This is a genomic window from Nostoc sp. C057, from assembly GCF_013393925.1.
GTDB lineage: Bacteria > Cyanobacteriota > Cyanobacteriia > Cyanobacteriales > Nostocaceae > Nostoc > Nostoc muscorum_A.
Map to the genome: position 1 here is coordinate 3,881,179 of NZ_CP040281.1, position 57,209 is coordinate 3,938,387.

Consider the following 57,209-nt stretch of genomic DNA (forward strand, 5'->3'; position numbering starts at 1 on the left):
CAGGTTCAAAGGTGCAACTCCCAGGTTCAAAGGTGCAAATTCCAGGTTCAAAGGTGCAACTCCCAAGCTCAAAGGCTCAACTCCCAAGCTCAAAAGCTCAACTCCCAAGCTCAAAGGCTCAACTCCCAGACTTATAAACTTAGGACTCACGCAATAACTCTCTAAAACTTTCATTCCTACCCTTCGGGAACGCCAAGGGCGAACGTGTCCTTTGCGCCTTTGCGGTTCGTTTTTCCTTTATTTTGCGTAAGCCCTGTAAACTTTCTGCTTCCTTCTTGACCAATCCATTTGAAAATCTAGGTAAAATGGCCATGACTATTGCACTAGACCGTCCACATAAAACCAAGTCTGCTCAAATCCGCGAAAAACTTGGTTATCCGATCATTGACACAGATATACATACTCAAGAATTTCCCCCAGCATTCTTAGACTATTTAGAGCAAGTTGCTGGAACTGCGATCGCAGAGCGTTTTCAAGAACACTTACCCGGTGCATCTCGCTCTAAATGGTTTAAACAATCTTGGGATGAACGCCGCACTTACCGCACCGCCCGCCCTCCTTTCTGGACTCGTCCCACTAACGATCCCCTAAATTTAGCTACCATTAGCTTGCCAAAGTTGTTACACGAACGCTTACAAGAAGCTGGTACAGACTTTGCAGTTGTGTACCCCAACTTGGCAACGATGGCTCCACACATCGGCAATGAAGAAATGCGGCGGGCTGTTTGTCGTGCGGCTAATACTTATCACGCTGATATTTTCCGTCCTTATAGCGATCGCTTAACACCCATTGCTGCTATCCCAATGAATACGCCCGAAGAGGCGATCGCAGAATTGGAATATGCGGTAAATATTCTGGGACTCAAAGCCATTCAAATCCCCGGACATATCCGCCGCCCGATTCCTGCCTTTGAGAAATATGGCGAAGAAGTAGCCAACGAAGCCATCTGGATTGATACCTTTGGCTTGGATAGTAAATATGATTACGATCCCTTCTGGGCAAAGTGCGTAGAACTGAAAGTTGTACCCACCACCCACTCTTCCGGTATGGGCTGGATCAATCGGCGTTCCATTAGCAATTACCAATACAACCATATTGGTCACTTTGCATCGGCTGGGGAAGCATTATGTAAATCTCTGTTCTTTGGTGGTGTAACTCACCGCTTCCCTACACTCAAGTTTGCCTTTTTGGAAGGAGGTGCAGCTTGGGGTGCTAGTTTGTACACCGATTTGATTTGGCATTGGGATACTCGCAATAAAGACCATTTGGTGGAAAATAACAATCCCGCCAATATCGATCGCGAAGAATTACTAGAACTATATACCCGTTACGGTGGCGAATTAGTACATGGTCGTTTGGATCAACTAGGTAGCGGTTTAGGTTTCCACGCTGAGTTATTATCTCCCCTAGAACCAGGTGATTTGGATGAATTCGCCGTTGCAGGAGTTACTAAGCCAGAGGATATCCGCGATCGCTTCCTGAATCATTTTTACTTCGGTACAGAATCAGACGATACCCGTGTCAGCCAAGCTTTTAATCGTGCAGCTAACCCATTTGGGGATAGAGTTAAAGCTTTCTTAGGTTCCGATTCCGGTCACTGGGATGTGCCTGATATCACCGCCGTTACTGCCAACGCCTACTCAATGGCAGAACGCGAAATCATTACCGAAGAAGACCTCCGCTACTTCCTCTCAATCCATCCCTTAGAGTTGTACACCAGTCTCAATCAAGACTTCTTCAAGGGTACAGGTGTTGAGAAAGCCGCCAACGAATATCTGGCTGCTAAGAAATAACTGTCATTAGTCATTAGTCATTTGCAAAGGACATAGACGCAGCAGCGACTTCCCGCAGGGTAGGACTAATGACAAAGGACAATCACAACGTTCCATGTTCCATTTCCTCTGTTCACTTGTAGCGTGGGCCTTGCCCACTCTACATTTCTCCTAAATAACGAACCGCAGAGGCGCAGAGGACACGGAGAAATGAGAGTTTAAAAAAATATCCCCAAACTGATGCAAAGATCCTCTCTATTTCTCCTCCCTCTGCGTTCTCTGCGCCTCTGTGGTTCGTTTATTTGGATAAATTTATTTCTTGGAAATCCCTTACCAAAATCCAAAATTGATATGACTCAACTAAAAACACTTCCAACCTACGACCCAAGTTTATTTGAGGGAGCAGCTGAAGGCTACGCTCAATATAGAACCAAATACCCACCGATTGTATTTGATAAACTAGCCGAAATATTTAATCTCAATGGTCAAGGACGACTCCTTGATTTGGGTACTGGCCCAGGATTAATTTCAATTGCCCTACGAACCCAATTTGAAGAAGTTGTTGCGATCGATCCCGATCCAGAAATGATTGCAGAAGCTAAACGACAAGCAGCAGCAGTCGGAGCAAATAATATTACTTGGTTAGAACAAGGAGCAGAGTTAATCGACTCTAGTTTAGGGAAATTTAAGTTAACAACTATTGGTAGAGCCTTCCATTGGATGGAACGCGAATTAGTGCTTGAACGCATTTATGAATTGCTAACTGATGATGGTGGATTAGCACTGCTTCAGACTGGTGATAACCCTTGGGAAAGCAATTTACCTTGGAAACAAGCTGCTGTTGGAGTAGTAAAAAAATGGTTAGGTGAAGAACGACGGACTGGACAACGAGGACAAGGGACTCGTAAGCCAGTTGATCCTCCCCATGAAGTTGTAATTGGCAATTCAGCTTTTGCTCGTCAAGAAAACTATGAAGTGCCATTTGAAAAATCTTGGACTATCGATAGCTATCTCGGCTATTTATACACTACAGCCTTCTCTCTGAAAATTTTCTATGGCGATAACGCTCCAGCATTTGAAAAGGATCTCAGAGAAGCGCTGCTAGCAGTTGAGCCATCTGGACATTTCACAGAAGAACTCAAGGCTACAATCCTAGTCGCTTGGAAGCACTAGCAAAAAAGATAGAGTTTCACTCAAAAATTTTAATCTTCCACTAGCACGACACTGGAGTGAGCCTTTCTCACTCCACTTCCTAAATTTTTGCCACCTCACTATTAAAGTTTCAGTTCCTCGAGTCGTTGCGGGGTGGGTAATACCCACTCTCTTCCCTAATTTCATCAGTAAAGTTTTTGAAGTTATAAAAACATTTACTGATTGGAGTTTTAAAAAACATTTTCGTTCTTGATATTGCAATTAATCATCATTGCTCTAACCACCTAAAGGGAATCAATAAAACAACCCATGCCAGCTTTAAAAGGAAAGTTTGAATTTAGAAAAAGCCCAAGAACAACACGTCGTTCTTTGCTATTTGCTTTGGGCTACTGCCAGGGCAAACGCATCTAAATATTGACGAGCCTGAATCAGGGCGAAATACACCAAGACTCAAACTACATAAGGCTTTGAGGAAATTAAATCTCACTCGTTATAAAAATGATAATCATTACGAGGGGGGAGTTAGAGGCAGCCGACGGCTGCCTGAGCTTTCACGGTCAGTTCTCCACTCTTCTAGCGTAGGTTTTCTCACAGTCTGATTCTCAATAGTTTTAGATTAATGACTAGGAATTATGAGAAGATCAGCACAAAGAAAAGCTCAATTTATGCGATCGCCGCCGGGAAGGACGGTTACACCATCGCCCTTCCGATCAAAGTGACTTTTACAGATGCTGTGAAAGTGAGGACGGCTGGCCTTCATTGAACGTGGTATTCTCACATTTATCAGAAAGAAGAATTACGTTCTTATTCTCCTCTCTATGAAGCTGAAACCCAAAATTACGATTGCTGACCATTTTGCGGTGATACAAGATCCACGAGTAGATCGCACCAAACGACATAAATTAATCGATATCATGACCATTGCCGTATGTGCTGTGATTTGTGGTGCGGATGGTTGGGTAGCCGTAGAGACTTATGGTTGTGCAAAGTATGAATGGTTAAAAACATTTTTAGAATTACCAAATGGGATTCCGTCCCACGATACATTTGCAAGAGTATTTGCACAAATAAATCCTCAACAGTTCCAGGAATGTTTTCTGAGCTGGATGAAATCAATACAGAAGATAACTGATGGTGAAGTTGTCGCGCTTGATGGGAAAACTTTACGTGGTTCTTATGATACAAGTAGTGACCAAAGCGCAATTATAATGGTAAGTGCCTGGGCAACTACAAATAAATTAGTGCTGGGACAAGTAAAAGTGAGATCAAAAATCAAATGAAATTACAGCAATTCCAGAATTATTAAAGGTATTAGAACTGTCAGGATGTATTGTGACCATTGATGCAATTGGCTGCCAGAAGGAGATTGTGAAGCTAATCACACAGCAAAATGCAGATTATGTAATTGGGTTAAAGAAGAATCAAGGAAATCTTTATGATGAAGTAGAAAAACTATTCTCTTCAGGCATAGCTACAGGATTTGAGGGGATTGCACATAGCACGTATAAAACAGAAGAAACAGGGCATGGTCGTCATGAAATCCGCAATTACGTAATGTTCTCTCAAATTGAATCTCGGCTTAACCCAGATTCAATTTGGTCAAATTTTAATAGTGTTGGCATGGTAGAATCTGTCCGTTCATTCAATGGTGAAACAACGGTTGAAACTCGGTATTTTATCAGTAGCCTTGAGTCAGATGCTAAACAGTTTGGTAATTCTATTCGCAGTCATTGGGGAATTGAAAATTCATTGCATTGGCTATTGGATGTTGCCTTAAGAGAAGATGACTGTCGAATTAGAAAAGATAATGCCCCACATAATTTTGCAATTCTCAGACATCTTGCAGTCAATCTTTTAAGTCAAGAGAAGCGTGTCAAACGTGGAATCAAAAATAAACAGTTTCTCGCGGCGATGGATAACAAATACTTACTAAGTATTTTAGCGTTAGCTTAAAATAGTACATCAAAACTTGAGTTGAATGTTTTACATAAAAGTTTTATTTATTCTCTAAGTAAATATATTCTTATGTAGCTCATAATTGAATTATTTTAGTATTGACGATTAGTCATTCAGTTGAAGATAAGCTAATTCAAATTTTGAAAAATATTTGATTTATTTTATTTATCATTTCACCGATTTTTGCAATTATCTATGTCATTTTGGAATCTCCCTTAGTTTTTATTAGTAAATAAGATGCGTTTGCCCTGACCAAAGAACGGATTGCAGATTTACAGCTAATTACCTACAACCCATTCTTACAAGACCGGAATGCACCGCGTCCTTTATATCGTTTAGATAAGAATATTCCTTTAATAAGCCCTGTTTTTCCCCATCCTTTAGTTAGGACACATCCAGAGAGTGGTAAAAAGCATCTTTACTTAGATGCAGCGACAGAAGTTGAAATTGTCGGTTTAGAACCAGAAGAAGGTTCTAAATTGATTGAACAGTTGCGTCAGCATCTAAATCAACCCAAATTCTACTACCAACACAAATGGTCTGTAGGTGATATTGTCTACTGGGATAATCAAGCTACCTTGCATTACCGTCAAGCATTTGATCCAAATGAGCGACGGGTTTTGAAGCGAGTTAGTCTTGCAGGTAGCCGTCCTTTTTAGGTTTTATTATCTAGATAGATATAACGCTTTTAAAAATGGGGTGGTAGTCATCCACCCTCGTTTCTAAATAAAAAAATAAAAAATATTTACTTTATCATAATAACTCTATACATTAATCTTACTTTATTTTGATATTTACTAGTTTCAACAATAATTACAAACACCTCTTTTTGAGTTATGCAGATTTTTTATAAATCAAATATCAACTCTATTTAACCTTGCTTATTAAAATAAATATTGCTTAAACCACACTCACAAAAATAAATTTACAAAAAACCTTCTTATCTCTGCTAGGTAGTGTTCATTAACACTTTATTCAAAGACCAAATCCGATAAAATATAAACCAATACAGTTCAGTCAAACAATTTTTGCCTTCTCTTTCTTCTCTCTGTGTACTCTGCGCCTCTGCGGTTAATTAAAAAAGTGACTTTGGCAAAGAGCGCTAACCATAACTGAAGCTTATTGAGATATCAACTGTATTTAATAACCAATTTGGTTAAACACAATAATATTACAGTAAAAAGTTTTCGATTGAAGGAGACAATAGATTTTTATGGCATTTTCTAAATATTTGCAGCAATTCCATATATCTATTAATAAATCGACAAAAGCGGAAATTGAGAATTTAAAGCCTTTCGTTCCGATAGTAAATCTGATATCTAATAAAAGTCTAGCTACTATAAGAGCAGCTAAATATAAAATTGAACATAACTATCTATCTTTACTTGTAGCTGCTTTATCTCTGACAATCCCAATCAGTATAGTTGGTTGCAGCCAAGAAAATAAAACAACTCAGAACGAAGCATCTGCAATTAGTACGGAAGCTCAAAGTCAATCAGTTTCTAATACTCCCCAAAAACAAGAAGTTCGAATTGTTTATTCTAAGCTTGGTTCTCTTGCAGTTATGAGAAAACAGGGAACTCTAGAAAAAAGTTTGGCAGCAAAGAATTTTACTGTCAAGTGGTTAGAGTTTGCTGCTGGGCCACAAGCTTTAGAAGCATTAAATGCAGGTTCTCTTGATATTGCAGCCACAGCCGAATCACCGCCAATATTTGCCCAAGCCGCAGGTACACCACTTGTCTATGTAGTGACTACAGCATTTAATGGTAAAGGAGTCTCTTTTCTGGTACCGAAAAACTCTCCAATTAAAAGTCCTGCCGACTTTAAAGGCAAAAAAGTTTCTTTTCAAAAAGCTTCTATTGCTCACTATGTTTTGCTAAAAGCACTACAAAAAGATAAGCTAAAGCTCACTGATGTTAAATCTGTTTTCTTACCACCTCCAGATGCAAATGTTGCTTTTAGTCAGGGTGGACTTGATGTTTGGGTAACTTGGGAACCATATATTACAAGAGCCGTACAAAAAAATATTGGTCGTGTATTAATAGATGGGCAAGGACTCCAGGATCTTGGAAGCTTTTATACTACCTCACGTAAATTTGTGAAAGAGCATCCTGAAGTTCTCAAAATTTTCCTGGAGGAGCTTGCAAAAGCAAACGAGTGGTCTAAAAATAACCCCGATAAATTAGCAGAACTTGTTTCTCCTGATGTTGGTATTGATGTTCCTACCTTGAAAGAGATTCAAGCTAAATCAGTTTATGGGTTGCTACCAATTACTGAACAGGTTGTCAATAAGCAACAAAAAATTGCCGATTTGTGGTACAGCCAAGGACTCTTACCAAAGAAGGTTAATGTTAGAGATGGTGTATTAACTCCAAAAGAATATGCGGCTTTTATACCAGAATCAATTAAATCAAAATAGGAAATTATTAAAGTTATCAAGCTTGAATTTAATAATTTAAAAACTTATCTTTTCTTAAGAGCAGAGATTAATTTAGCCTGGAGTTGTAGAAATGTTGAGCAATACTGTAGTAAAAAAATCACCAATTATTAGAAGATTGGCATTGTTTGTAATGCCTGGTTTTTTGGCTTTATCTACCACACTAACCAGTTGTACATCACCCAGTGATAATACAAATAGCGCAACCGAACCAAAAGCAGATCCAGCAGCAACAAAAACCATTAGTTTTAAAACAAAACTTCTGAGAATGGGATATCAAAGTTCTGGTGATTTAGTTAGAGTGAGAGGAGTTTTAGAAAAACGCTTGGAACCCTTGGGTGTGAAAGTTGAATGGGCACAATTTGCCCAAGGACCGCAACTCATGGAAGCGATGAATGTCGGCAAAATTGATGTTGGTTCAGTTGGAGAAACTCCTCCCATTTTTGCCCAAGCTGCTGGTGCAAGAATTGTCTATCTTGCTGGTAGACGAATTACTGCTACTTCTGGGAAAGGAAGTGCGATCGTAGTTCCTAAAGGTTCTCCAATTAAGAGTTTAGCGCAAATCAAAGGACAAAAAGTAGTCTTTCAAAAAGGTTCAGCTTCTCACTATTTCATTATCAAAGCTTTAGAAGAAATGGGCTTGAAATACAGTGATATTCAAGTTCTGAGTATGCCCAATGTGGAAGCCCGTGGTGCATTTATTCAGGGTACTATCCCAGTTTGGGTAACTGGCGATCCTCATTTAGCTTTGGTAGAAAAACTCCACGGTGCGCGGGTGCTGAGAGATGCGACAAATATCGGTACTCCAGGCGGATACTATGTAGGAACACGGGAGTTTGCTAAAGAAAATCCCGAATTACTTCGGATTATCTTGGAAGAGATTGATAAAAATGGTCAATGGGCAGAAACAAATCGTCAAGAAGTAGCCAAACTCATAGCACCTGTACTTAAAATTGATTTACCCATTCAAGAAATAATTTCTGGACGCGCTAATTATCGATTAAAAGGAATTACCCCAGAATTGATGAAAGCTCAACAAAGTGTTGCCGATTTATTTTATAACGAAAAAATTCTGCCCAAAAAGATTGATGTTCAAGAAGCACTGCTAACATCCAAAGAATATGCGGCTATTACTCCACCAACATTGATCAGCGAAAAATAGAAACTAATCAGATTATGATACCTAAACCTCGTCTACCTTGAGAACCGTAGTTTTGTAGGTTGGGTGGAGTGAAACGCAACCCAACATTACCACCTTATTTATGTTGGGTTACGCGATCGCTGCACCCAACCTACATCAATATATCTTTTAAAAAACTCTAGGTTTCAACATAGATGAGGTTTAGGTATTTTTTTCATCAGAAATTACCTAAGTTAGCGATCGCTTCTACTAATTTACCTTGCTCTAATAATTTGGCAAGATGCCTGTGAAATCGGGCTGAAAGTACTTGCTTGGCATTAATTTTTCACGAATGGGTAGTACTTCATCTATGATGCTACTGTGTTACATTTGCCATTATTAAAAATATTTCGTTAAAAGTGCCTCACCAGGTTCTCCCATCTGGTATAATAGCTGTTCAATTTGTTTCATAGCGAGTGGCGAAGGTCGTGTTCGTCCATTTTCCCATCGATTTACAGTGTGGAATGAAACTCCTAACATCGTTGACAGTTTTACCTGTGATAGTTTGAGGCACTGCCGAGTCTCACGAACCAACAGTGCAATGCTTGGCTGTTTGATTGCAGGCATAGGCTAAATATATTTTTTTACAAGATATTGCAATATAGCAGATGCTATAACTCTGAATGCACCTATCTATGGTTATAAAGGTTGTAATTTGATGGTTATGTACTACATCAACTATCATGCAAGCTATTTAAGCTATTAATAGAATTGTTTCAATCTAGGAAATAGAAAATATGAGAGTTTGGCTTGCTTGCTTTTTAGTGCTGTTTGCTTTGGCGGAATTCTTTGACTGGTTGCAAGAATTTAATTTGCCACTACCTATCTATATTTTGGGTGGCGCTTTTTTAGCTGTTGCTTCTAACTATGATAAAATTATTGGCTCCTATTTTGATGAGCCAAGTATCGAAGCATCGCTCGAACAACCCCGGTTAGATTCACTAACACCATCTACTAATCCTGTTGCTTTCTCTATTGCCAGTGCTGTTGAAGATACTCCAACATCTCAAACAGATGATTAGTGCCATTGCGCGGGCAATGGGAGAGGATAAGAGCGAACTAGCGTCGTCATAACCTGTCGTAGACATCGCTTATTTCTATAGTTGATGCTGCGCGTCAGCTTGCTTTAAGAGTAGAAATACGCCAAGGTTTCTCACCAACAAGTAAATTGCTACATTAATAGAGAAGCTCAGGTTAATTAGCTTTTAACCTAGAGTCCGAAAATTAACTTTTGCGCCTGCAACATCTACCCAATTCAGGCTACTGCCGCAACGCTGTGATTAGTGGACTATTAAAAAAACTCCGTGTCCCTTTTATCAAAGTTCAGGATTCCCGTGAAACTTCCAAGAACAAAAGCTGGTTGCAGATTATTTTATTTACCAGTGTGGGAGTCACCGTCTTTATCTGGGGAATTCGGGAACTCAAATGGTTACAGCCTTGGGAGTTAAGAGTTTATGATGAAATGTTGCGATCGCGTCCAGCACAAGCACCTGATCGGCGGATTTTGCTAGTAAAAATCACTGACGACGATCTTAAACGAGAGAAATGGGCTTTATCAGATCGGACAATCAATCAGCTATTAAAAAAAATCGAGTCTTATCAACCGCGAATTGTTGGCTTATATCTTTTCCAACCAGAAGACAACAATTTGGCAACTAATTTCCCAAATCAAGATAACATTGTCAGCACTTGCTTGTTAAGCAGTTTGGGTAGAGATGAAATTCCACCACCGACTAATTTTCCTATAGATAATGTTGGGTTTAGCGATGTCGTTTCTGACAATGAAAACGACCAAGTTCTCCGCCGTAGTTTATTATTTGCTTACTCTACAGACAATAAATGTACAACATCATTTGCATTTGGGGCGCTAATAGCAATTAATTATCTAGAAAAACAAGGTATTGAATACAAGTTTACTAATAAAGGAGAATTACAGTTAGGTAAAACTCTCTTTCCGCGTTTACAACCTAATTCCGGTAGCTATCAACATCTGGACGCAGATGGCTATCAAATATTATTAAATTACCGTCACCCCAACAGCCTCGCCGACCAAGTAACCCTAAGAGATGTTCTTAGTGGCCGAGTCAACCCCAATTTAGTTAAAGACCGCCTTGTAATTATTGGCACTACGGCTGCTAATCTCCCTCCTGGTGGTTTCTATACACCCTACAGCACTTTGCCGGATCAGCCAGCTAAAATGCCTGCTCTGTTTATTCATGCACAGATAGCAAGTCAACTCATCAGTACAGTGTTGGATGGGCGACCTCTAATTTGGTATTGGCCAGACTGGGCAGAATTTATTTGGATGTGGGGTTGGTCGCTTTTAGGTGGAATTATCGTATGGCGATGGCAAAATCCCTTGCTGTTGCTAGTGGTGGGAGGGACAACTCTACTTGGGTTAGTAGGAATCTGCATTGGTTTGTTTTTGCAAGCTGGATGGGTGCCTTTAATTCCCTCTGCTCTTACTTTGGTTGTTAGTAGTATTTGTGTAATTGCTTATACTAGCTACCAAAATCAGCGACAAACTCAGGTGATTATTCTGCAAGTTGAAAAACAACAAGAAGCGATCGCACAATTAAATGTACTCTTAGAAGACAAAACCGCAATTCCCGATTCGTCTCTTGGTTTTCCTCTCCCAGTTGATTCACCAGAAATAAAATCAGGTAATTTGCTTTTGGGTGGACGCTACAAAATTTCTCAAGTTCTTGGTTCAGGTGGATTTGGTCACACTTATTTAGCACAGGATACTCAACGACCGGGTAATCCTACTTGTGTAGTTAAAAAGTTAATGCCAGCCCGTCAAGATACACGATTTTTGCAAGTTGCTCGCAGGTTGTTTCATAGTGAAGCTGAAATATTAGAATCTTTGGGTAAACATCATCAGATTCCTGAACTACTTGCTTATTTTGAAGATGACCAAGAATTCTATTTAATTCAACAATATATCGAAGGACATACTTTAAGTGAAGAATTACCACCTGTGCAGGATGTGCAAAGTGAATCATTTGTCATAGAGATGTTCAAACAAGTTTTAGAAGTTCTAGAATTTGTTCACCAGCATCGAGTGATTCATCGTGATATCAAACCAACTAATATTATTAGATGCGCTCAAGATAATCGGCTGGTATTGATTGACTTTGGTGCAGTCAAATTGATGCAACCCCCAACTAGCGAGCAAACAGAATTAGCTACAGTAGCCATTGGGACGCGGGGTTATGCACCTCCAGAACAATTTGCAGGCCATCCCCGTCTATGTAGTGACATTTACGCTTTAGGAATGATTGGTATTCAAGCCATAACTGGAATACCACCGCAAGAACTCCACCCAGATCCAGAAACGGGGAATGTGATGTGGCGGCATACAGTGCCAGTCAGCGAAGAATTGGCAGGTATTTTAGATAAAATGGTTTGCTATCATTTTAGCGATCGCTATCAATCAGCCGCCGCAGTGTTACAAGATTTAAAACGTATGTAGCTCTAGCAAGCATCCCAAGGTAGGAATTTTAACTCTCACTCGCCAATTTCCGTCGTAATTCCCGAATTGCGGCGCTAGTATTACGGTGTAGGCAATTTTTAAACACTCTGTGACTACCTCTGACACATTGATGTTAGGGAAATAACGGCTACTGCTTTCAACTGTGTAGCGTAGACGCGAAGCGGCTTGTCGGTAGACATCGCCTTGCAATCTGTAAATTACAAGCTGGTTCTTCCTGAACAACCAAACTTCTGGTATTCGATAAGGCAGGTAGTCATTTACATCGGTGTAGCTGGTGATATCTATCTCTACCACCAAATCGGGAGATGGATCAACGCCCCAATTGAGGCGATCTTTACCTGCAATTGCCTCCCAGTTTTCAATATAAAAACAGTAGTCTGGTTCTATACCACTTTCCTGTGGCAGTTCCATTGTGATTGGGGTAAATGCTTCGTATTCTCGTCCTAGATGGTCGAGCAAAACTTTGACTACATCTGCAATTACACTTACTTTACGCCCATGTTCTGGTAGCGGTGCCATCAAGATAATTTCTCCATCTCGATACTTAATACGAGGAGAGGAGCGATCGCCTAGTTGTTTATTGAGTGCTTGATAATCTTGCCAACTTCCGGGTAGGCGTACTACTGCGCCTGGGGCAAATGGATTGTATCGGGTGTGACAACAGCGAACATAGAGCTAATACCTCCACTTCAACTGTAATACTTTACTAATCAATTGCTACGACTAAAAAATACAGCAGCGGCAATAATTAAACCTAAAAGCGCTAGAGGAACCCAGAGATTAGGAATATCTGACAAACTCATATTTAATTACGAATTACGAATTACGAATTATTTTAAACCAATGCCTCCTTTAGCGAATTCTTCAACAGTTTTTTGTGATAATTCGTGAGTAGCGATCGCTTGCAACATTGCCAATGGTAAAGTCAAATGATACGCCCCGGCTTGCAACGATGCGGCTGCTTCTTCTGGAGATTTGATACTAGCTGCTAAGATTTTCGTATCACTGCCTTTGAGTACGCTAGCCATATCCCGTACCAAAGCAATACCGTCACCTAACAACCGCGTAGCTCGATTTACATAAGCTATGGCAATTTTCGCTCCCGCCTCTCGTGCTACTGCTGCTTGTGCTGCACTGTAAATTGCTGTCACCGAACAGGTGATTTCTGGTGATAGACTCGCCACCACTTCAAAACCTAACGGTGTTGCGGGAATCTTTAAAATTGTTTGTGAACCAATAATCTCGAAAGCTTTTCTTCCTTCAGCTAGCATCCCAGCTTTATCAGATGCCACAAGTTGATAGTATAAAGGGCCAGAAGTCAAGGCAACCAAATTTTTGAGCGTGGTTTCTGGTGGAGTATCGCTTTGAGACAACAGCGTGGGATTGGTTGTAATGCCTTTCACCCATCCCCAAAGCTTAACAACTTCGGCTTCAGATGCGATCGCTGAGTCTAGATATAGTGCCATAATTTTCCTGAATCGATTGTTAAAATTAATTTATCAGATGTGCAACTTAAACTTTCTTACGTACCAAAATATTCTGCACTATTTCCTAGCCCTTGGCATACTATTGATTCAGGACTGCCATCAGGAGGTAGTTCAGGAGCAGAATATTTTGCGAATCTATATCCCGAAGATATTCCTAGTTATATTCGACGTAATGAACTTTTCTTTGATGGCAAGAAGTGGAGATATAAAACACCTCACAAAAAAGTGTTTACACCTAATGGTGAGTATAACTTTGTAGTACAGAGAGGCCAGATATATATAGCAAGGCAAAAATTTAGTTTCGGAAGTCATATTGATATTGCAAGAGGTAACAACGTTGCCTTTGCAGGTCAAATTCGCTTTGGTCATAATAAAAACAATAAAGGTCAAATTAAATATTGGAATAATGCTTCTGGTCACTACAAACCATCAGCTAATTCAGCAGGTAACGCTGGTTTGCCATTAAACCTTTTCATACCTTATGGATTTTGACAATAACTTATGAATGATCGTGTTCAAGAATTAATACAGACTAGTACTTATAGATCCTTAACTTCCCAGGAGGAGAAGGTAATTTTAGATTATCTGAAATCAATACCTGAAGTTGCAGTATATGAAATTATCAAGAGCATGGTTGAACAAAAAAGCCTGGTTACTATTGTAATAGCAAAGAAGGTCTTGCATACAAGAGATTATGTCACAAAAATGTTTAACTATGGAGTTTTAGAATCCAATGCTCAAACTATTAAATTATGGTTAGATTTTGCAATTCCTAAACTGGGATTTAAGTCAGTAGTAAAATTAATTGAAGATTTAAATAATGATAGTAATAGGTTAATGGAGAAAGCTATCTATTGGCTTCCTCTGTTTATCTCTGAAAATGAAACAAGGTCTTGGAACTTACTGGAGAAGTTAAAGGAAAAGCTAAAGTGTAGTCCGATCTGAACTTGATTCAGAATTCAGAATTCAGAATTTTAAATTCTTGACTCAGCTTCAAGGGATAATTCTGGTTATACAGCAGCCTACACGGAGAACTTAGGATGACATCTCCAGAAACGGTTATATGGCTACAGGAACGCACCACTTTAGGAATTCTCTCGCCTGAAGTGTTAAATGCGATCGCACAAGTAATTGAAGAACAAGTTGTAAGTGCCGAAACTGACTTAGTTAGCGAAGGCACTCCTCCAGAAGCCCTTTATATTCTCGTCGAAGGTCAACTCGACAGCAATACTACCAATGAAACTAATCCAGCCTTAGCTTGTGGGTTCCTCCCTGGTGCAGTGATTCACCTCAAAGAATTGCTGTTGGAAGAATTAACTCCATTGACAATTACTACCGTAACTGAATGTCATTTGTGGGTTGTACCTGCTGCTAAATTTCGGGCTTTAGCCACCCAATATCCCGAAATTGCTCAGGCTTTTTCCCGCCAATTGGTTCAAGAATTAGCTCAGGTAACATCTGCACTTGGCTATGAACAAGAACGTTCTGTAGCTTTGCGTCCATACTTAGTTACCAAAGCCCAACGCGGAATTGTCGGTACAAGTCGCTATGCTGTGCGCCTGCGGGAGCAAATTCGAGAAGCTGCTGCTGATCGCAAATCAGTAGATATTTTCGGTGAACCAGGGTTAGAAAAGGACAATATAGCAGCACTTATCCACTTTGGTTCTCCAAAACGGCGAGAACCAATCATTAAAGTAAATTGCGGTATTCTGCAAACTAGCGGCGCAGACTTATTTGGTCGCGCTGGCGGTAAACCGGGACTATTAGAATGGTTGGGAGAAGGTACTTTAGTTCTCAATAACATCCAAGAACTACCCGAAGAATTATTACCTCCCGTGACGCAGTTGCTCAAAACTGGCATGTATACCCCCGTCAGTCGTTCTGGAGAAACATTAGCCCAACCTCGTCCCAGTAAAGCCAGAATTCTGATTGTTTCCGAAAAAACTCAGCCGACAATTGAACGCTGTATTGGCCACATTATTAAAGTACCACCGCTAAGGGTGCGAAAAGCTGATATTCAGGCGCAGGTTGAATATTATACAAGTCTCTACATTCGCTCTAGAGGCGTTCCGAAACCGCATATTACCCCAGAAGCTTTGCGTCGCCTCCAGTCTTATGATTTTCCTGGGAACCTCAAGGAATTAAAAAATCTGGTTGAAAGAGCGATCGTGCAAGCTGAGGGTACTGATGAATTAACAGAAGAAATTTTCTGGCCAGCTGAAACGAAGAAAAAACGATTTCGAGTAAATTTGTTAAATGCCTATCCTAGTTTACGGCGGTTTTTACGTAGTCCTTGGTGGCCCGATCGCATTAATTATGGTTTTACTGCAACGGCTTTTGCAATTACTGTAGCAATATTATTTATTGGGCCACAAACCCGCGATCGCAATTTCGTATTAAATCTATTTTGGGCTTGGTGGTGGCCTTTCTTCTTATTTCTCTTTCCCTTTTTGGGACGCATCTGGTGTTCTGTTTGTCCCTTCATGATTTACGGCGAAATTACCCAAAAGTTATCTCTCTGGCTGTGGCCACGACAACTCAAACGCTGGCCGAGACAGCAAGCTGAGAAGTGGGGCGGATGGTTCATGTTTGGTTTATTCACCCTAATTTTCTTATGGGAAGAACTCTGGCATTTAGAAAATACCGCTTACCTCAGCGCTTGTTTGCTGCTGTTAATTACCGCCGGGGCGATGATTTTCTCTGCCATTTTTGAGCGGCGGTTTTGGTGTCGATATCTCTGCCCCATTGGTGGGATGAATGGTTTATTTGCCAAACTCTCAATGACGGAACTCCGTGCCCAGCAAGGAATATGTTCTGCCAGTTGCACTACCTATCAGTGTTATAAAGGTGGGCCACAAAAGGGCGAAGGGATGGAAACTAATGGATGTCCTTTATACTCCCACCCCGCGCAGTTAGAAGATAACAGAGATTGCGTACTGTGCATGACTTGCCTGAAAGCCTGTCCCCATCGTTCCGTTGAATTCAACTTGCGTCCCCCTGGTATTGAACTGTGGACAACTCATGTACCCCGCACTTATGAAGTAGCATTACTATTTTTGCTGTTGGGTGGGATATATCTGCATCGCTTGCCAGAATTACAATCTTGGTTTGGTTTACAACTGGATTTAACTCAGTTTTGGCAGCACTTCGGATTATCGCTGCTAGTGTTAATTATCCCAGCGATCTTTACCTTTGGGGTTTATCGTTTGCTGAAATTGTTGAACTTTAACCGAAAGCCAAAATCATTTGTAGAACTTGCTTATGGCTATTTACCATTGGTGTTAGGCGGAAACTTGGCTCACTATTTGCGTTTGGGCTTAGGCGAAGGCGGACGGATTTTACCTGTTACCTTTGCTACTCTTGGTTTGGGCGGAGAACAATTGCCAATATTGGTTGCTCACCCGGCTGTGATTGCCTTTTTGCAAGGTGCAACGATAATTTTCTCAGTGTTGATGACTATGTTATTAACTCAAAAAATTGCCAAGCAACCAGTGAAATCCCTCCTTGGACAACATTTAGCAGCGATCGCTTTGGGAGCTAGTTTGTGGGCAATTATCGTGTTCTAGCGATGTCTCCTTTGTATGCCATTCCACTCTGATCTTACTCCCCTTCCCTACAAGGGAAGGGGCTGGGGGTTAGGTCTGTATTCTGACTAGAAAACGACTATATTTCACCAAGAATTCTCTACATCACTTAGACTAGGTGCAAAAAGTGAGTTAAAAACATTCTTCTTCCCTACGAACGTGATAGAAAATACTTATATGATTTATGATTTTTGATTCATAGTGTAAGGATTACAGATAATGCATGTTCTAAAAAGATCCATCAAACCAGCACCTTATATATCATTCCTCCACATCTACCAAACTACTTGGGGGACAGCTGGTGATATTTGTTTAATCCGTGAATCGATTGCTGAAGAAAGTACAGCGAAGTTTATCGGTCACAAAGTCCAACTAGTAGTTCCAAAGGGGCTAGAGCGCGATCGCATCGCCAACTGTCCAATAATTAAGGTTGCAGGTAATGTCGGCGACGGACATCCTAAAGAACACCCATTGGAATGGGAAGCTTATGAAGGTGTAAGTGAAGAAATAGCTTTAGCGGCTCTCAAACCTTGGGGATTCAAGTTAATTGAACTCTAATGTAGCAAACCAGGCTTCTAAATCCGCGATCGCCTGAAAATCCAACAATGCTTCACCGAGATTTTCTAATTGTTCTAAAGAGAGAGTTTCAATCCGGTCAAGCATATCTTGGGGTAATTCTCCCACCCGTCGAGTAAGTTGACGGAGAATGAGCAATTGCCCTTCTGCTTTTCGTCCTCGTTGTTCGCCTCGTTGTTCACCTTCAGCGAGAATTTCTTGATAAATCACTGACTCGCGCATCATACCCTCCCGAAATAATTGTCGAATCAAATCTTGATTATATTTTAACCCCGCTAAGATTTGGGTGTAAGCAGAAATTTCTGGTCGTTGTCTTGGTTCAAGTTGGCTAACTTTTCCCACAACTTGTTGCAACAAAGCTTGGGGTTGCGTGGTTGCGGCCAGTGGTGCTAATGGTAACAAAGCTGGATCGTTGAGGAATAGTTCGGGATTTTCTTCCCATAAGCGAATCACGCGATATTCGTGACGGGTAGTTTCCACACAGAAGACAGTTTCAATTACTGTTTCTGGTGAAGGGGGAAGCAATAATACGACAACTTGCGTTATTGGTAGACGATACAAACGATACAAGCGCACCCAATAATCTAGCATCCGCAAGGGTAGGGGTGGCGTAGATTCTAGTTTGGTTTGAAATTCCAGATGGAGAATGTGTCCTTGTAATTGTAAAAATGTGACATAATCAGCGCGAATTGGTTCAATGCTCAATTCGGTTTTGAGGACTTTGACGGAAGTTTGGGGTGTACCTAATACCCAACTGGCAAAGGTAGCAGGATGTTTTTCGGACAGGAGTTTGCAGAGGTTATCAAAGGACATTGACGATCGCTAACAAGTGAACGAGGTATTTGAACTCCATTAATGAGTTTTGAACTGGATGAATCCACCTCTCAACTCCGTTAATGAGTCTTGGTTGAGGGTAAATTCTTGATTTAATAAAAATCTGACTTTTCACATCATCATATAGAAAAGCTAACGCTAAACCTAAACCCTGAGCAAGCTTTCTTACTAGGGAATGGAAGCGAGGTTTTCTAGATAAGAGTGAAAAGTCAGATATGGCAATGAGTGGAAAAAGAGATCGTGTCTGTCCTACCGCCAAGTAGAATCAATGCTCAGTTCACTTGGAAGTAAGCTTAATAGATAGGCACAGGGATTAATAACGACCCCAGTTGCGATCGCGCTCATAGCGAAAGTTATTATCACGAATGTTACGAAGGTTATTGTCGCGGTCATATCGGCGATCGTTATCGCGGTTAAAGCGGCGATCGTTATCGCGATTAAAGCGGCGATCGTTATCACGGTTAAAACGGCGATCATTATCGCGGTCAAAGCGGCGATCATTATCGCGGTCATATCGGCGGTTATAGCGGCGATCGTTGTTGCGGTCATAACGGCGATCGTTGTCACGAATGTTGCGAAGGTCGTTCTGGCGGTCATAATCACCATTTCTGTAGTGACGACTATGACGTTCGTAGTTACCATCATTGTTGTCTCGATAGCCGTAGCTATCAGACTCAGCAACATAAGACGCTGGTGTATTAGCCTCAGCTTTTGGAGAAATAGCCAAAGCTGATGCAGATGCTATCAAGCCAGCCAGCAAAATAGAGGTAAAGCGGTTCATAATGTTAGTCAAAAATTATTGACATTAATTTATGCAAGTCTAGTCTGTTTAGGAAGAGCAGATTCCACAAGTCTTTAAATCTATGCTATCAGTCTTGAATAAATCAGAAAGTTTTCTTGGGTGCGGTGATTGAGAAAACTTTTGTTGTCTGTAATACTTTTTGAACTTCCAAATCCCATGAAAAGTTAAAATTAAAATGAGTATTTGAACTGGATGAATCCACCTTTTATCTCCATCAACGAGAAAATTAGGGTTTCAGCCTACAAGTAGAACGCGATCGCACCTTACCAAAACCTACCAGCTAGCTAATGCTCCAATCCACAAAAAAAACGCACACCAATTATAATTAGTGTGCGTCTGCGGTTAAATTTTATTTAGAAATTCTCGAACTTAGCGATCGCATCCTTCATCTTATCCACCACCTCATCAACAGCGATAACTCCCAATTCCCCAGAGGCGCGGGTACGGATACTCAAGGTGTTGGTTTCAACTTCCTTGGCTCCCACCACTGCCATCACGGGTATTTTTTCTTTCTCTGCATTGCGAATTTGTTTACCCAAGCGATCGCCACTGGTATCAACTTCTGCACGGATGCCCAACGCTCTCATCTTCGCCACCACATCTTTAGCAAAGTCTAGCTGTGTATCACCCACTGGGAGTAATCTAGCTTGCACTGGCGCTAACCACAAAGGAAAATCGCCCGCGTATTCTTCAATTAAGATCCCAATCAACCTTTCCAGTGAACCAAAAGGCGCACGGTGAATCATCACTGGACGTTTGCGAACCCCATCTTCAGCGACGTATTCCAACTCAAAGCGTTCAGGCAAATTGTAATCTACCTGCACAGTTCCTAATTGCCACTCCCGATCTAGGGCATCACTAAAGATAAAGTCAAGTTTAGGCCCATAAAATGCCGCTTCTCCAATCCCTTCAAAGTGTTCCATCCCCAAGGTTTCAACCGCACGGCGAATCGCACCTTCGGCTTTGTCCCAAACTTCATCAGAACCGATGTACTTATCACTAGCAGGATCGCGGAAACTGAGTCTAGCTTTAAAGTTCTTCAGTTGCAGCTTATTGAACACCGACAAAATCAAATCCACCACACTGAGGAATTCGCTATCTAGCTGTTCTGGAGTAACGAACAGGTGAGAATCATCTACAGTAAAACCACGCACCCGCGTTAAACCGCCCAATTCGCCTGATTGTTCGTAGCGGTAAACAGTACCAAATTCCGCCAGGCGCATTGGTAGTTCTCGATAAGAGCGTAACTCACTCTTATATATTTGGATATGGAAGGGGCAGTTCATTGGCTTCATAACGAAGCCCTGTTCCTGTGCAGCAGCTTCCTGATCATCTGCCATTAAGGGGAACATATCTTCTTTATATTTCTGCCAATGTCCAGAGGTTTTAAATAAATCTACTCTGGCAATGTGAGGTGTTACTACAGATAAGTAACCCCGTTTTAATTGTTCTTGCTTGAGGAAGTCTTCTAAGGTACTCCGTAACAAAGTACCCTTTGGTGTCCACAAAGGTAAACCCGGCCCTACTAAATCAGAGAATATAAATAATCCCAGTTCTTTGCCAAGTTTCCGATGATCTCGCCGTAGCGCTTCTTCTTTACGCCGCTTATATTCAGCCAGTTGTTCTGGACTTTCCCAAGCGGTGGCGTAGATGCGCTGTAATTGGGCTTTAGTTTCATCCCCACGCCAATAAGCGCCCGCAACACTTTCTAATTCAATTGCTTTCGGGTTTAATTCACTGATATTTTCCAGATGAGGCCCCGCGCACAAATCCCACCATTCATTCCCCAGGTGGTAAATGGTGATTGGTTCCTGTTTGATATCTCCCAGAATTTCTAGCTTGTAAGGTTCGTTAATTTCCTGAATCCGGCGTGCGGCTTCTTCGCGGCTGACTTCTTCTCGAATTACTGGCAATTTGCGATTGATAATCTTCGCCATCTCTTTTTTGATGGCTTTGAGATCATTTTCGCTAAATGGTTCTGGACTGTCGAAGTCATAGTAAAAACCGTTTTCTATCCAAGGGCCGATTGTAACTTGCGCCTTGGGAAACAGCTTTTGTACCGCCATTGCCATTACATGGGAAGCAGTGTGACGAATCTTTTTTAAGTTCTCCGATTCGCTGGTACGTGGTAAATAGATTTTTTCAACTTGTTCTGACTGTTGTGATTGATTTGATGAATTTGGCGACATTGGCTGCTGAACCGTTGGCGAAGTGATTACAAAAGGTGATTTATCTGAATCTGTAGGCTTACTCAACTATAGCGACTTTGGTTTTTGCCAGTTCAGCTTTATCTTCCAACTACCGAAATAATTTTTCGCCAGGGATAAAGATAAATTTTTGATCGGGTAGCTGAGTATTAAATTCAGGATTCCAGGCGTAGCCCGTCGTAGACATCGCTAAATTATCTTATGAATTGCAACTCGGTGTCAGCTACCCCTCCCATTCGATACATACAGCTTATCCAAAGGAACTGTACAGACCCATTAGCAAGACTATATAATAAAATCTGTACTATTTGTTACATTCTTTTACATTTACCGAAATTAGTAGATTAGAATAAATAAAAATAATATTAAGAAACGTAAATAACGTTAATATTAGTAAGAAAGTTGGAAAAATCCTTCTTATTTATGTCAGACTCAAATTTACCAGGGACTGAGTTGCTGAAAACAGTTTTAGAACCACTGCTAGAAGATTTTCAGCATTGGTTTACGCGATCACGCCATTTACTCGAAACTGAGCAGCTATCATTTATGAGTGACCAAGAACAATCTGATTTGCTCTTACGTGTTAAACAAGCGCAAGAAGAACTAAGTACGGCCAAAATGCTATTTGCTGCTACCGATAAACAAGTCGGAATTGATATGGCAACGTTAATGCCTTGGCATCAATTAGTAACAGAATGCTGGAATGTTGCAATGCGCTTTCGTCAAGAGCGTGAAGTCTAAATAGATGGGAGCATCTGTTAAATTTCCGCAGACTATATTAGCTAATGTCTAACGACAAGATGCTAAACCAGTCATCAAAGAGATAGTAGAAAAAGCTTAACAATTTCTTAACATTATTTGGATTAACAAGATAATGTATCCTATGCTACCGTAAGTGAAATAACGGTTGACAAATAGCTTCATATAAATGTAATAGCACCAAAGTGCGTCAAATAGTCATCTTAACTGTGAGTCACAGTGTCGGCGAAACAAAGCGTTACAAAATAAAGTTTTAAAAATTGTTGTTCTGGAGGAAAATCTAATGTTACACCTGCTTTACATTCTTGCTTTTACAATCCTTGCATTTATGGCTGTTGGCAACTTAATTCGTAACCTGATCATGTTCAGTTTTGATCGCGAGCGAACTTACCCAACGAATTCCTCACCAATGAATAATCAAGGTAAATACGGTTATTATTCATCAAAAAAACAGTTTGTACCCCATCCAGAGTTATTAGATAGCGCGGGTAACTTAATTAAAGAGCCGCTTTTGGTAATGCGTTCGATTAACGTTGAAGATGCGCGTCAACATCTAGATGCACTTTACGAAGCATCCCCAGGACGTAAGAGTGAAAATTCAGAAGAAGTATAAAATTTAGGACTTAGGAGTTTGGGTGTAAATTATTGTTGTTTTACATCCTTAACCCTTCTTGGAATAGAAATTTATTACCATCCTTGAATGTGAATGGCAGATTTTTAACAATTTTTCGTTTACAATTCTGACTCCTGAATTCTGTCTCGATAAAAAAAAGGAGCCTGACTCAGACTCCCTTAATGTAAAAATTGCTAATAGAATTGTGACTACTTGATAGTCACCTTACCGCCAGCTTCTTCGATGCGCTTCTTAGCATCTTCAGCAGCATCCTTAGCAATGCCTTCCTTAACTGCCTTGGGAGCAGCTTCTACCAAGTCTTTTGCTTCTTTCAGACCCAAACCGGTCAATTCCCGGACAATCTTCAGCACAGCAATCTTCTTATCAGCTGGGACTGAATCGAGAATCACTTCAAACTCGGTTTGCTCAACAGCTTCTTCAGCCGGAGCCGCACCACCAGGGCCAGCCATCATCATCATACCGCCAACAGGTGCAGCAGCACTTACGCCAAAAGCTTCTTCAATTTGCTTGACTAGCTCAGAAGCTTCCAGCAAAGAAAGGGTTTTTAGTTGTTCTAAAATTTGATCGGTTGCAGCAGACATTGATATAACTCCTGTAATTTTGATTATTTATTTGTCAGGGGTCATTAGTCTTTAACTATAGACTTTTGACTCTTGACTGATGAACCACAAAGTTTATTCAGTAGCGGTTTCAGCGCTGCTATCTTGTACAGCAGCAGTTTCGGTGCTACCACCACTTTGTTCTTGGTCGGCCACAGCCTTCAAAGCACGAGCCAGTGAACCAGGAACTTCGTTGATACCCACAGCAATCTTGGTAGCCAAGGCGTTGATAGCCCCAGCAATTTGCGCGATGAGTTGTTCCTTAGATGGCAAGTCTCCCAGTACCTTGACATCAGGTTCTTTGAGTAGGCGACCTTCCAGGACACCACCACGAAGTTCTGTTTTCTTGGTAACTTTTTGGAATTCTTGGTATGCCTTAATTGCCGATGAAAAATCATCTTTTACTAGCAAAAAGGCGGAAGAACCATTGAGCAATTCCGACAAAGGCTGCCATTTCTCATCACCTTCAATGGCAATGCCCATCAGGGTATTCTTCGTCACCTTACAAACCGTACCACTAGGACGTAGCCGCCGCCGTAAGTCTGTGATTTCCGAAACTGTTAGCCCCTGATAGTCAATTACCAGTGCCAGAGTTGACTCACTCAAAGTTTCTTTGAGGTCAGCTACTATTTCTTTTTTATTTTCTAGTGTTCTACCCATTCCAATCTCACCTCCTTAAAATAATCGGGGAAGTGCCCTACTTGTATGTTTCTTTTAAACCTGAAAACCCAAACAACAAACCCCGGCTAATACTAGCCGGGGTTGAGTATTAAGACTCGTGATGCCATAGTTATCACGCCTTTAGGGGTGGTAATTTTGACAATTAGAGTTTTAACCTCGGCAGGGTATTTAAGCTATTAGCACCTGCTGTCTCCGGCTTTGCCTATTCGATTTTATGATTAGTCATTTGTCCTTTGTTTTTGTCTTTACAAATGACTAATGACTAAAAATTAACCTACTTCGCTCAGTTTTAAATCTCGTAGGGCGGTGACATCAATTTTAATCGATGGCCCCATTGTGGCTGACACATAAAATGTGCGCCAATAACGACCTTTAGCTCCTGAAGGACGGTTACGGTCAATCGTCTCCTGCAATGCCTTCAGGTTGACTAACAAATCTTCAGGCGAGAAGGTTGTCTTACCAAACATAACATGAACAATACCAGTTCTGTCAGCTCGGAATTCTAATTTACCAGCTTTGAATTCTGCGATCGCACTTGCTATATCAAATGTTACGGTTCCACCTTTGGGCGATGGCATCAAACCACGGGGACCTAGCAACTTACCCAGCTTTGCCACCTGTGGCATCACATCTGGTGTGGCAATCAGCTTGTCAAAATCCATTCTACCTTTCTGGATTTCGTCAATCAGTTCTTCTGACCCGACTATATCAGCCCCAGCGTTGCTGGCTTCGTTTACCTTTTCGCCTCTGGCTATCACTGCCACCCGAACGATTTGTCCTGTGCCTTTAGGCAGTGCTACCGTTGTCCGCAACTGTTGGTCTGTATATTTGGGGTCAATTCCCAACCGGATATGCGCTTCCGCAGCTTCAACAAATTTAGCTGTTGCTGTGTCTTTGAGAAGGGCTAAAGCTTCTAAAGGATGATAATCCTTATCTTCTACTTTTGCTTGCAGCGTCTGCAAACGACGCGATATTTTTGCCATTTTTTTCTCCTGGGGTAATTCCGAAGCCTCGCCTCTCCCCCGATAATTTTTTTATGAGTCCTTTGTCATTTGTCTTACCCTGCGGGAAGCCGCTGGCGCGTCTATGTCATTTGTTGATTTTTTACTAATGACTAATGACCAATGACTAATCTTTGACTGTTATACCCATATTCTTAGCCGTTCCTGCCACAATCTTCATTGCCGCGTCGATATCGTTGGCATTGAGGTCGGGGAGTTTCGTTTGGGCTATTTCTTGCAACTGGGCTTTAGTAATTGACCCAACCTTCTTTTTGTTGGGTTCATTCGAGCCTTTTTCAACTTTTGCCGCCTTCCGAATCAGCACTGATGCTGGTGGCGTTTTGAGTACAAATGTAAAACTCCGGTCTTCAAAAACCGAAATTTCTACAGGGATCACCATTCCAGCTTGGTCTGCTGTTTTGGCGTTGTACTCCTTGCAGAACATCATGATGTTAACACCATGTTGACCCAAGGCGGGCCCAACTGGTGGTGCTGGGTTGGCTTTTCCAGCATTCAGGGCCAGTTTAATGACCGCCACTACTTTCTTCGCCATTTGTATTTAACTCTGTTTCTCTACCTGATTAAATTCCAATTCTACTGGTGTATCCCTGCCGAAAATTGAGAGCAAGGCTTTAAGTTTACTCCGTTCTGGAGACACTTCAATTACCTCGCCTTCAAAGTCTTTAAATGGACCAGAAAGCACCATTATCTTATCACCAGTAGCCATGTCAATTTTGACAACAGCTTCTTGTTCACTGGTTTGTTTGAATATGCGTTCAACTTCCGAAGAACTCAGTGGTATGGGGTGGACATGACCGCGACCCTTGCTGCTACCACGTTTTTGTTCTGAACCAACAAAGTTAATTACATGAGAGGTGTTTCGTACCACCTGCCAGGTATCATCATCCATCATCATCCGCACCAGCACATAGCCAGGAAAAACTTTTTCTTCTGTATGCTGGCGACTGCCATCTTTGCGGATTTTCACCGCTGGCGTTTGCGGAATTTCTACCTGGATAATTTTGTCAGCTACATCAAAAGTTTGAATGCGTTGCTCCAAGTTAGTCTTTACACGCTTTTCACAGCCTGAAGCTACTTGTACAGCATACCAGCGTGCTTCTTTTGACGCTGCTTCTGCTGTTTCTCCTGTTTCCTCCGACTGCAACGTGGAGTTGCGAGGTTCGTCTGTTGCAAAAGTCATCAGAACACCTGTTTTGCTGCCCAACCAAACAATCCATCGACCAAGTATATCAAAGATGCGGAGAGTGCCACCATTAACAACACAGCAGCGGATTCGCTCACTATTTGCTTCCGACTGGGCCAAACTACTTTGTCAAGTTCTTCTTTGGTTCCCTGTATGAAGTTGCCTAAGCTAAAACCATTTGTGTTTTCTGGCAATTCTGCTTCACTTTTTTTGGCCACGACCCTTTATCCCCCCGTTTCTTACTCAATTTTGGATTTTGGATTTTGGATTTTAGATTTACCATGCGCTTTAAGGCAAAGGTACTTAACTTCAGATTCTGGGTTGTGCATTTATTTTAATTTTTTGTCAACTCCTTCGGGTTCAGCAGTCACTCATGGGGAAAGCCCCTTAGCTAAGCGTTTCGTAGAGAAGACCGGGCTGCTTCACCAAAATCTAAAATTTAAAATCTAAAATTTGTTCTTCCAGTTTTACAGTTTCGACTCTATTTTACTTAATTGAAAGCAAAACAACTGCAAATACAATAAGTTTACCCGAAATTATTATCGCTAACTGCTAATACAGCAGCTGCGTAATTATTTCGGGCTTTATTTTTTGCTCTTGAGCGCGCCCTGGAGGACTTGAACCCCCGACATCAGGTTTTGGAGACCTGCGTTCTACCAACTGAACTAAGAGCGCACAAGCTGTTTTTTATTCACTTATTGCGCTGAACTAAATTTTAGTTTAACGCAACACGCGATTTCTATCATACTTCAATTTGGTTGAGAAAACAAGTTAGCGGCAGATGCCGCTTGAGATTTCTCCCATAATGAAAGAAGCACGAATCACAAAGGGCGGTCAAACCGTTGCTTAATCCGGGTTGCCTTACCTACGCGATCGCGGAGATAATACAGTTTAGCACGGCGGACTTTACCACGACGTAATACCTTGATGCTATCAATCCGGGGAGAATGCAACAGAAATACGCGCTCAACGCCTACACCTTGAAAAACCTTACGGACTGTAATAGTTTCGTTGATGCCACCATTGCGTTTGGCAATCACTACTCCTTCGTAGGGTTGTACCCGGTATTTTTCGCCTTCTTTAATTTTCACTCCTACTTTTACGGTGTCGCCCACAAAAATGTCGGGCAAATTTGATTTTAGCTGTTCCGCTTCAATGGAGCGGATAATCTCTTGAGCGCTCATAGTCTTTCTGTCTGCTTAAAAAAAAACCCACGATCATCAATCATAAATCGATAATCCTATTTCAGTCTACTTCTACTTATTGGAGATTGATAATTTTACTGAGACAAGACTCGGTAGATCGAAGCTATATTGCAAAATGCTGTACCACAGGTGTAAATCTATGAAATTTAGCGTCGTCATCAGTACCTATAATCGCTTGAACTTGCTGCAAAGAGCAATTGAGTCGGCTCGGAACCAAACCATTGAGTGTGAGGTGGTTGTTGCCGATGACTGTTCTTCTGATGATACCCAAACATATCTCAAAAGCTTAGGGGACAAAGTTGTTTACCATCGGAATGAAGTGAACCTTGGTCATGCAGCAACGGTAAATGCTGGAGTTGCCAAAGCTAGCGGCGACTGGATTAAGTTTTTAGATGATGACGATTATTTAGCTCCCAACTGCATAGAAGAGATGGCTAAGGCGATCGCACTTCATCCCGATGCTGTAATCTGTTCTTGTGTGGCGGCTCAGGTAGATGGCAATGAAGTTGAACTCAGTCGCACCCCGCAAGTTGGCCCTGGTTTAGCTTTTTATATCCCCCAAGCCGATATTCATTACGGTATGCTCTTAGAGCTTGTACCCTTTGGCACACCTGTACAAGTGGCTTGCCGACGTAATGCTTTTGTGCAAACTGGTGGTTGGGATTCCACACTTGATGCTAACTGTGATGACATTGATTCGTGGATTAAGATTGCTCAGTTTGGTGATGCTATTTTCTTTAACCAGTGTCTTGCGTACCGAACTATTTGGCCCGGTGCATATAATCAAAAGTTTTCTTTGTCTCGGCGGTTGGCAACAAATATTTTGATGAAAGAAAAAATTTATGCCTTGGTAAATGAGCAACATCGCTCAAAAATTCCCGGCTTTCAAGATATAAAAAATTACCTGAAACTCCATTGGATTTTAGTATCACTGAAGCAAAAAAACCTCAAGAGCTTTTTTTCAATTATAGATCCATCTATATTTTCTCCTAAGTCTTGGAAGTTTTTGCTCACTGCTGCGTCATCACGTCGCTCTCAGGGAAACAATTCTGAAGTTCGTAAACTTGTATTGATTGATTCGTAAGGGACTACAAAAAATAAATTATTCAAAATTATTTGTAAATTTGTAGGGGTACAAAGCCTTGCGCCCCAATACTTTTCAGTTAAGGGGGGAGGAACGCGAAAAAGTGAGATCATCGTGAAAAGAGCAGGGGGAGTGAAGAGAAAATTTTAGTATTTTTTTACGAGCCTTATAGCCCAATACGCTTGGGTTAAGAGCTACTGGCAAAAATTTTGGGTTTTCGAGACGCGATAAATCGCCGTCTCTACAAGTGTTTTAGTCTGATCTGAACTGTATTGCCTTATAGTCCTAAGAGACCATTTATAAAGTAAATCTTTAGACGGCTGAACGGCGTAACATAATACGAGTCATAACGGCATAAACGGCATATAACGTTCGTAATCCTTATCTGCACCGAGAACACTAAATACACCGAGATAACAATCCCAATCTCGACGATAGAGTAGCTTTTACAATACTACGTTAAACCTGATTATCTGCATATCTGCCCAAATAGGCTTCTAGGGATTAGAGCTTCATGTAAAGTTAAAGATGAATATTTTTAAGTATTAGGAGTCTTGAGTTTGGATAAATTGTAGTTTAAATGTACTAAAAAAGACTAATGCTATAAAGTTAGTAGAAAACTAGAAAAAGTAGGCTAAAAGTACTATTGTTACGTCATTCTCAACACTTGAGCAAAAATATCAACGTATCCAAAAGGAGTTAATGGCCGGGGCGATCGCTCTTGGCGGTGTTTTCCTCATTGGCACTTCGTGGTACTCATTAGTTGAGGGCTGGTCATGGGAAGATGCAGCTTACATGACAGTCATCACTTTAGCTACTGTGGGATACGGAGAGACTCACCCACTGGGTAGCCGAGGAAGATTGTTTACAATTGCCCTGATTTTGTTGGGTGTAGTCAATATTGGTTACATTGTCAACAGATTTACAGAAGCGATCATTCAAGGCTACTTTCAAGAAGGAATTCGGCTACAGCAACAGAGGCGGTTAATGGAATCCCTAACAGAACACTACATCATTTGTGGATTTAGCCGCACTGGTCGTCAAATTGCCAAGGAATTTCGGGCAGAAGACGCACCTTTTGTAGTGATTGATGCTGACATGGAATCTGTACAAAGGGCGCAGACTGAAGGTTACACGGCATATCAAGGTGACGCTACCCTAGATGACACACTTCTGAAAGTTGGTATTGAACGGGCAATATGTATTGTTGCAGCCCTGCCTTCCGATGCCGAAAATTTATACATAGTTTTATCAGCTAAAACACTGAATTCGGGAATTCGGGTGATTGCCCGCGCAAGTACAGAAGAAGCTTTGCAGAAGTTACGACGCGGTGGTGCAGATGAAGTGATATCCCCCTATATTACTGGTGGGAAGCGCATGGCTGCTGCGGCACTCAGACCCCAGGTTTTGGACTTTGTAGACGGGATTTTGACAGGTGCAGACCGTCAGTTGTATATGGAAGAATTTTTACTCGACCCGGCTTTCTGTCCTTTTGTCGGTCAAAGTTTGCAAAAGGCGAGATTGCGATCGCAATCTGGGGCATTAGTTCTGGCAATTCGCCGCGTTGATGGGACTCTTATCGGTGGTCCCACTGGCGATACAGTCTTAATGTCAGGCGATCGGCTGATTGGTATGGGTACAGCAGAACAGTTGCGTAGCCTTAACCAAATTCTCGGCCCGATTAATTCCAAGGAACTACGGCGACCGAAAAATAGCTGATTTATTTTTATTTAATTACTTTTTTATACTAACCTTAAGTAAATATTATATAGTGTAATTGCATACTTAAGAAGTATAATATAATTCAATGAAACGGAATTTAGCGATCGCCACAATATTTACTTTTACTTTGGGATTTTACGCCACACAGACTATTGCTGCTCCTTTGGCAAATACCACAAGTTTTACAAATTGGTGTAAGCAGAAATCAACTTTACCTCCACAGACAAAACATACTGTTGAGGTTCTTTTAGAGACCATTTATAAAGTAAATCTTTAGACGGCTAGACGACGTAACATAATACGAGTCATAACGGCATATATGGCAGCTTCACTCATTTCAGTCAGGCGTTCGTAATCTTTACTCAAACGATGGTACTGGTTAAACCAACCGAATGTTCTTTCTACTACCCAACGCTTGGGTAAAACTTCAAATTCTTTATTAGTACGGCGCATGACCTCAACATGAGCTTGAATCATCAACCAAACAGCCAGCGCAAACTTATCGCCGTCATACCCCGAGTCAACCCACATGACTTCAACTTTTTCTAATAATTCTGGGCGTTCTTCCACCAGTTCCATCAAGGCATACGCTGCAAGCACTCTTTCAGGAGCATTGCCTTCGCTCACAATCACTTTGAGCAATAGCCCAAGGCTATCAACGATTGTTTGGCGTTTTCTTCCTTTGACTAACTTGCCACCATCAAAGCCGTACACATCCCCCTTTTTTCAGTCGTTTTTACCGACTGACTATCTGCTGCGATCGCACTTGGTTGTGTTGACCTACCTAATTTTATGCGAACTTGATCGCGCAGTGTATGGTTTAATTTTTCCCAAACTCCCTTGCGTTGCCATTTACGGTAATAGCTGTATACCGTTGAGCTTGGCGGGAAGTCCCCCGGAAGCATATTCCATTGACATCCAGTTTTCAAATGATAATAGATGGCATTGCATATTTCACGCATATCTGTTGTGCGTGGATGCCCTCCTTCTTTAGCTGGTGGAATCAAGGGAGCCAAGATTTCCCACTCTATATCAGTTAAATCTGTGGGGTAAGACTTTCGCGCCATACCGACTATCTATGTAAATACACTGCACATGAAGTATTTTATCGTTATCATAACTCCTTTCTCCTGGCTTTTAGATTTACTTTATAAATAGCCTCTTAGAAAAAGCTCAAACTCAAAATTGCAAACAGGCTAACCAAAAGCTGACTAATTTGACTGCTCTCTCCCTCAACTCAAATAAAATCAGTGATATCAAGCCTTTGTCTGCTCTAACTAATTTGACTTCTCTCGACCTTGGCTCAAATGAAATCAGTGATATCAAGCCTTTGTCTGCTCTGACTAATTTGACTTCTATCGACCTTGGCATAAATGAAATCAGCGATATCAAGCCTTTGTCTGTTCTGACTAAATTGACTTCTATCGACCTCGACATAAATGAAATCAGCGATATCAAGCCTTTGTCCGCTCTGACTAATTTGACTGCTCTCTCGCTCCGAGAGAATCAAATCAGCGATATCAAGCCTTTATCCGCTCTGACTAATTTAACTTCTCTCTCTCTCCGCTCAAATGAAGTCAGCAATATTAAGCCTTTATCCGCTCTGACTAATTTGACTTATCTCTACCTCAACTCAAATCAAATCAGCGATATCAAGCCTTTGTCTAATCTGACTAATTTGACTATTCTCTCTCTTGAATCAAATGAAATTAGCGATGTCAAGCCTTTGTCTACTCTGACTAATTTGACTGAACTCTCCCTTAACTCAAATAAAATCAGCAATATCAAGCCTTTATCATCTCTGAAAAAATTAACTTTTATTAATATTAAGAACAACGCGATCGCACCCAAAATATGTCCTGTAAAACCAGAATCTATTTGCCAATTTGATGAGCTTTAAAGTAGCGATCGCGCGCGAACCTTGAGTTATTTGTCAAGCAATCTAAAGTTTGATGGCAACGATGCGAATTCTCCGATAGTCGGCTGTCCAATTGCCTTGTTGATACAGTGTCGGCAAAAGATGCTCTTCCACGGTGCGAATTATTTGTATTTTTTGGTCAGCAGACAGTCCTGCTAGAAAAGCATCAGCAAACATTTCAAGCCAGTTCGCCATCCCTGCTTCGCCTTCTGTTAGGGGAGTAGGACGAGCAAACAAGGTGGCATAAGTAACATCAAAGCCTTGTTGTTCTAGTAGGGTAGCGTACTCACCAATACTAGGAAAATACCAAGGATTCAGTGCTTGTGGGGAAATAGCGATCGCCTCTAAAGCACTGTACAAAGCTGTGACGATCGCTTGAACATTTCCCTTACCACCAAATTCTGCGACAAAACGCCCCCCAGGTTTTAACGCTTGATGTATGGAAGCGATCGCCGCATCTGCTTCTTTAATCCAATGTAAAACAGCGTTGGAAAATACAGCATCCAATGGTTTCAATACTTGAAAATCTCTGGCATCAGCAACATCAAAGCGTAGATGAGGATAATTTTGTCTTGCTGTCTCAATCATCGAGGATGCGCGATCGATTCCAGTCACTTCAGCCCCGGCTTGAGCAATTTTTTCTGTTAGTTGTCCAGTCCCACAGCCAAGATCCAAAATGGATTCTCCCGGCTTGGGGTTGAGTACTTTCAGCAAGTTCTCGCCATATTGCCAGACAAAGGCGTGTTTATCCTCATACAGGTCTGTGTTCCAATTATTGTCGAGTAATGGAAGATTATTCATAAACTATGAAATTACATTGCAGAGTATTGTTTTGCTAGTCGTCAACCAAGTTCGGTAGGTTGGTGACTGCATAATCATCACAATAAAAAATATTATTAATTATGTCCAATATATATTTTGACCTTAACTAATATTTAAAAGATATAAGTTCAGGTAACAGATGGAACTACGACACCTGCGCTACTTTGTCACCTTGGCAGAAGAACTGCACTTTGGACGGGCAGCAGAAAGATTGCACATTGCCCAACCTCCCTTAAGTCAACAAATTCGCCAGCTAGAGAAGGAATTGGGCTTTGAACTGTTTCATCGCACAAAACGAAGTGTGCATTTAACAGAAGCGGGGGTGGTTTTTCTGGATGAAGTCCAACAAATTCTCAGGCAATTGCAGCAGGCAATCCAAGTCGGGCAACAAACTAGTCGCGGTGAACTCGGAGAATTAGCGATCGGCTTTGTCAGTTCTGCCGCGTATAATATTTTGCCAACTATTTTGCGAACCTTTCGGAATTGTGCCCCTGGTGTGAATCTAGAGTTGCATGAACTGACTACAGATCAACAGTTAGAGTGGTTACGCACAGGTCGGATAGATGTAGGGTTTGTCCGTCCACCTGTGGAGGAAAATACATTTAGCTGGGAAATAATTTTTCAAGAGTCGTTGATAATAGCATTACCTGAATCACATTTGCTAGCAAATCAATCTTATGTTTGTTTGCGATCGCTTGCTAATGAACCCTTTATTTTATTTCCGAGAATATTAGCGCCTGGACTCTACGACTTAATTATTAGTCTCTGTCAGCAAGCAGGCTTTAGTCCCTCTGTAAGTCAACAAGCCATTCAGATGCAAACAATTGTTAGCCTAGTGGCAGCCGAAATAGGTGTTGCAATTGTGCCGGCATCTTTACAAAATTTGCAACGAACTGGGGTAGTTTATAAAAATATCGAGCCAGTCAGCCCAAAAGTTGCCATTGCAATGATTTGGCGCAGCAGCGAGACATCCCCAACGATACAGAGATTTCTGGAGATTGTAAAACACATAATTTGATTTATTACTGGCGATTTATTTACCAATCAGTATCTATTCCAAAAATCTGCAAATGGCTGTTAAATCTTCTGATTGTGGCTGTAAGTGAAATAACCAATGACCAATGACCAATGACTAATGACCAATTTCTTTCCACCCATGCATGGATGCTATACCTTTTGTAACCCATTCGATCAAAATTGGCGGAGCTTCTGATATCAAAATGCTAGGATAAACTGCTGCGCCCCATTCGGGATGCACTAGTACACGGCATTGATTTTTAATCACTGGATAGTTGAGCAAAGCTTTGACAACTGCTGTGTCATCATGGGGAATTGCTCCAGGATGAGATAGTAAAGGGTAGCCTGTACGAGGGTCGATCAGGTCAGTTAAATAGCCGCGATCGCGCAGATTAAATGCTAAATCACAGCCAAATCGCATAAACTTTTCTCGTAAGCGTTCTTTCTCTGACTCTACTTCTGCCGTCTTTTTGACTAATTGATAACGCGATTGCTGCAAGACAATCACTACTCGTAAAAACGGTTGCCGTTTCCAATCCGGTAATATCCGTTCGCAGTTGGCACAGATATATTGACTGGGAGCATGAATTGAAATTTGAACCGCTTGTCCTGTTTCGCCAACTAAATTAATGGGACAGGCTTGCTCCGAAGTGTAAACTTTGGGATAGTTCACTAAATTGATTCGGCTTATGCAAATTTTTTAATTTAATCTACGGTATAGATGATAGCTCTTAAAAGTTCAGAAAAATCATCATTTTCCTCTCTTATGTTACTTTTTTTAGAAGCATAAGATAATAATTTGAGAATTTTAATCCGAATTTTATCCTTTATTAACCTGTCGTCATGGGATTTGTTGCGATCGCTGTAGGCATTAGCAAAGATGTAGAGTCTCTAAGAGAAGCGATGCCTACGCCTACGCTCCTGAAATATGTTCGATTAAAACCCCAAAAAATTAACTCCATCTCACCCAATTAATTGAGTTTTAAAGAATTCACTGGCACTTCATCCCAAGAATCAACTGTCCGCAATTGCGCTATCCAACCCTCTGCTTTTTGCTTCTCGGTCAAATTATTCTGAAAGGAATCATGACACTCTTTAGCTTGAGATTCATTACAAGTAGCAATACAGGCATGAATCATCCCAGACGGATCAATTTGCTCATTTACCCAAATAGTCATGGAATATTCCCTCGAAAAGTGTAGCGAAAAAGCTATTTGTTATTTTAGAACACTATTAGAGCCAATCAATTTTAGATTTTGGATTGCCGATTTTGGATTTTAGCATCGCGGCTCGACTGAGCGATCGCCAAATATCTTAGTCAAACTATTTAGGATTTGAAATTGTTATTGCCTCTTTCGTAGCGACGGCGGTAGAGTAATTCTAACTGTCCACCATATTCTTGAATCCAAGCTATCTGGCGCTGATAGAGTCCCCGGAAAGTATTAGCAAATAATAGTGTAAAGATTGCTACTACTAATCCTGATGCTGTGGATACTAAAGCTTCACTAATCCCAGATGTGACACCTGTTGTTTTAGTACCTCCCACATCTCCAATATTTAGAGAGGCAAAGGAGTTAATTAATCCTAAGACAGTTCCTAGAAGTCCCAACAACGGCGCAAGACCAATAATTGTCTCAAAAATATTTTGTGATCGCTTAAGTAAGGGAATTTCGGCTTGTGCTTCGCTTTCTAATGCCAAACGAAATTCTTCTGGTGTCGCCTCTTCTAACTCTAAAGCTGCTAAAAAAATTCGGGCAATGGGTAAATCAGTATTTTTTTGCAACTTATCTAAAGCACTAACTACATTATCAAGGCGATAAAGCTGTAGCACCTCTCGCACTACCTTATTTTGCCGATTATTTATTCTTACCCAAAAGATGATCCGCTCGATAATCAGCGCTACTCCTAACAAAGAGAAGGCTAGCAGAGGCCACATGACCACGCCACCTGCTGTAAACAGATTACTAATTTCCATTTATTATTTTTTAACTATTCAACAACGCTAGATTAGCAGATCGTTGAGATGGAGTAGTTTAACACTGCATTGTAGTGACAGTAGCTTTTGGGCTATCCTCAGTTTGATCGATTGCGATCGCAGGTTATTGAGAATTTATTTATAGCAGTAACTTTAACAAATGTTAAGGAGTTTAGATTATTCCTACACCAGAACAAAAAACACAGTGCTACATATTGTGCTGCTGGTTTACTAAGCTTTACTTGCCTATTAATATCGTTCGTATGGATGAACGGACAAAAAATCTATTCTTCTTGGCAGGTGAGGAAAATATTATAGAAATATACCCTAACGGTAAATGGAGATACATAGGATGAGCAAGCCTAATTTTCATGCAATGAGTCAAAAAGAGCTACATGATTACGTTCTTGCTCATCGAGAAGATCAAGAGGCCTTCTACGCTTATGTGGATAAGCTGCATCTCGAAGGTAATTGGATTGAAATGCCACCATTACAGTCAGAACAAGATTTAGAAAATTATCCTAACTTCATTGAGCGTATTCGCAGCACTTCTGAGCCACGAGATGGAGCAGTTTAAGGCTTACAGCAGCTTTTCTGCTACCCTGAGTTTGGCCGATCGCGATCGCGGATTTTTCCCAATTTCCTCTTCCTGAGCAATAATCGGCTTTTTTGTCAAGACTTTTAATAAAGGTGAATTTCTTAAACCATGCTTCACCGGGCGATCTTCCAAACTGTGGAAACTGATAATCGCAATTCTGCCACCAGGGACAAGGGCATTTGGTGCTTTATCCAAAAAGGTTTCTAGGGATTTTAACTCATCGTTGACGACAATTCGCAGAGCTTGAAAAACACGAGTAGCGGGGTGGATTCTCCCATAACGGTATTTGGGGGGAACTGAAGAAGCGATCGCATCAGCCAATTCTGTAGTCGTGTGCAACGGCCGCCGTTCTACAATACGACGAGCAATGCGCCGCGATAATCTCTCTTCACCGTACTTAAAGAAAATATCAGCTAATTCTGCTTCATCCCAATTATTAATCACATCAGCAGCAGTTAGCGATCGCCCTCTATCCATTCGCATATCTAAATTTGCAGCTTGGCGAAAGCTGAAACCCCGTTCTGCTTGGTCTAAATGGTAAGAACTTACCCCCAAATCGGCTAAGATACCATCGAAAGTATTGGGGGGAAACTCATAGTCAGCAAAATTGCTGTAAATAAATTGTACGCGATCGCCAAACTCTGCCAATTCTTTCCTCGCTGCTGCTAAAGCATCCTCATCTTGGTCAATTGCCGTTAATTTTACATCTGGTGCAGCTGCTAAAATCAAACGGCTGTGACCTCCACCGCCTACCGTCGTATCAAGATAATGACCTCCGGGAGATACCGCTAGACCTGCAATTACTTCTTGCGGTAACACTGGTAGATGGGAAAATATCGGTTCTTCAATAGCTAGCTGACGATTCATGAGACTTAAGGCAAAAAACCACAGATGAACTTTAATTATGTATTCTTTTCTTTGTGTCTTTGTGTGTTCCTAATTAAAAATAGTTTTTAAACCACTAAGAGGATGTTTTAAAAGTGGTTGGTGTAAACAACTAAAAAAGTTGTACAATTTACGCGTCTAGAAGCACTATTGTATCGTTAGCTACTGAGAAGTTTTGAAAAAATAAAGTTCTACAATTTCATCATGCTACCATCCAGAAACAAATAAAAAAGTTGCACAATTTTGCAAACGACTTCCCTGTAAGGATTTGAGAATATTTGTTTCAAGATTTAGTGGCGATGCCTACGGCGAGCTGCGCCTACGCATTCCAAGTACAAAGCTAAATCAACAGCTTGAGTTTCGAGGAATGCGATCGCAGTAGTGCGCCTACTTAGGTGATTTACAAAAATAAATATACCGATGCCGTTGGTTTCGACTTCGCTCAACCAACTGATAGATCGAGAGTTAGGCGTACCCCTGTGGGGAAGCAAGCTACGCGGAGCGTCTCCAAGAGTTGTCGAAACTCGCCAACACAGGTATTTTCTTTGTCGGAGATCACCTTACTTCGACAAAACCACGCTTTGACGTACAGCACGCTTGCGATCGCTTTTACGAGTACCTCCAGCCATCTGATACTCATGGCTATTATTACCAAATTTATAAGCAATCCCACTTAAGATTTTTTCAGAATAGTCTGCTAAATCTTGTTCATTTTCAATGATTTGGGTTCGTAAGACATCAATAGTAGAGAGAGTGGTGTTGTATGCTTCTAGAGATTTTCTCAGGCTTGCGATTTTTTCGGTATAATCTTTGACTGTTAATCCTTCTCCAACATCAAGAGTTGGACTAATTGATTTAATGCTTGCTAAACGTACTTCAGCTTTGCCAAGAGTACGTGAGTTGCGTTTTAGTCTAGCCATATTAATACTCATTTTTCAATTTACTGATAACTCTATAGTGGACAATTTTGTAAGAGGTTGTCATACGTAAAATTGTTGATTTTTGAGAAAAAGCCTCAGTCAAAGCAGAAGTTACTACAGGTTACGTGAAACACGGAAACGTGAAGACGGAAGTTGCTGCAACGATCGCGGAAGTTGCTACAGGGTACGCAAAACACGGAAATGTGAAGATTGAAGTTGCTGCAAAGATCGCGGAAGTTGCTACAGGGTACGCGAAACACGGAAATGTGAAGATTGAAGTTGCTGCAACGATCGCGGAAGTTGCTACAGAGAAGATAAATAGCGATCGCCTGTTTTAATCAGTGCGATCCCCCCCCCAGAAGTTTCATGAAAGTGCGATGGCTACGCCCGCCGCAGGCATCGCAAAGCTAGTTGCTTTTAGTACCAATGCCATCGCAGAGGGTGCGATCGCTCACATTGTAATTTGAAAATAAACACGTAGCCTAGCGTAACTGTAGACTATGTTAGTTTTGTATCGGCCTAACAATTTTAGCGCCTCAGATGCTTGTTATTTCATGATAAATAAGAAATAACGGTTGAACAATTTAATTTCAAGGATACATAAACCTTAGCGGGACTTAAACACTTCTGAGCCATAAACAAGCCTCAAACTCATACAATTTTTACTTCTAGCGTGAAAATGCTACCTATTCCCGCTTGACTTTCAACTCTCAAATTTGCTTGATGTTTTTGGGCGATCGCCACAGCTATAGCTAACCCCAACCCTGTACCTCCGGTTTTACGAGAGCGTAGGCGCAGCCCGCCGTAGGCATCGCCATCAACACGGTAAAAGCGATCAAAAATTCGCTTTTGTTCAGCAAGCTCAATCCCAATTCCCGTATCTTTCACAGCAAGAACAGCAGTGTAATCACTCTTGACTAAGCTAACAGTTACATATCCCCCTCTGGGCGTGTACTGGATGGCATTGGCAATCAAATTTGACACTAAACGGTAAAGTTGCGATTCATTACCTAGAGCATAAATCTCGCAAGTGGGAATTTGGCTCCTTAAGTTAATATCAGCAGCAGTGGCCATCTCTAAAAATTCTTCGGTCAAATCGCTCACCAAATCATTTAAGCAACAGGGCTGAAAAGGTTTTGCACCTGAATTTTGCTCAAGACTGGTCAACAAGAGTAAGTCTGCGATCAAATGGCTCAACCTTCGCCCCTGCCGCTCAACAGTATGGAGCATCATTTGGATATCTTGCTGATTTGATTGCTGTATGCGGAGGATAGCTTCCACAGTTGCCAAGAGGCTAGCAAGGGGCGATCGCAGTTCATGAGCAGCATTAGCAGTAAACTGTTGCTGTTGCTGATAGGACTGGTAAATCGGCTGCATGGCTAATCCTGAGAGCCACCAACTGGAAATAGTGACCAAGCTCAGGGCAATAGGCAACCCAATCGCCATAATCCATTGAATTCGCCTGATTTCGGCATCAAAATGTTCTAAGGTGCGCCCAATTTGCAAATAGCCCCAGGATGAATCAGCATTGGTTTCATTAGCTAAAGTATGGGTATTGGCACTATGCAAAATCGTGGTGAATTGGTGATAGCGAATACCGTTAGCCGTGCGAAAGGTTTGCCATGAAGTGCGGTTGAGAGTTGGCGGCAGAGATAGCGGTTGATTGGGTGAAAAAGCTAGGAGTTTCCCTTGATGATTGAATAGACGAATATAATATGTGGTGCGATCGCTGATGCCGATGGTGTGCCTTTGAATCAGCGTCGGCGTAGCCTTGCAGGGTTGTCCACTTAAACAAAGATCAGGAAAAATTTGTTGCAGCACAGCAGTCGGTTCTTCGGAAGGCGGTAACAGTGGTTCGACGCTATCGTGTAAAGTTCCAGCAATTGATTCAATTTCGCGCTCCATTGCTGCCCAGTTTGTCTGAACCATTGCTCGATACATCCCCAAGCCAGAAACACTCAAAATCACGCCCATAACTCCGGCATACCAGAGGGCTAACCGCAGACGACTGCGCCGAAAAAGTGAGTAGCTATTCATGGTTGAGAATGAAGTTGGGAGTTAAAGCGATAGCCAGCACCTGGAACAGTTTCAATCGGGCAGGGACAGCCATGATTTGCTAACTTGCGACGTAGTAAGCGCATTTGCGCCGCAACTACATTACTAATCGGTTCTTCATCCATGTCCCAAAGTTGTTGACGCAATTTACTACCGGGAATGATGCGATTGGGGTTCTGCATCAAATACATGAGTAGCTGAAATTCTTTGGTGGTTAAGGGAATGACTAGGGGTGTAGATCCATCTGAATTTACTCGTAGGACATTGTTTGCTGTATCCAGAGTAAAACCTGCAACAGTCAGCGTGGATGGTTGTAGTTGAGGCGATCGCCTCTGAAGGGCCCGCAACCGCGCCAGCAATTCTTCCATTACAAACGGTTTGACTAAATAATCATCCGCGCCCGCATCCAACCCCGCCACGCGATTTTCCGGCTGACCCAAAGCAGTCAGCATCAGCACTGGTAAGGAATTTTGCTGTAGTCTGAGCTTTTGACATAACTGTAATCCCGACATTTCGGGCAGCAGCCAATCAACAATAGCAACTGTGTAGTCTGTCCATTGGCTTTCCAGGCACAGCCATGCTTGAGTACCATCTGTTACCCAATCCACGACATATCTTTCACTAATTAAGACTTGCTTGATTGCCAGTCCCAAATCTGCTTCATCTTCCACCAGTAAAATTCGCATCACTTCAGGGAAATCAATCATCAAGCTCTGATCTTACAAAAACATCTGCCATTTCACCTGGATTTCATCTGCCCTTTGGCAAACTATGGAGAACTTTTGTTTAATTCAGTATCCCTTGTGAGGAGTGATTATGAAACCTTTTATGCTAATAAGTTCCATTTTGGCAGCCAGCTTAATTATCAGTGCGCCCACAGTTGTATTTGCTCACATTGGACATGGTGATGAATTTCAGGCAAAGGGCGGCATCAATCGCGTGAAAGTCAATGCCCAAACCGACCAACTGTTAGGCATTGTTGTCACGCCAATCGCCTCCTCTGCCAAATCTGGATCTGCCGTGATGATTCCGGTGACGGCATTGGTTGATGCCGATGGCAAGCAGCTAGTATTTGTGCAGTATAAAGATTTTTATGAGCCAGTAGAAATTACAACTGGTGCGACTAAAGGCGAACTAATCACTGTTACCAAAGGATTGTCGGTTGGGGAAAAGCTCATTACCCAAGGTAGTTTGTCGCTCTATGCCGAATCGCGTAAAACCCAAACCGCCGATACAGCACCCAGTCCAGCCGCGATCGCTACTCCTAAAACTGATACAGCCCATGCTCAGGCAGATGCTAAAGGAATACCTCATAGCCATGATACTAGCGGTAATCTCGTCTCACAGGCTGGTGAAACAACTCAGCAATCGGGCGGATTGCCGATGGGTATCTTAGCAGGAGTTGGTGGTGGAGTTGTGCTTGTGGGCGGAGCGATCGCTATTATTGCTGGCAATCGCAAGAACAAGGGAGGAGTTTAATTGAGATGTTGAACTCCATTCTGAATCAGATTCTCAAAAACTCAATTGCCCAGCGTTGGCTTATTGTTACTTGTGCGATTTTAGTGACGCTGTGGGGAGTTTTCAGTGTGACACAGATGCCACTGGACGTTTTTCCCGAATTTGCTCCCCCCCAAGTAGATATTCAAACCGAAGTTTCAGGACTAGCTCCAGAAGAAGTGGAATCACAAATTACCGTGCCAATTGAAAGCGCGGTGAATGGTTTGCCGGGGGTGACTACGGTGCGATCTTCTTCCAAAGTTGGGCTGTCAATGGTTCAGGTGGTGTTTGACCAGGATGCCGACATTTATAAAGCCCGGCAATCGGTAACAGAACGACTCCAGCAGGTGACAAATCAGTTACCTGAAGGGGTGCATCCACCGGAAATTTCACCGTTAGCATCGCCGTTGGGTACGATTTTACAGTATGCCTTTACGGTCAATGGGCAGGGGAAAACCTCGCTAATGGATTTGCGCCGTCTGGTGGATACTACCCTGAGCAACCAAATTTTGTCTGTGCCGGGAGTCACCCAAGTTACGATCTACGGCGGTGATGAACGACAGGAACAGGTGCTAGTTGATCCAGCAAAATTGCGATCGCTCAATGTTTCCCTGACCGAAGTGACCAATGCTGCCAGAGGCGCAAATTCCAACGCTCCTGGTGGATTCTTAATTGGTGGTGGTCAAGAACTGTTAGTACGCGGTATTGGGCAGGTGAAATCAGTTGCAGATTTGCAGCAATCTGTGGTACAGGTGCAAGATGGTAAACCGATTTTGCTCAAAGATGTAGCGGAAGTAAAAACGGGTGCAGCACTAAAGCGGGGGGATGCTAGTTTTAATGGGCAGCCGGCTGTGGTGATGATGATTAACAAACAGCCTGATGTTGATACTCCCACGGTGACAAAAGCAGTAGAAGCGATGCTGCAATCTTTGCAACCAAGCTTTCCCCCTGATGTGCAAGTGGCGCGGACGTTCCGGCAGTCTAACTTTATTGATACTGCTATTGGTAATGTTAGTAGTTCTCTGATCCAAGGCATCATCATCGTGACGGTGATTATGCTGTTATTTCTAATGAATTGGCGCACTGCCGTAATTACTTTAAGTGCAATTCCTCTGTCACTGTTGATTGGCTTAATGTTCATGAAAGCTTTTGGCTTGGGCATTAACACCATGACCTTGGGCGGTTTAGTCGTAGCCATTGGCTCAGTTGTGGATGACTCAATCGTGGACATGGAGAACTGCTATCGCGGACTCCGAACTAATCAGGCACAGGGCAACCCGAAGCATCCCTTCGAGGTGGTGTATGACACTTCAGTGGAAGTGCGGTTAGCCGTGATTTTTTCTACGGTGATCATCGTAGTCGTGTTTGCACCAATTTTTAGTTTGACAGGTGTTGAGGGCAACATTTTTGCACCAATGGGTTGGGCGTATTTGCTTTCAATCTGTGCGTCTACTTTGGTGGCCATGACCCTTTCGCCTGCCCTCTGTGCAATTCTGCTGGCAAACCAAACCCTACCGCAAGAAGGTACATTCATTTCGCGTTGGGCAGAACGGTTGTATCGTCCATTGCTAAATCTATCGCTGCGATGGCCTCAAATTATTTTGGGTGTAGCACTTGCAGCCTTGGTTGCTGCTTTTGCCATCGTTCCCTCCTTGGGACGGGTGTTTCTCCCCGAATTTCAGGAGAAATCATTGGTCAATTCAATGGTTTTATTTCCGGGTGTTTCGCTAGATATGACCAATCGGGCTGGGATAGCGTTATCTAATACGCTCAAAGATAATCCTCTATATGAATGGGTGCAATTGCGGGTAGGACGCGCTCCAGGAGATGCAGATGGGGCTGGAGTCAGTATGGCTCATGTGGATGTAGAACTGAGCGATCGCGCCCTCCAAGACCGCGAAGCCAGCATCAAACAATTGCGTGAGGCATTCACTAAATTACCCGGTGTTGCTCCCAACATTGGCGGGTTTATTTCCCACCGCATGGATGAAGTGCTGTCGGGGGTCAGAAGTGCGATCGCTGTAAAAATCTTTGGCCCGGATTTAATCGAACTGCGAAAGATTGGTGAACAAGTGCGAGATGTGATTCAGCCCATCGCTGGGGTTGTAGACTTGCAGCTTGAACCCCAACTACCCATTCGTCAGGTACAAATTCAATACAATCGTGCGGCAGCCGCTACCTATGGATTGAGTATGGAGCAGTTATCGAACGTGGTAGAAACTGCCCTGAATGGTCGTGTAGTATCGCAAGTGGCAGAAAATCAGCAGCTCATTGATATTTCTATCTCCTTGACGGAGAAAGCCCGCAATAGTTTAGATGCCATTCGCGCTATTCCTCTGATTACCCCAACTGGTCAAACTATCCAGTTGGGTGCTGTAGCCAAAGTAGACTACGGTATGGGAGCGAATGTTGTAAATCGGGAAGATGTGTCACGGCTGATTGTCGTTTCGGCAAACGTTGCTGATCGCGATTTGGGCAGTGTTGTCGGCGATATTCAATCCCAAATTCAACAGAAAATCAAACTCCCTAATGGCTATTTCATCCAGTACGGTGGACAGTTTGAGTCAGAGCAGCGTGCCACTAATAACCTACTGGTGTTTAGCATCCTGGCGGCGATTGTGATTACGGTGTTGATGTTCTTCTCCGTTAAATCCCTTTCCGCCACGATCACCATCATGCTCAATCTGCCTTTGGCTTTGGTAGGTGGTATTATCTCCATTGCCTTGAGTGGCGGTGTGATTTCGATCGCTTCTCTAATCGGTTTCATTACCCTATTTGGTGTTGCTGTTCGCAATGGCTTGTTGCTGGTAGACAACTACAACAACAAGTTTGCCGAAGGAATGCCCCTCAAAGATGTAATTATCAACGGTTCTCTAGAACGAGTGAACGCCATTCTGATGACGGCACTCACTTCCGCACTGGGGATGCTGCCTTTGGCGATCGCCAGTGGAGCTGGAAATGAAATTCTGCAACCCTTAGCAATTGTAGTTTTGGGCGGTTTATTTACTTCTACAGCTTTGACTTTATTGGTTATTCCTGCTCTCTACGCTAAGTTTGGCAAACAGTTGATGCCTAAACAGAAACCTGTTTTGATTAACCAAACATGGTCAAACTAATAAAGCACCCGAAGTTGCTCAAAGTCTGCAACCGGGTTTGACTCGTGCAGAAATTGATTGGTTGACCGCAAAGTTTTCGTGGGTATTGCCAGAGGAAGTTTATAAACACAAATTAGTAGCATCAGTGCATGAGCGTGAGTCGCACGCCCCTGGTAAAGCCTCGCTAGCTCTAAGTTCTCTAGACGTTATAAACAAACTCTGGTAAGATGCCCATTATTATTTTTATTTACTGAGATATCAACTATATTTATATAGAAATTACTCAGTAATAATTTAAAGGTGTGAGCAGTCACAAACTTTTTTAAATAAATGAACAAATTTCTCCTCACTTTATTTTCTAGCCCTGCACTGTTTGCGTCTGTGATCTCTATAGTCATGATGACTCAACCATCTCAAGCAAATCAGACAGTGGATGCAGCAGGCAACCATCTTTCTTGCATACAATCCCCCCACTCAGCAACGAAGAAAATGGTCTGCATAAGGGTTAGCAATACTATTGCTTCTGCATCTACATCAAGAGTGAAACCAGCCCAAGCTCAACAAAATGAGGATAGAGCTATAGAGTTTACCGCTCCCGAAGCCCAACTAGAGCAGGGTAGTGCTGTAGAGTTAGCCTATGCCTCTATCCAAGAGCTTCCTGAGTTAGAATTCACTGATGAAGAGAGTGAAACTTCCATAGCTTTATTTGGCTGCGATTGCCCGCCCTGCTTAAATGCTCTGCGTCAGATGCGGGGTTTGCCTGGTTTGGCAGGCTAGATTAAATTCAATGGTCATAGATTGAATATCATCAATTTGTACTGGGTTTAAATCAGATGATATGCTAAAAAAATTCTCTGGCAGGGCTTTGTAAACCAGGTGTAGTATGAGACGATCGCATTTGGATAATTTTACCCTTTACTGCAAATCCAGCGAATACTTACTTAAGTATTAATAAATATATTATACTTATAATCCATTGCCATAAAAATGGCTTCTGCAAGCCATAGAACTTCTTCAGAAGCCATTATAAATAATTCACGTATAAAATTATACTATTCTACGGTGACGCTTTTAGCAAGGTTACGAGGCTGATCGACATCCAAACCGCGACGGGCAGCGATATGATAAGCCAATAATTGCAAAGGAACTACTGTCAGAATCGGAGAAAGTAATTCTTCTACATGAGAGACGGGAAGAAGATCGTTAAAGATTTCCGCAGCTTCGCCATCGTTGACGGGAGTCACGCCAATTAACCGAGAATCTCTGGCTTTGGCTTCTTGGGCATTAGAAATAACTTTTTCGTACACACTACCAGGAATTGCGATCGCAACTACTGGTACTTTCGCATCTAAAAGTGCGATCGGGCCATGTTTCATTTCTCCAGCCGGATACCCTTCGGCGTGAATGTAGCTGATTTCTTTTAATTTCAACGCCCCTTCTAAAGCAATGGGGAAGTTGATTCCTCTTCCTATAAAAATAAAATCTTGGGTTTCGGCGAATTCGTGGGCTAGCTGTTCAGTTAAACGTTCCTGACTTTCCAAAGTTGCCTCAATTTCTTTAGGAATCTGCCGCAACCCGTTAATAATTTTATCTAATGTGTCTTTTGAAACAGTCTGACGACGCGCGGCTAAATCCAATGCCAAAGCATAAAAGGCCATCAGTTGGGCGGTAAAAGTTTTTGTCGCCGCCACCCCAATTTCAATTCCTGCTAAGGTACTGATAACGTGCGGTACTAAATGACCAAGGCTGCTTTCGGGGCGATTGGTAATACCCAGTAGTCGCGCTTGATATTTAGGTTCTCTCCCTTGGCGACGTTCTTTTTCCATCGTCAAAGCTGCTAGGGTATCGGCAGTTTCGCCGGATTGGGTAACACCGATAATCAACGTGTTAGCCGTCACGGGTGATGGTGCATAGCGATACTCAGAAGCGTAATGTACCTGAGTTGAAATTCCTGCTAATTGTTCGAGTAAATATTTTCCGATTAATGCTGCGTGCCAACTGGTACCACAGGCGAGGATCTGAATTTGTTCTAAATCTTTGTATAAATCCGCAGGTAAACCAAGATTGATTGGCGATTCGGTAGATTCAGCTGGATTAAAGTAAGCGTCTAAACTAGCTCTTACTACCCCTGGTTGCTCATGAATTTCTTTGAGCATGAAGTGTTTGAATCCCTGCTTTTCTACCAATGCAGGATTGAAGTTGAGCAACCGGGGTTGTTTTTTCAACCTGTCGCCAGCAAAATTGTAAATCTCAACGCCCAAAGGTGTGAGGCGGGCAATTTCGCCATTTTCCAGAGGTAGCACCGCACGGGTGTAGGCAACGATCGCAGGCGTATCAGATGCACAAAAGAATTCCCCTTGCCCAAAACCAATTACCAAAGGGGCTTGTTGGCGGACAACAATCAATTCATCGGGGTAGTCAGCAGAAATAACTGCGATCGCAAATGCCCCTTGCAGGTGGTTAACGGCTTGGCGAATTGCCTCCAAGAAGGGAGATGAGGAAGATGAGGGGGGAATATTCTTTAAAAATTCGGCTATGAGATGGGGAATTACTTCAGTATCAGTTTCAGAAACAAACTGATGTCCTTTTGCTTTGAGTTCTTCGCGTAAGTCGCGGTAATTTTCAATAATGCCATTTTGTACCACCGCCACTCGCTTTGCCGTATCTAAATGGGGATGGGCGTTGTATTCTTCTGGTTTACCATGAGTTGCCCAACGAGTGTGACCAATACCAATCTGGGCGGGGGCTTCTATCTGTTCTAGTTTAGAGCGCAGGTTATGCAGTTTACCCTTTGCCCGCACACAATTCACCTCACCTTCCCAAACAGTGGCGATTCCAGCAGAATCGTAGCCCCTGTACTCTAGTTTTTCCAGCCCAGCCAGTAAAATGTCTGTCGCCGCTTGAGTGCCTATATATCCAACGATTCCGCACATTGTTCACACCGCTTTTTTTCAGGATGATTAAATCCAGTATAGTGTTTAGCACAAACTCGACGTTTTGCAAAGAAAAAAGGGAGTAATATTACTCCCTCTACCACTAGGTATTGTTATGGATTTTGGGCTTTTAAAGCAGATTCACAGTCAGCTTTTGACCTGACAGTACAAATACGCTTCTAGGATTTAAGTACCCAGAGATTTTTATCCCCAATCTAAAATTAAAATTTCGTAAAGCAGGTAGTGTCCACTCTACGATGCTAAAGGTGCTTGATATTGACACACTTCAAAGTCTTAAGTTCCGAGTTCCGAGTTCTGAGTGAAGAATCAAGAAATTAGCTTTTTTGATTTACTTCTTTTTGTCTCAGCACTCAGCACTCGGCACCAGCTTTTTAGTAAGCCAGACCCATACTGCGAGTTGTTTCAGCGCCCAGGTAAACCCGGATGCTCAAAAAGTCGGTGGGACAAGCGGTTTCGCAGCGCTTACAGCCCACGCAGTCTTCTGTACGGGGTGAAGAGGCAATTTGAGCAGCTTTACAGCCATCCCAAGGAACCATCTCAAGTACATCAGTAGGGCAAGCGCGGACGCATTGGGTGCAGCCAATGCAGGTATCGTAGATTTTTACGGTGTGAGACATTGAAAAAACCGCTCCTTTCGAGTGTTCTTCTCTGCGAAAGAATCATAATCAACGCATAGTTTACCGCAGTGTTTGATAGGCCGTAATCAAAAGGCTACATAACTTCAAACAATGTAATGAGCACGCTTAATAAGTCGTTTTTCCGAGATTGCCCCTATTGCTCTATTTATTAGCAACATTAGATGAGCGTATTTACTCTAGCCCTATACCATAATGAGGTTTAATAGTAAAAATAAATGAAACAAAAGTCAATCTACAAGGCTAAATGCAGAAGTTATCTATGGTAACTATTTAGCAATCCTTATACCGATTCTATGTGAAGCTGTACTTGATTAATGTAGGGGCAATACATAAATTGCCCCTACAGCTTCTAGGTTTTCATAACTCTTAATAAGCACATTTCCAAACAGAAAATTCAATTCTGATTGTTATAGATTATGGACTCAGCACTAGTTGCCATTCTCTGCTTTGCGAATTCCATTTAGGTAATTGAGTTTCACCGACAACATAGGGGCCCCAATAACGACGGGAGCCATCTTGTGCGAAGGCAACTAAAATATCTCCCTTTTCCAGCTTTAAATTATTCTGAGGTAGGGATAGAACCAATCCCTTCTCACTACCTTCTTGGGGGGCAAAATCCCAATGTGCTGGTACATCGTAGTTAGCCTGTTTAGTACTAGAGCCTTTTGCTACCGACTGTCGTGCCAGTAGAGCTAGGCGTACAGGTTGATTGGTTTGATTGCTCATCCGCAAAGTTCCTTGATTCTTAGCCTTGCTTGCTGATTTGTCACGCTCTGCTAAGACAGGATAAGTATTCTCTTTACTACTATGTTCTACTTTATTGGTTGGAGTAGATAGATTAACGGAAATACCTTTTTCAGATGAAACAGGTTTAGATAAAGTTGTCTCCCACTCTTGAGTTTCACTTGGCAGTTGTGAAGATGTATCTGGGTTTGTGGACTCAAAGGATACACTCACTCCAAAGCATCCCACCAGAGCAACAAGCAGTCCCAAGCAACAAGCTGTAACACCGACGTTACGATACACTAAAGATTTCATATTGATAGTTTTTAGAAATAAATATTTTGTCTAGGCTTGACCAAATAGTAGCCTATTATCACGAAAGACAATTATGAAAAGTAGCTTAAGATAGATTTTATTCAGATTAAGCACATCAATGTATTATAAATATCATTTTGATTAGAAAATATTTAGAGGGAATTATTTCATTGATGACTGAAAAACAACAGTTACAGACACTAATTGCTTTGTGTATTCACCGTAGGCTTGGATAAAAACAAGAAAATTAGATACCGAACCAGCCAATGTATTTGTATAGAAAAATAAAAATATCGTGAAAATACTAGCAGAGACAACAAAGTATCTTTTGCCATCCCAGATGATAAATATATTTCATCTTGGGTTAGAACAAGCAGCCTTGAAACTGCCTGTACTTCCTTAAAGATGATAAGATGTGGAAATTTCAATCAACGCTGGAAACCCAGCATATATTTATAATATTAACAAATAAGCTTAGGCTAAAACCAATATATTCTTTAATAATATAAAGATATTTCAAGATATGTTGACTTTTTCCCAGAAGTCTATCTGATGCAAAACACTCGTCTGAATAACTTGTTGGGTGCCATTGCTACACGCTTAGGGCAATGGTTTTTAAATCCTTGGCGGCGATTATCGTTGCTGATAATTAGTTTTTTGTTTGGTTTTTTTCTGGGAAACGCAGTTTCCACTACAGCTGGTCAACGGGCAGAGTTAGATATTGTGGTAGCTGGTTTTTTAGTAGTGTTAACGGAAGTCACCAGTAGGATATTTTACAGCCAGAGCTTTTTTACTAGGCGATCGCTTTTTGTAGACTCACTAAATCTCCTCAAAGTTGGTTTTACCTACAGCCTGTTTCTCGAAGCCTTTAAGCTGGGATCGTGAGAATGGGAAGCAAGCGGGACAGGGAGACAGAGGGGCATAAGGGGAAATTATGAGTTTGTGGTTGGGTGAAATTTTAATTTCAGAAACTGTAAGTGAAACTTGGCAGCAGCAAGCAAGAGAAGCAGCACTAGCAGATAGGTTAAGGGCAAAAGCTTTTGGGATCGCGCCGGCAAATGTCGATGATGCGATCGCTTTTCGAGTGCATTTACTAAAATCTGTCTTCCCAGCTTTTAGCCAATTCTGCCAAACTACCCTCCAAATCGAACCCAAGAAAATGTTACAAGTACTGTGGGACTTGTGGCTGCCTTTGGGGATCAAACTAGCATCGCAGCGCCAACAGTTGGAACGCCCTTTGATTCAGGGAATATTGGGAGGACAAGGCACTGGTAAAACTACAATGTCTAAGGTTCTCAGTTTGATTTTGAATCAGTTGGGATACCGGACTCTGAGTTTATCTTTGGATGACTTATATAAAACTTACAGCGATCGCTTGGTTTTAACACAGCAAGATCCCCGCTTGATTTGGCGCGGCCCACCAGGAACCCACGATGTAGATTTAGGCTTAGATGTACTAGATCAGATCCGTCAGTCGCAAAGTTCAGTTATGGTTCCCCGCTTCGATAAATCTGCATACAAAGGCGCTGGCGATCGCACTACTTCAGAAATGGTTACAGATGTAGATATTGTACTATTTGAAGGTTGGTTTGTGGGTGTACGACCAATTAATGCAGATGTATTTGATACTGCACCACCGCCAATTGTCACAAATAAAGATAGAGCATTTGCTCGTGATATGAATCTTCGCCTCCACGATTATTTACCCTTGTGGGATCGATTGGACAGCTTAATTGTGCTATATCCAACCGATTATCGCTGTTCTTTGGAATGGCGCAAACAGGCAGAACAGCAAATGATCGCTGCGGGTAAGTCGGGGATGACCAATGCAGAGATAGAGGAATTTGTCAATTATTTTTGGCGATCGCTTCACCCGGAATTATTTATCAAGCCGTTGGTAAAAGATGCAACAGTAGTTGATCTAGTGGTTGAAATTCATGCCGATCATAGCTTTGGTGAAGTTTATTGCGATCGGGCTAATTCGTAATTCGTAGCAATCATGTCCGGTGGGTAATAGTTATGATTGCCAAAGTCATTGTATTCCTCACGCCAGTTGCTCACTTGGGCAAACGCCTTAGTGCTAGCCTCTCCATTTGGGAAAAGATCGCGCTGGCTCCTTTTAATGCCCTCCTTACTTGCGGGCTATCCATTTCCCGGATCTTTACCAACAAAACCACAACTCACTTAAACATAAGACTAATGGATAGACCACAAGGGAAGGGGAGTAAGATTCAAGGTTTCTTGGAGCGAGAAAATTAACAGCAGGATTTAGTAGACTACTTGCCACCAACCGAAAGCTGGGCCAATAAAACGGATAGTTGCCCATCCTATAACCATAAGGATAATCCCTATCCAAGCACCACGAGTTGTCCAACTGACAAATTGTTCGCCTTGAATTTTTGTGATGGGAAGCCAAGGCAAGATTCGAGTCTCTTGACCGTATGTTTCCCCTTGTGTGGTTTTGCGACGCTTTGCTTCACCCATAATTAGCAACTCAAATTTTACTTAGGTTCTAAATTTATCTTGCCAGGAATTATGGCTATAGACAATTGGGGAATGGGGCATGAGAATGACCTTAAGCAGAATTTTCCTCATCGGTATTAGAAAACAAACTTGGGTCGAGATAGTTAATACGTGCCAGAGGACTTAAGGCGGCGAGAATTTGAGCGCCGTAGCTACGATTAACTACACGACTATCAAGTAAAGCAACAATGCCTTGACTTTCTCGGACTGGCGCGATCGCTCTTTGTAATTCATTCAAGGCTGCTGGCAATAAATATAAACGAAACCAATCTTGATGCGATCGCTTATAAAGAGCTACCCTACCAGCGACTAGCGGATTTTCTAAAGATGGTAAAGGTAAAGTAGCAATAATTAACAAATGGGGTGCTGGTAAGACTCGCTGATGTTCTCGCCAAAATTCCCAACCGCTAATTAAAATACCATTTTCATCTAAACAAGTTTTTTCTACCTGCACCCGCGAACCAAATTCGGAAGCCAAAATTGTCGCCACTTGAGCCTTTAGTGGGACATCTCCCACCAAGACAACCGTTAATCCTGGTGCTGTAGCACTTAGACAAACCAGTGTGCGGACTTTGTGAATAAATGCCGCTTGAAATTCTGGTGTGTTAGGTAAGGGCAATTTATAGGGTACATACAGTTGAATTGCTTCCGCTTGACTCTCCGAGGAGAACTTCAAACAAGTTAAATCTTCCAAACCAAGGCGCTGTCGGAAAAGAGGAGCCTCAGTTTCCGGTTCTATGGCGCTACCAATCAAAACTACTGGTTGTCGCTGCCATAAGGGTAAGAGGATTTCTCTTAATTCCATTGGGGCATAGTGCAAAGAAAATAAACCTTGTCTATGGGCTATAGTCGCCCAGAAGAGGGGAGGGGGAGCAGGGGAGGCAGGGGAGGAAAGATTTTCATCAAGGGTTTGAAATTGTTGCCAGAATTTTTTCCAGGGTTCTGGCAGTGATTGTACTGATTCTAAAGCTAAATAGAGACGGCTTAAAATATCTATTTCTGGCTGGGAAATGAGATAGCACTGATATGGATTAACAGGATGCTGAAAAAGCTCGTGTGTCAGCTGTATCCGTGCTTCGCTAATTGCCTCAGCTTGATTTGGACAAGCCAACATGAGTTCGTCCCAATCATGGGGTTGAATATCTTGGGTAAGTTGATCGCGTACCCAATCTTCGAGATCATCTACCCCATCAATAATTGTGGGGATACCTTGGGGAAAGCGATCGCCACCAGCAAATTGTCCTCTTAACCAAGCTTCTGGAGAGGTTAACAGTAGCCCTTGGAACTCAGCATCAGGCCAAGCGTCACCTGTTCTAATTGATTTATTGGCTGGTAGCCACTGCTGTAGACGCGGAATTTCTATCCGCAGCAGAAGTTGCTGCACTGGTTCTTGAGCAACAATAATTACAGGGCCGTGCCACATTAGGGCTGATGCTACAAAACTAGTGCGATACCGCCCTTGATAGCCACAAACCGCTCCTACTTGAATTAGGGCACTACGCCCCAGGCGCAAGGCGCGTGCTACCAACCGTGCCATCGTCAAATGATGGGGCCAGGAAGGGAACCCCGCTTGCGATCGCAAAAAGTTATGTAGTGACAAATGAACTTCTGCCTCAATCACACGCTTTTAATTCCATACAAAGTGATTTTTACTTCCAATTGCCCCATTTCTCTTATCTTGTCCTTTGTCATTTGTCTTTTGCCATTGATCCAAAACCAATGACCAATGACAAATGATCAATCACCCAACACCCTGAATTATGACAACTTACACAGGAATTTCCAGCGAAGCCTTCAGGCATCCACTAGATCGCCAAGCCGAGCAAGCTTTACGAAATTTACCGGGATTTGATTTAATCGCTCGTAAATTTGTGGAATTTATCTACGAACGCCCTCAATTAGTCTATCTAATGGGTAACACCATCCAAGTCGGGCCGCGTCAGTATTCCACTATTTACCAGATGTTTCGGGAATGCGTCCGAGATTTGGACATTTACCCAGAACCCGCGCTGTTTGTCTCGCAAGATCCCCAAGCAAATAGCTATGCACTGGGGCAAGAGAATCCTTACATAGTCATAAATACAGGGATACTAGACTTACTAGACGAAGCTGAGATTCGGGCGGTGCTAGCCCATGAACTGGGGCATATTAAATGTGGTCATACTATTTTAATTCAAATGGCGATGTGGGCGATGAGTGCTGCTTCTGCCTTGGGCGAATTGACCTTTGGCCTCGGTAATCTTGTAACACAAGGCTTGATTTACGCCTTTTTTGAGTGGCGGCGTAAAGCCGAGTTATCGTCAGATCGCGCCGCACTACTGGTAATGGATGACTTGAATCCTGTAATGTCAACCATGATGAAACTCTCTGGCGGTAGTCACAAATATGCCAATGAATGTAGTTTACAAGAGTTTATCAAGCAGTCAGAAAATTATCAGGCACTGGATGAAGATGGACTGAATCAGATATATAAATTTTTGATATACAACGGCGCTCAGGGTACGATGTTGAGTCATCCCTTCCCAGTTGAACGCCTGCATTACTTACGGGCGTGGGCAGTATCCGAAGAATACCAGCAAATTCGCCAAGGAAATTATCAGCGATCGCCTGCTTCTGGCTCAGTAAATGTTGCAGCAGAATCTTCCCCAAATGAAACAGATAATTTGCGCCGTCAAATTGAGGAATTACGACGGGAAATCAACAGAATGAGAAGACCTGATACTGATTCGTAATTAAGGAGCAATCACATAGGGCGGGCACTGGTATTAGTAAATAGTGCCTAGCCTACTTAATATTGATGCAAGATGCTAATTATACCACGTTAACGCACTCTTTGGGGTAGTATAAATTCAATATTCAAAATTAAAAACTTGAATATTGCTTAACTATATCTGAGCATTAAATTTAGATGTAGGCATTTATCAATATGGCAATTCACTTGACAAAACGGCTTTCTGTGTTCGCTACTATTCTAGCTCTTGTCCTTTCCATGCCGGGAATTGCCTTAGCTACACCGGTTCAACTCCATACTACTTCTGGAGTCATTTTCGCCCAAATTACCAAAACTGCAAGTTACTCCACCTTGTCGGATATTAATCTGACTCCCCTACAACGCCAAGAACTCCAGGCTGTGCGTCAGAGAAGAAACAGGGAAATTGAGGCAATCTTAAACACATCGCAACGTGCCCAACTTAATCGCAATCTCCGGGCTGGTAATAATATGAATCAAGCCCTAGAAAAACTGCATTTGCAACCAGACCAGCAAGATTTTGTAAAGGCGATCATACAATTTACTAACTTGAAAATGAAAGCTATTTCATCTAGGCATTCGCTAACAGTAGACTATAAATAAAGGTTTGACTTGTGCATTAGATTATTAAATCGTTGTCATAGAAAATATCAATTATATTTTCTATGAGAGTCTTTTGGATAAAATGCGATCAAGCGATGTCTACGACGGGCTACGCCTACGCACTTTTTATTTAAAAGTTAAAAAACTGTGATACTCAATTTCTATCACCTAAGTAGGACGGCGGAAATAATTAAAGGTTTGTAGTAAGGACTTCAGTCCTTCTTTTAGGACTAAAGTCCTTACTACGAACTGGATTACAATAATTTTACATTACTTAATATGGTTTGAATTATTCACACCGACTTACTTAAGTTATGGAAACAGTTGACTAATCTGAACTTCAATTTCTGGAAATGCCATCAAAGATAAAGTTGCATCCTCCGGCAAAATAAATTTCAGATTGTAGCCTTCCAAACCCGGTTCACGGAAAACATAAACCTGACGCTGATTCACATCCAAAATCCAGTAATCAGCAATTCCTGCATTAGCATATAAAGGTGCTTTCTGTTTGCGATCGGTGTCTAGTGTTGTATCTGCTACCTCAATGAGTAAAAAGATTTCATTGGGTGCAGGATGATGATCAATGTACTTTCGCGCATCAATGCGGACAACGGCAATATCTGGTTCAGGTTCCGAGTATTGGCTTAATTGAATCGGATCTTGCACCCTAACTAAGGCAACTTCTGCTAGCGAACGCTTGAGATAGTCAGATGCACACAGCGTTGTCGCTGCGTGTGGAGGATTTTTGGCACTCATGGGGATAACTTGCCCATCAATCAGTTCTACCCGTTCATCGGCTGTGATAATACCCGTCTCAAGCATCCGGTGATATTCATCTACATTCCACAAGCGCACTCTAGTTTGTGTCATTGTATTTGGTTTGGCGATATTATCATCTGCAAAGTGCAAATATCTCTTACTCTCAACTTTTGCAGCATCTATAATTAATCTTGCCCTATTTAGTTCGTTACCATGTCGGAAGAAGATATCCGAGCCGCAAGGCTGGAGAAAGTAGAACAACTCAAGCAGCTAGGAACTAATCCCTATGCCTATCGTTGGGAATCTACCCATCATGCAACGCAGTTGCAAGAACAGTTTGCCGATTTAGCCAGTGGTGAAGAAGTTGATTTAGAAGTTGCGATCGCTGGACGCATTATGGCGCGTCGCGTTTTTGGTAAACTGGCTTTCTTCACCTTGCAAGATGAAACTGGCACAATTCAGCTTTATTTGGATAAAAATCGCATCCAAGAAAGCATGGCAGATATTGATGCTGATGCCTTCAATCATTTAAAACAACTCACAGATGCAGGCGACATCCTGGGAGTTAAAGGTACTATTAAACGGACTGAAAAGGGCGAGTTATCTGTCTACGTTAAACAATATACTATCCTGACTAAATCCCTGTTGCCGCTACCCGACAAGTGGCATGGATTAACGGATGTTGCCAAGCGCTACCGTCAGCGTTACGTTGACTTGATTGTTAACCCAGAAGTGCGACAAACTTTCCGCCGTCGCGCCCAAATTACTGCCGGTATTCGCCGCTATTTAGA

General features: G+C 42.0%; 59 protein-coding genes, 1 tRNA gene, 1 pseudogene and 1 other annotated feature (2 of these 62 only partly in view). Of the genes and pseudogenes, 30 read left to right on the top strand and 31 right to left on the bottom strand.

Annotation, left to right across the window (positions count from 1 at the left end; genetic code table 11):
- Window positions 1-150 carry the 5' portion of a hypothetical protein gene (locus tag FD724_RS16635; RefSeq protein WP_179073391.1) on the bottom strand. The gene continues 249 nt to the left of window position 1, outside the view, so the window shows 150 of its 399 coding nt (coding positions 1-150); the start codon lies at window positions 148-150; its stop codon lies beyond the left edge, outside the window.
- 161 nt (window positions 151-311) lie between these two features.
- Between FD724_RS16635 and FD724_RS16640 the strand changes: the two genes are divergently transcribed.
- The 6 genes and pseudogenes from FD724_RS16640 (at window position 312) to FD724_RS16665 (ending at window position 8,479) form a co-directional block, all read left to right on the top strand.
- The gene (locus FD724_RS16640; protein ID WP_179073392.1) at window positions 312-1,793 is read left to right on the top strand and encodes an amidohydrolase family protein; all 1,482 of its coding nucleotides are present in this window, start codon (window positions 312-314) and stop codon (window positions 1,791-1,793) included.
- Between the two features lie 330 nt (window positions 1,794-2,123).
- Window positions 2,124-2,945: a class I SAM-dependent methyltransferase gene (locus FD724_RS16645; RefSeq protein WP_179073393.1), complete on the top strand. Its 822-nt coding sequence runs from the start codon at window positions 2,124-2,126 to the stop codon at window positions 2,943-2,945.
- Between the two features lie 797 nt (window positions 2,946-3,742).
- Window positions 3,743-4,877: pseudogene (locus FD724_RS16650) on the top strand (ISAs1 family transposase).
- Window positions 4,878-5,236: 359 nt separating this feature from the next.
- Entirely contained in the window at window positions 5,237-5,539 is a 303-nt protein-coding gene (locus FD724_RS16655; protein ID WP_254625976.1) for a TauD/TfdA family dioxygenase, read from the top strand.
- A 554-nt stretch (window positions 5,540-6,093) separates the two neighbouring features.
- The gene (locus FD724_RS16660; protein ID WP_179073394.1) at window positions 6,094-7,299 is read left to right on the top strand and encodes an aliphatic sulfonate ABC transporter substrate-binding protein; all 1,206 of its coding nucleotides are present in this window, start codon (window positions 6,094-6,096) and stop codon (window positions 7,297-7,299) included.
- Window positions 7,300-7,390: 91 nt separating this feature from the next.
- Window positions 7,391-8,479, top strand: a complete 1,089-nt coding sequence (locus FD724_RS16665; protein WP_179073395.1) for a sulfonate ABC transporter substrate-binding protein — start codon at window positions 7,391-7,393, stop codon at window positions 8,477-8,479.
- Between the two features lie 357 nt (window positions 8,480-8,836).
- On the opposite strand, the gene FD724_RS16670 is transcribed toward FD724_RS16665, so the two are convergent.
- On the bottom strand, window positions 8,837-9,064 hold the full coding sequence (locus FD724_RS16670; protein ID WP_179073396.1) for a DNA-binding transcriptional regulator: 228 nt from the start codon (window positions 9,062-9,064) through the stop codon (window positions 8,837-8,839).
- A gap of 170 nt (window positions 9,065-9,234) precedes the next feature.
- Between FD724_RS16670 and FD724_RS16675 the strand changes: the two genes are divergently transcribed.
- Together FD724_RS16675 and FD724_RS16680 are read left to right on the top strand one after the other, a co-directional pair.
- On the top strand, window positions 9,235-9,519 hold the full coding sequence (locus FD724_RS16675; protein ID WP_179073397.1) for a hypothetical protein: 285 nt from the start codon (window positions 9,235-9,237) through the stop codon (window positions 9,517-9,519).
- 254 nt (window positions 9,520-9,773) lie between these two features.
- Entirely contained in the window at window positions 9,774-11,972 is a 2,199-nt protein-coding gene (locus tag FD724_RS16680) for a CHASE2 domain-containing protein (RefSeq protein ID WP_179075536.1), read from the top strand.
- Here FD724_RS16680 and FD724_RS16685 read toward each other — a convergent pair.
- Together FD724_RS16685 and FD724_RS16690 are read right to left on the bottom strand one after the other, a co-directional pair.
- Window positions 11,958-12,542, bottom strand: a complete 585-nt coding sequence (locus tag FD724_RS16685) for a Uma2 family endonuclease (protein WP_306297096.1) — start codon at window positions 12,540-12,542, stop codon at window positions 11,958-11,960. The two genes, FD724_RS16680 and FD724_RS16685, sit on opposite strands and share 15 nt — an antisense overlap.
- 281 nt (window positions 12,543-12,823) lie before the next feature.
- Window positions 12,824-13,459 (bottom strand): transaldolase family protein, encoded by a 636-nt coding sequence (locus tag FD724_RS16690; protein ID WP_179073398.1) that lies wholly within the window; start codon window positions 13,457-13,459, stop codon window positions 12,824-12,826.
- A gap of 39 nt (window positions 13,460-13,498) precedes the next feature.
- Between FD724_RS16690 and FD724_RS16695 the strand changes: the two genes are divergently transcribed.
- The 4 genes from FD724_RS16695 (at window position 13,499) to FD724_RS16710 (ending at window position 17,622) form a co-directional block, all read left to right on the top strand.
- Window positions 13,499-13,972 carry a hypothetical protein gene (locus tag FD724_RS16695; RefSeq protein WP_179073399.1) on the top strand — a complete coding sequence of 158 codons (474 nt, stop codon included), beginning with the start codon at window positions 13,499-13,501 and terminating at the stop codon, window positions 13,970-13,972.
- A gap of 9 nt (window positions 13,973-13,981) precedes the next feature.
- Window positions 13,982-14,425, top strand: a complete 444-nt coding sequence (locus FD724_RS16700) for a hypothetical protein (protein WP_179073400.1) — start codon at window positions 13,982-13,984, stop codon at window positions 14,423-14,425.
- Window positions 14,426-14,520: 95 nt separating this feature from the next.
- On the top strand, window positions 14,521-17,046 hold the full coding sequence (locus tag FD724_RS16705) for a sigma 54-interacting transcriptional regulator (protein ID WP_179073401.1): 2,526 nt from the start codon (window positions 14,521-14,523) through the stop codon (window positions 17,044-17,046).
- A gap of 237 nt (window positions 17,047-17,283) precedes the next feature.
- On the top strand, window positions 17,284-17,622 hold the full coding sequence (locus tag FD724_RS16710) for a hypothetical protein (RefSeq protein WP_114081426.1): 339 nt from the start codon (window positions 17,284-17,286) through the stop codon (window positions 17,620-17,622).
- Here the strand turns inward: FD724_RS16710 and FD724_RS16715 are convergent.
- From FD724_RS16715 to thrS, 3 genes are all read right to left on the bottom strand, one after another.
- Entirely contained in the window at window positions 17,608-18,453 is an 846-nt protein-coding gene (locus FD724_RS16715) for a DUF4351 domain-containing protein (protein ID WP_179073402.1), read from the bottom strand. The two genes, FD724_RS16710 and FD724_RS16715, sit on opposite strands and share 15 nt — an antisense overlap.
- Before the next feature lie 334 nt (window positions 18,454-18,787).
- Window positions 18,788-19,255: a hypothetical protein gene (locus FD724_RS16720; protein ID WP_245246158.1), complete on the bottom strand. Its 468-nt coding sequence runs from the start codon at window positions 19,253-19,255 to the stop codon at window positions 18,788-18,790.
- 374 nt (window positions 19,256-19,629) lie between these two features.
- Window positions 19,630-21,465 (bottom strand): threonine--tRNA ligase, encoded by a 1,836-nt coding sequence (thrS, locus tag FD724_RS16725; RefSeq protein WP_114081428.1) that lies wholly within the window; start codon window positions 21,463-21,465, stop codon window positions 19,630-19,632.
- 441 nt (window positions 21,466-21,906) lie between these two features.
- Between thrS and FD724_RS16730 the strand changes: the two genes are divergently transcribed.
- Both FD724_RS16730 and FD724_RS16735 read left to right on the top strand, forming a co-directional pair.
- Complete coding sequence (locus FD724_RS16730) at window positions 21,907-22,224, top strand: DUF2605 domain-containing protein (protein ID WP_012412097.1); 318 nt, start codon at window positions 21,907-21,909, stop codon at window positions 22,222-22,224.
- Between the two features lie 301 nt (window positions 22,225-22,525).
- Window positions 22,526-22,855, top strand: a complete 330-nt coding sequence (locus tag FD724_RS16735) for a DUF2973 domain-containing protein (protein WP_114081429.1) — start codon at window positions 22,526-22,528, stop codon at window positions 22,853-22,855.
- Window positions 22,856-23,064: 209 nt separating this feature from the next.
- Here FD724_RS16735 and rplL read toward each other — a convergent pair whose 3' ends face one another.
- From rplL to rplS, 8 genes are all read right to left on the bottom strand, one after another.
- Window positions 23,065-23,457: a 50S ribosomal protein L7/L12 gene (gene rplL, locus FD724_RS16740; protein WP_012412095.1), complete on the bottom strand. Its 393-nt coding sequence runs from the start codon at window positions 23,455-23,457 to the stop codon at window positions 23,065-23,067.
- A gap of 93 nt (window positions 23,458-23,550) precedes the next feature.
- A complete protein-coding gene (gene rplJ / locus FD724_RS16745; protein WP_179073403.1) occupies window positions 23,551-24,135 on the bottom strand; it encodes a 50S ribosomal protein L10 in 585 nt (194 codons plus the stop codon).
- 65 nt (window positions 24,136-24,200) lie between these two features.
- Window positions 24,201-24,370 (bottom strand) — a sequence feature (ribosomal protein L10 leader region).
- A 55-nt stretch (window positions 24,371-24,425) separates the two neighbouring features.
- Window positions 24,426-25,139: a 50S ribosomal protein L1 gene (gene rplA / locus FD724_RS16750; RefSeq protein WP_012412093.1), complete on the bottom strand. Its 714-nt coding sequence runs from the start codon at window positions 25,137-25,139 to the stop codon at window positions 24,426-24,428.
- A gap of 145 nt (window positions 25,140-25,284) precedes the next feature.
- Window positions 25,285-25,710, bottom strand: coding sequence for a 50S ribosomal protein L11 (rplK, locus tag FD724_RS16755; protein ID WP_012412092.1), 426 nt, complete (start codon window positions 25,708-25,710; stop codon window positions 25,285-25,287).
- Between the two features lie 6 nt (window positions 25,711-25,716).
- On the bottom strand, window positions 25,717-26,358 hold the full coding sequence (nusG, locus tag FD724_RS16760; protein ID WP_012412091.1) for a transcription termination/antitermination protein NusG: 642 nt from the start codon (window positions 26,356-26,358) through the stop codon (window positions 25,717-25,719).
- Entirely contained in the window at window positions 26,358-26,579 is a 222-nt protein-coding gene (gene secE / locus FD724_RS16765; protein WP_012412090.1) for a preprotein translocase subunit SecE, read from the bottom strand. Before secE ends, nusG begins: the two co-directional genes overlap by 1 nt.
- A gap of 384 nt (window positions 26,580-26,963) precedes the next feature.
- Window positions 26,964-27,036: transfer RNA gene (locus tag FD724_RS16770), tRNA-Trp, on the bottom strand.
- Between the two features lie 146 nt (window positions 27,037-27,182).
- Entirely contained in the window at window positions 27,183-27,545 is a 363-nt protein-coding gene (gene rplS, locus FD724_RS16775) for a 50S ribosomal protein L19 (RefSeq protein WP_114081431.1), read from the bottom strand.
- A gap of 160 nt (window positions 27,546-27,705) precedes the next feature.
- Here rplS and FD724_RS16780 point away from each other — a divergent pair, with 160 nt between their 5' ends.
- The 3 genes from FD724_RS16780 to FD724_RS16790 all read left to right on the top strand — a co-directional run bounded on the left by FD724_RS16780 (window position 27,706) and on the right by FD724_RS16790 (window position 30,649).
- Window positions 27,706-28,650, top strand: coding sequence for a glycosyltransferase family 2 protein (locus FD724_RS16780; protein ID WP_179073404.1), 945 nt, complete (start codon window positions 27,706-27,708; stop codon window positions 28,648-28,650).
- 702 nt (window positions 28,651-29,352) lie between these two features.
- Window positions 29,353-30,369 (top strand): TrkA family potassium uptake protein, encoded by a 1,017-nt coding sequence (locus tag FD724_RS16785; RefSeq protein WP_114081434.1) that lies wholly within the window; start codon window positions 29,353-29,355, stop codon window positions 30,367-30,369.
- A gap of 88 nt (window positions 30,370-30,457) precedes the next feature.
- Window positions 30,458-30,649, top strand: coding sequence for a hypothetical protein (locus FD724_RS16790; protein ID WP_179073405.1), 192 nt, complete (start codon window positions 30,458-30,460; stop codon window positions 30,647-30,649).
- Here FD724_RS16790 and FD724_RS16795 read toward each other — a convergent pair.
- A protein-coding gene (locus FD724_RS16795) for an IS5 family transposase (RefSeq protein WP_179072334.1) occupies window positions 30,646-31,439 on the bottom strand; the annotation gives its coding sequence in 2 pieces (ribosomal slippage) (window positions 30,646-31,100 and window positions 31,100-31,439; 795 coding nt in all). The genes FD724_RS16790 and FD724_RS16795 overlap by 4 nt on opposite strands.
- A gap of 149 nt (window positions 31,440-31,588) precedes the next feature.
- On the opposite strand from FD724_RS16795, the gene FD724_RS16800 reads away from it, so the two are divergent.
- Entirely contained in the window at window positions 31,589-32,272 is a 684-nt protein-coding gene (locus FD724_RS16800; RefSeq protein ID WP_256874292.1) for a leucine-rich repeat domain-containing protein, read from the top strand.
- A 42-nt stretch (window positions 32,273-32,314) separates the two neighbouring features.
- Here the strand turns inward: FD724_RS16800 and FD724_RS16805 are convergent, their stop codons facing one another.
- On the bottom strand, window positions 32,315-33,091 hold the full coding sequence (locus tag FD724_RS16805) for a trans-aconitate 2-methyltransferase (RefSeq protein WP_179073406.1): 777 nt from the start codon (window positions 33,089-33,091) through the stop codon (window positions 32,315-32,317).
- 160 nt (window positions 33,092-33,251) lie between these two features.
- On the opposite strand from FD724_RS16805, the gene FD724_RS16810 reads away from it, so the two are divergent.
- On the top strand, window positions 33,252-34,130 hold the full coding sequence (locus FD724_RS16810) for a LysR family transcriptional regulator (protein WP_179073407.1): 879 nt from the start codon (window positions 33,252-33,254) through the stop codon (window positions 34,128-34,130).
- Window positions 34,131-34,244: 114 nt separating this feature from the next.
- Here FD724_RS16810 and FD724_RS16815 read toward each other — a convergent pair whose 3' ends face one another.
- From FD724_RS16815 to FD724_RS16825, 3 genes are all read right to left on the bottom strand, one after another.
- Complete coding sequence (locus FD724_RS16815) at window positions 34,245-34,802, bottom strand: methylmalonic aciduria and homocystinuria type D protein (protein ID WP_179073408.1); 558 nt, start codon at window positions 34,800-34,802, stop codon at window positions 34,245-34,247.
- 298 nt (window positions 34,803-35,100) lie between these two features.
- Window positions 35,101-35,307 (bottom strand): glycogen debranching protein, encoded by a 207-nt coding sequence (locus FD724_RS16820; protein ID WP_179073409.1) that lies wholly within the window; start codon window positions 35,305-35,307, stop codon window positions 35,101-35,103.
- A 149-nt stretch (window positions 35,308-35,456) separates the two neighbouring features.
- Complete coding sequence (locus tag FD724_RS16825) at window positions 35,457-36,104, bottom strand: MotA/TolQ/ExbB proton channel family protein (RefSeq protein WP_179073410.1); 648 nt, start codon at window positions 36,102-36,104, stop codon at window positions 35,457-35,459.
- 242 nt (window positions 36,105-36,346) lie between these two features.
- Here FD724_RS16825 and FD724_RS42090 point away from each other — a divergent pair, with 242 nt between their 5' ends.
- Together FD724_RS42090 and FD724_RS16830 are read left to right on the top strand one after the other, a co-directional pair.
- The gene (locus FD724_RS42090; RefSeq protein WP_372726492.1) at window positions 36,347-36,460 is read left to right on the top strand and encodes a hypothetical protein; all 114 of its coding nucleotides are present in this window, start codon (window positions 36,347-36,349) and stop codon (window positions 36,458-36,460) included.
- Entirely contained in the window at window positions 36,457-36,681 is a 225-nt protein-coding gene (locus FD724_RS16830) for a hypothetical protein (RefSeq protein WP_179073411.1), read from the top strand. Before FD724_RS42090 ends, FD724_RS16830 begins: the two co-directional genes overlap by 4 nt.
- A gap of 3 nt (window positions 36,682-36,684) precedes the next feature.
- Here FD724_RS16830 and rsmH read toward each other — a convergent pair whose 3' ends face one another.
- From rsmH to FD724_RS16845, 3 genes are all read right to left on the bottom strand, one after another.
- On the bottom strand, window positions 36,685-37,569 hold the full coding sequence (gene rsmH, locus FD724_RS16835; protein WP_179073412.1) for a 16S rRNA (cytosine(1402)-N(4))-methyltransferase RsmH: 885 nt from the start codon (window positions 37,567-37,569) through the stop codon (window positions 36,685-36,687).
- Between the two features lie 308 nt (window positions 37,570-37,877).
- Complete coding sequence (locus FD724_RS16840; protein ID WP_179073413.1) at window positions 37,878-38,033, bottom strand: hypothetical protein; 156 nt, start codon at window positions 38,031-38,033, stop codon at window positions 37,878-37,880.
- A 114-nt stretch (window positions 38,034-38,147) separates the two neighbouring features.
- Window positions 38,148-38,507 carry a hypothetical protein gene (locus FD724_RS16845; protein ID WP_179073414.1) on the bottom strand — a complete coding sequence of 120 codons (360 nt, stop codon included), beginning with the start codon at window positions 38,505-38,507 and terminating at the stop codon, window positions 38,148-38,150.
- Between the two features lie 125 nt (window positions 38,508-38,632).
- Here FD724_RS16845 and FD724_RS16850 point away from each other — a divergent pair, with 125 nt between their 5' ends.
- Window positions 38,633-38,845, top strand: coding sequence for a hypothetical protein (locus tag FD724_RS16850; RefSeq protein WP_179073415.1), 213 nt, complete (start codon window positions 38,633-38,635; stop codon window positions 38,843-38,845).
- Between the two features lie 313 nt (window positions 38,846-39,158).
- Here the strand turns inward: FD724_RS16850 and rppB are convergent, their stop codons facing one another.
- Both rppB and rppA read right to left on the bottom strand, forming a co-directional pair.
- On the bottom strand, window positions 39,159-40,544 hold the full coding sequence (gene rppB, locus FD724_RS16855) for a two-component system sensor histidine kinase RppB (protein WP_179073416.1): 1,386 nt from the start codon (window positions 40,542-40,544) through the stop codon (window positions 39,159-39,161).
- Complete coding sequence (rppA, locus tag FD724_RS16860; RefSeq protein WP_179075537.1) at window positions 40,541-41,248, bottom strand: two-component system response regulator RppA; 708 nt, start codon at window positions 41,246-41,248, stop codon at window positions 40,541-40,543. Before rppA ends, rppB begins: the two co-directional genes overlap by 4 nt.
- Before the next feature lie 142 nt (window positions 41,249-41,390).
- Between rppA and FD724_RS16865 the strand changes: the two genes are divergently transcribed.
- The 3 genes from FD724_RS16865 (at window position 41,391) to FD724_RS16875 (ending at window position 45,931) form a co-directional block, all read left to right on the top strand.
- A complete protein-coding gene (locus FD724_RS16865) occupies window positions 41,391-42,041 on the top strand; it encodes a cobalt transporter (protein ID WP_256874293.1) in 651 nt (216 codons plus the stop codon).
- A gap of 5 nt (window positions 42,042-42,046) precedes the next feature.
- Window positions 42,047-45,175 (top strand): efflux RND transporter permease subunit, encoded by a 3,129-nt coding sequence (locus tag FD724_RS16870; RefSeq protein ID WP_179073418.1) that lies wholly within the window; start codon window positions 42,047-42,049, stop codon window positions 45,173-45,175.
- Between the two features lie 309 nt (window positions 45,176-45,484).
- Window positions 45,485-45,931 (top strand): hypothetical protein, encoded by a 447-nt coding sequence (locus tag FD724_RS16875; RefSeq protein ID WP_179073419.1) that lies wholly within the window; start codon window positions 45,485-45,487, stop codon window positions 45,929-45,931.
- A 275-nt stretch (window positions 45,932-46,206) separates the two neighbouring features.
- Here the strand turns inward: FD724_RS16875 and glmS are convergent, their stop codons facing one another.
- From glmS to FD724_RS16890, 3 genes are all read right to left on the bottom strand, one after another.
- The gene (gene glmS / locus FD724_RS16880) at window positions 46,207-48,087 is read right to left on the bottom strand and encodes a glutamine--fructose-6-phosphate transaminase (isomerizing) (RefSeq protein WP_179073420.1); all 1,881 of its coding nucleotides are present in this window, start codon (window positions 48,085-48,087) and stop codon (window positions 46,207-46,209) included.
- A gap of 392 nt (window positions 48,088-48,479) precedes the next feature.
- Complete coding sequence (psaC, locus tag FD724_RS16885; RefSeq protein WP_012411495.1) at window positions 48,480-48,725, bottom strand: photosystem I iron-sulfur center protein PsaC; 246 nt, start codon at window positions 48,723-48,725, stop codon at window positions 48,480-48,482.
- Between the two features lie 435 nt (window positions 48,726-49,160).
- The gene (locus tag FD724_RS16890) at window positions 49,161-49,784 is read right to left on the bottom strand and encodes a hypothetical protein (protein ID WP_179073421.1); all 624 of its coding nucleotides are present in this window, start codon (window positions 49,782-49,784) and stop codon (window positions 49,161-49,163) included.
- Between the two features lie 552 nt (window positions 49,785-50,336).
- Here FD724_RS16890 and FD724_RS16895 point away from each other — a divergent pair.
- Window positions 50,337-50,669, top strand: coding sequence for a DUF565 domain-containing protein (locus FD724_RS16895; RefSeq protein ID WP_179073422.1), 333 nt, complete (start codon window positions 50,337-50,339; stop codon window positions 50,667-50,669).
- Between the two features lie 49 nt (window positions 50,670-50,718).
- Window positions 50,719-51,771, top strand: coding sequence for a glycerate kinase (locus tag FD724_RS16900; protein WP_179073423.1), 1,053 nt, complete (start codon window positions 50,719-50,721; stop codon window positions 51,769-51,771).
- 281 nt (window positions 51,772-52,052) lie between these two features.
- Here the strand turns inward: FD724_RS16900 and FD724_RS16905 are convergent, their stop codons facing one another.
- Together FD724_RS16905 and FD724_RS16910 are read right to left on the bottom strand one after the other, a co-directional pair.
- Complete coding sequence (locus tag FD724_RS16905; protein ID WP_114081445.1) at window positions 52,053-52,268, bottom strand: DUF2839 domain-containing protein; 216 nt, start codon at window positions 52,266-52,268, stop codon at window positions 52,053-52,055.
- 91 nt (window positions 52,269-52,359) lie between these two features.
- Window positions 52,360-53,928, bottom strand: a complete 1,569-nt coding sequence (locus tag FD724_RS16910; protein ID WP_179073424.1) for an ATP-dependent DNA helicase — start codon at window positions 53,926-53,928, stop codon at window positions 52,360-52,362.
- A 139-nt stretch (window positions 53,929-54,067) separates the two neighbouring features.
- Between FD724_RS16910 and FD724_RS16915 the strand changes: the two genes are divergently transcribed.
- Together FD724_RS16915 and FD724_RS16920 are read left to right on the top strand one after the other, a co-directional pair.
- Complete coding sequence (locus FD724_RS16915; RefSeq protein WP_179073425.1) at window positions 54,068-55,039, top strand: M48 family metallopeptidase; 972 nt, start codon at window positions 54,068-54,070, stop codon at window positions 55,037-55,039.
- Window positions 55,040-55,233: 194 nt separating this feature from the next.
- Window positions 55,234-55,659: a hypothetical protein gene (locus tag FD724_RS16920; RefSeq protein WP_114081448.1), complete on the top strand. Its 426-nt coding sequence runs from the start codon at window positions 55,234-55,236 to the stop codon at window positions 55,657-55,659.
- 312 nt (window positions 55,660-55,971) lie between these two features.
- Here FD724_RS16920 and FD724_RS16925 read toward each other — a convergent pair whose 3' ends face one another.
- On the bottom strand, window positions 55,972-56,529 hold the full coding sequence (locus FD724_RS16925; protein WP_179073426.1) for a Uma2 family endonuclease: 558 nt from the start codon (window positions 56,527-56,529) through the stop codon (window positions 55,972-55,974).
- Between the two features lie 102 nt (window positions 56,530-56,631).
- On the opposite strand from FD724_RS16925, the gene lysS reads away from it, so the two are divergent.
- Window positions 56,632-57,209: the 5' portion of a lysine--tRNA ligase gene (lysS, locus tag FD724_RS16930; RefSeq protein WP_179073427.1), read on the top strand. The gene runs 1,108 nt beyond the window's last position; only the first 578 of its 1,686 coding nucleotides appear in the window; it begins with the start codon at window positions 56,632-56,634; its stop codon lies off the right edge, out of view.

What these genes read in the sequence shown, in the direction of transcription:
- FD724_RS16675 (WP_179073397.1), top strand. Translation starts at nt 9,235, where the DNA reads ATGAGAGTTTGGCTTGCTTGCTTTTTAGTGCTGTTTGCTTTGGCGGAA.
- FD724_RS16920 (WP_114081448.1), top strand. Translation starts at nt 55,234, where the DNA reads ATGGCAATTCACTTGACAAAACGGCTTTCTGTGTTCGCTACTATTCTA.
- FD724_RS16900 (WP_179073423.1), top strand. Translation starts at nt 50,719, where the DNA reads ATGAGTTTGTGGTTGGGTGAAATTTTAATTTCAGAAACTGTAAGTGAA.
- FD724_RS16660 (WP_179073394.1), top strand. Translation starts at nt 6,094, where the DNA reads ATGGCATTTTCTAAATATTTGCAGCAATTCCATATATCTATTAATAAA.
- FD724_RS16640 (WP_179073392.1), top strand. Translation starts at nt 312, where the DNA reads ATGACTATTGCACTAGACCGTCCACATAAAACCAAGTCTGCTCAAATC.
- FD724_RS16780 (WP_179073404.1), top strand. Translation starts at nt 27,706, where the DNA reads ATGAAATTTAGCGTCGTCATCAGTACCTATAATCGCTTGAACTTGCTG.
- rppB (WP_179073416.1), bottom strand. Translation starts at nt 40,544, where the DNA reads ATGAATAGCTACTCACTTTTTCGGCGCAGTCGTCTGCGGTTAGCCCTC.
- FD724_RS16785 (WP_114081434.1), top strand. Translation starts at nt 29,353, where the DNA reads ATGGCCGGGGCGATCGCTCTTGGCGGTGTTTTCCTCATTGGCACTTCG.
- nusG (WP_012412091.1), bottom strand. Translation starts at nt 26,358, where the DNA reads ATGACTTTTGCAACAGACGAACCTCGCAACTCCACGTTGCAGTCGGAG.
- FD724_RS16700 (WP_179073400.1), top strand. Translation starts at nt 13,982, where the DNA reads ATGAATGATCGTGTTCAAGAATTAATACAGACTAGTACTTATAGATCC.
- psaC (WP_012411495.1), bottom strand. Translation starts at nt 48,725, where the DNA reads ATGTCTCACACCGTAAAAATCTACGATACCTGCATTGGCTGCACCCAA.
- FD724_RS16925 (WP_179073426.1), bottom strand. Translation starts at nt 56,529, where the DNA reads ATGACACAAACTAGAGTGCGCTTGTGGAATGTAGATGAATATCACCGG.
- FD724_RS16890 (WP_179073421.1), bottom strand. Translation starts at nt 49,784, where the DNA reads ATGAAATCTTTAGTGTATCGTAACGTCGGTGTTACAGCTTGTTGCTTG.
- FD724_RS16790 (WP_179073405.1), top strand. Translation starts at nt 30,458, where the DNA reads ATGAAACGGAATTTAGCGATCGCCACAATATTTACTTTTACTTTGGGA.
- FD724_RS16720 (WP_245246158.1), bottom strand. Translation starts at nt 19,255, where the DNA reads ATGAACCGCTTTACCTCTATTTTGCTGGCTGGCTTGATAGCATCTGCA.
- FD724_RS16805 (WP_179073406.1), bottom strand. Translation starts at nt 33,091, where the DNA reads ATGAATAATCTTCCATTACTCGACAATAATTGGAACACAGACCTGTAT.
- rplA (WP_012412093.1), bottom strand. Translation starts at nt 25,139, where the DNA reads ATGGCAAAAATATCGCGTCGTTTGCAGACGCTGCAAGCAAAAGTAGAA.
- FD724_RS16690 (WP_179073398.1), bottom strand. Translation starts at nt 13,459, where the DNA reads ATGGCACTATATCTAGACTCAGCGATCGCATCTGAAGCCGAAGTTGTT.
- FD724_RS16645 (WP_179073393.1), top strand. Translation starts at nt 2,124, where the DNA reads ATGACTCAACTAAAAACACTTCCAACCTACGACCCAAGTTTATTTGAG.
- FD724_RS16670 (WP_179073396.1), bottom strand. Translation starts at nt 9,064, where the DNA reads ATGCCTGCAATCAAACAGCCAAGCATTGCACTGTTGGTTCGTGAGACT.
- FD724_RS16730 (WP_012412097.1), top strand. Translation starts at nt 21,907, where the DNA reads ATGTCAGACTCAAATTTACCAGGGACTGAGTTGCTGAAAACAGTTTTA.
- FD724_RS16905 (WP_114081445.1), bottom strand. Translation starts at nt 52,268, where the DNA reads ATGGGTGAAGCAAAGCGTCGCAAAACCACACAAGGGGAAACATACGGT.
- FD724_RS16870 (WP_179073418.1), top strand. Translation starts at nt 42,047, where the DNA reads ATGTTGAACTCCATTCTGAATCAGATTCTCAAAAACTCAATTGCCCAG.
- FD724_RS16710 (WP_114081426.1), top strand. Translation starts at nt 17,284, where the DNA reads ATGCATGTTCTAAAAAGATCCATCAAACCAGCACCTTATATATCATTC.
- glmS (WP_179073420.1), bottom strand. Translation starts at nt 48,087, where the DNA reads ATGTGCGGAATCGTTGGATATATAGGCACTCAAGCGGCGACAGACATT.
- thrS (WP_114081428.1), bottom strand. Translation starts at nt 21,465, where the DNA reads ATGTCGCCAAATTCATCAAATCAATCACAACAGTCAGAACAAGTTGAA.
- FD724_RS16915 (WP_179073425.1), top strand. Translation starts at nt 54,068, where the DNA reads ATGACAACTTACACAGGAATTTCCAGCGAAGCCTTCAGGCATCCACTA.
- FD724_RS16715 (WP_179073402.1), bottom strand. Translation starts at nt 18,453, where the DNA reads ATGTCCTTTGATAACCTCTGCAAACTCCTGTCCGAAAAACATCCTGCT.
- FD724_RS16830 (WP_179073411.1), top strand. Translation starts at nt 36,457, where the DNA reads ATGAGCAAGCCTAATTTTCATGCAATGAGTCAAAAAGAGCTACATGAT.
- FD724_RS16810 (WP_179073407.1), top strand. Translation starts at nt 33,252, where the DNA reads ATGGAACTACGACACCTGCGCTACTTTGTCACCTTGGCAGAAGAACTG.
- rplK (WP_012412092.1), bottom strand. Translation starts at nt 25,710, where the DNA reads ATGGCGAAGAAAGTAGTGGCGGTCATTAAACTGGCCCTGAATGCTGGA.
- FD724_RS16705 (WP_179073401.1), top strand. Translation starts at nt 14,521, where the DNA reads ATGACATCTCCAGAAACGGTTATATGGCTACAGGAACGCACCACTTTA.
- FD724_RS16895 (WP_179073422.1), top strand. Translation starts at nt 50,337, where the DNA reads ATGCAAAACACTCGTCTGAATAACTTGTTGGGTGCCATTGCTACACGC.
- FD724_RS16865 (WP_256874293.1), top strand. Translation starts at nt 41,391, where the DNA reads ATGCTAATAAGTTCCATTTTGGCAGCCAGCTTAATTATCAGTGCGCCC.
- rplS (WP_114081431.1), bottom strand. Translation starts at nt 27,545, where the DNA reads ATGAGCGCTCAAGAGATTATCCGCTCCATTGAAGCGGAACAGCTAAAA.
- FD724_RS16820 (WP_179073409.1), bottom strand. Translation starts at nt 35,307, where the DNA reads ATGACTATTTGGGTAAATGAGCAAATTGATCCGTCTGGGATGATTCAT.
- rplJ (WP_179073403.1), bottom strand. Translation starts at nt 24,135, where the DNA reads ATGGGTAGAACACTAGAAAATAAAAAAGAAATAGTAGCTGACCTCAAA.
- rplL (WP_012412095.1), bottom strand. Translation starts at nt 23,457, where the DNA reads ATGTCTGCTGCAACCGATCAAATTTTAGAACAACTAAAAACCCTTTCT.
- FD724_RS16875 (WP_179073419.1), top strand. Translation starts at nt 45,485, where the DNA reads ATGAACAAATTTCTCCTCACTTTATTTTCTAGCCCTGCACTGTTTGCG.
- rppA (WP_179075537.1), bottom strand. Translation starts at nt 41,248, where the DNA reads ATGCGAATTTTACTGGTGGAAGATGAAGCAGATTTGGGACTGGCAATC.
- FD724_RS16825 (WP_179073410.1), bottom strand. Translation starts at nt 36,104, where the DNA reads ATGGAAATTAGTAATCTGTTTACAGCAGGTGGCGTGGTCATGTGGCCT.
- FD724_RS16665 (WP_179073395.1), top strand. Translation starts at nt 7,391, where the DNA reads ATGTTGAGCAATACTGTAGTAAAAAAATCACCAATTATTAGAAGATTG.
- FD724_RS16845 (WP_179073414.1), bottom strand. Translation starts at nt 38,507, where the DNA reads ATGGCTAGACTAAAACGCAACTCACGTACTCTTGGCAAAGCTGAAGTA.
- FD724_RS16735 (WP_114081429.1), top strand. Translation starts at nt 22,526, where the DNA reads ATGTTACACCTGCTTTACATTCTTGCTTTTACAATCCTTGCATTTATG.
- rsmH (WP_179073412.1), bottom strand. Translation starts at nt 37,569, where the DNA reads ATGAATCGTCAGCTAGCTATTGAAGAACCGATATTTTCCCATCTACCA.